Origin of the sequence: Microbacterium yannicii PS01 (assembly GCF_000304335.1) — a bacterium.
GTDB lineage: Bacteria > Actinomycetota > Actinomycetes > Actinomycetales > Microbacteriaceae > Microbacterium > Microbacterium yannicii_A.
In genome coordinates this window covers 55,806-103,510 of sequence record NZ_CAJF01000012.1, presented here as the reverse complement: position 1 = coordinate 103,510, position 47,705 = coordinate 55,806, and the positions used below count along the sequence as shown (strand labels likewise).

The 47,705-nt window shown below is 70.7% G+C and carries 48 protein-coding genes (1 of these 48 only partly in view); 35 read left to right on the top strand and 13 right to left on the bottom strand.

Annotated features, from left to right (window positions below; all coding sequences use genetic code 11):
- On the bottom strand, positions 1 to 702 hold a 702-nt coding region (locus tag WYM_RS09080; protein ID WP_026059687.1), incomplete at its 3' end, for a chaplin family protein.
- A gap of 98 nt (positions 703 to 800) precedes the next feature.
- Positions 801 to 1,766, bottom strand: a complete 966-nt coding sequence (locus WYM_RS09075; protein ID WP_019180518.1) for a hypothetical protein — start codon at positions 1,764 to 1,766, stop codon at positions 801 to 803.
- 600 nt (positions 1,767 to 2,366) lie between these two features.
- Here WYM_RS09075 and dnaB point away from each other — a divergent pair.
- Positions 2,367 to 3,740 (top strand): replicative DNA helicase, encoded by a 1,374-nt coding sequence (gene dnaB / locus WYM_RS09065; RefSeq protein ID WP_019180516.1) that lies wholly within the window; start codon positions 2,367 to 2,369, stop codon positions 3,738 to 3,740.
- A gap of 42 nt (positions 3,741 to 3,782) precedes the next feature.
- Here dnaB and WYM_RS09060 read toward each other — a convergent pair whose 3' ends face one another.
- Positions 3,783 to 4,274: a MarR family winged helix-turn-helix transcriptional regulator gene (locus WYM_RS09060; protein WP_019180515.1), complete on the bottom strand. Its 492-nt coding sequence runs from the start codon at positions 4,272 to 4,274 to the stop codon at positions 3,783 to 3,785.
- 81 nt (positions 4,275 to 4,355) lie between these two features.
- Here WYM_RS09060 and WYM_RS09055 point away from each other — a divergent pair, with 81 nt between their 5' ends.
- The 10 genes from WYM_RS09055 to WYM_RS09010 all read left to right on the top strand — a co-directional run bounded on the left by WYM_RS09055 (position 4,356) and on the right by WYM_RS09010 (position 14,186).
- Positions 4,356 to 5,420, top strand: coding sequence for an LLM class flavin-dependent oxidoreductase (locus tag WYM_RS09055; RefSeq protein WP_019180514.1), 1,065 nt, complete (start codon positions 4,356 to 4,358; stop codon positions 5,418 to 5,420).
- Complete coding sequence (locus tag WYM_RS09050; RefSeq protein ID WP_019180513.1) at positions 5,417 to 6,082, top strand: NADPH-dependent F420 reductase; 666 nt, start codon at positions 5,417 to 5,419, stop codon at positions 6,080 to 6,082. Before WYM_RS09055 ends, WYM_RS09050 begins: the two co-directional genes overlap by 4 nt.
- Positions 6,075 to 6,953 (top strand): VOC family protein, encoded by an 879-nt coding sequence (locus WYM_RS09045; RefSeq protein ID WP_019180512.1) that lies wholly within the window; start codon positions 6,075 to 6,077, stop codon positions 6,951 to 6,953. The genes WYM_RS09050 and WYM_RS09045 overlap by 8 nt, the downstream gene beginning before the upstream one ends.
- A 58-nt stretch (positions 6,954 to 7,011) precedes the next feature.
- Positions 7,012 to 7,689 carry a response regulator transcription factor gene (locus WYM_RS09040; protein ID WP_019180511.1) on the top strand — a complete coding sequence of 226 codons (678 nt, stop codon included), beginning with the start codon at positions 7,012 to 7,014 and terminating at the stop codon, positions 7,687 to 7,689.
- Positions 7,682 to 8,986, top strand: coding sequence for a sensor histidine kinase (locus WYM_RS09035; RefSeq protein ID WP_019180510.1), 1,305 nt, complete (start codon positions 7,682 to 7,684; stop codon positions 8,984 to 8,986). The genes WYM_RS09040 and WYM_RS09035 overlap by 8 nt, the downstream gene beginning before the upstream one ends.
- 56 nt (positions 8,987 to 9,042) lie before the next feature.
- The gene (locus WYM_RS21730) at positions 9,043 to 9,783 is read left to right on the top strand and encodes a hypothetical protein (protein WP_019180509.1); all 741 of its coding nucleotides are present in this window, start codon (positions 9,043 to 9,045) and stop codon (positions 9,781 to 9,783) included.
- Positions 9,784 to 10,243: 460 nt separating this feature from the next.
- Positions 10,244 to 10,960, top strand: coding sequence for a GIN domain-containing protein (locus WYM_RS21090; protein WP_019180508.1), 717 nt, complete (start codon positions 10,244 to 10,246; stop codon positions 10,958 to 10,960).
- Positions 10,961 to 11,043: 83 nt separating this feature from the next.
- On the top strand, positions 11,044 to 11,862 hold the full coding sequence (locus tag WYM_RS19770; RefSeq protein WP_157525034.1) for a hypothetical protein: 819 nt from the start codon (positions 11,044 to 11,046) through the stop codon (positions 11,860 to 11,862).
- A 102-nt stretch (positions 11,863 to 11,964) separates the two neighbouring features.
- Positions 11,965 to 13,089: a class I SAM-dependent methyltransferase gene (locus tag WYM_RS19765; RefSeq protein ID WP_019180506.1), complete on the top strand. Its 1,125-nt coding sequence runs from the start codon at positions 11,965 to 11,967 to the stop codon at positions 13,087 to 13,089.
- Positions 13,090 to 13,115: 26 nt separating this feature from the next.
- Positions 13,116 to 14,186 carry an alpha/beta fold hydrolase gene (locus tag WYM_RS09010; protein ID WP_019180505.1) on the top strand — a complete coding sequence of 357 codons (1,071 nt, stop codon included), beginning with the start codon at positions 13,116 to 13,118 and terminating at the stop codon, positions 14,184 to 14,186.
- A 54-nt stretch (positions 14,187 to 14,240) separates the two neighbouring features.
- Here the strand turns inward: WYM_RS09010 and WYM_RS09005 are convergent, their stop codons facing one another.
- Positions 14,241 to 14,684: a DUF6194 family protein gene (locus WYM_RS09005; RefSeq protein ID WP_019180504.1), complete on the bottom strand. Its 444-nt coding sequence runs from the start codon at positions 14,682 to 14,684 to the stop codon at positions 14,241 to 14,243.
- A gap of 85 nt (positions 14,685 to 14,769) precedes the next feature.
- On the opposite strand from WYM_RS09005, the gene WYM_RS09000 reads away from it, so the two are divergent.
- Positions 14,770 to 15,477 carry a MerR family transcriptional regulator gene (locus tag WYM_RS09000; RefSeq protein WP_019180503.1) on the top strand — a complete coding sequence of 236 codons (708 nt, stop codon included), beginning with the start codon at positions 14,770 to 14,772 and terminating at the stop codon, positions 15,475 to 15,477.
- Here the strand turns inward: WYM_RS09000 and WYM_RS08995 are convergent.
- Together WYM_RS08995 and WYM_RS08990 are read right to left on the bottom strand one after the other, a co-directional pair.
- Complete coding sequence (locus WYM_RS08995; RefSeq protein WP_019180502.1) at positions 15,467 to 16,393, bottom strand: SDR family oxidoreductase; 927 nt, start codon at positions 16,391 to 16,393, stop codon at positions 15,467 to 15,469. The genes WYM_RS09000 and WYM_RS08995 overlap by 11 nt on opposite strands.
- Positions 16,394 to 16,508: 115 nt before the next feature.
- The gene (locus WYM_RS08990; RefSeq protein WP_019180501.1) at positions 16,509 to 17,348 is read right to left on the bottom strand and encodes a helix-turn-helix transcriptional regulator; all 840 of its coding nucleotides are present in this window, start codon (positions 17,346 to 17,348) and stop codon (positions 16,509 to 16,511) included.
- 156 nt (positions 17,349 to 17,504) lie between these two features.
- Between WYM_RS08990 and WYM_RS08985 the strand changes: the two genes are divergently transcribed.
- The 7 genes from WYM_RS08985 (at position 17,505) to WYM_RS19755 (ending at position 24,452) form a co-directional block, all read left to right on the top strand.
- Positions 17,505 to 18,869 (top strand): APC family permease, encoded by a 1,365-nt coding sequence (locus WYM_RS08985; RefSeq protein ID WP_019180500.1) that lies wholly within the window; start codon positions 17,505 to 17,507, stop codon positions 18,867 to 18,869.
- A gap of 10 nt (positions 18,870 to 18,879) precedes the next feature.
- Positions 18,880 to 19,632, top strand: coding sequence for an EI24 domain-containing protein (locus WYM_RS08980; protein ID WP_026059686.1), 753 nt, complete (start codon positions 18,880 to 18,882; stop codon positions 19,630 to 19,632).
- 159 nt (positions 19,633 to 19,791) lie between these two features.
- Positions 19,792 to 20,703, top strand: a complete 912-nt coding sequence (locus WYM_RS08975) for an ATP-binding cassette domain-containing protein (protein WP_019180498.1) — start codon at positions 19,792 to 19,794, stop codon at positions 20,701 to 20,703.
- Positions 20,700 to 21,509 carry an ABC transporter permease gene (locus WYM_RS08970; RefSeq protein ID WP_019180497.1) on the top strand — a complete coding sequence of 270 codons (810 nt, stop codon included), beginning with the start codon at positions 20,700 to 20,702 and terminating at the stop codon, positions 21,507 to 21,509. Before WYM_RS08975 ends, WYM_RS08970 begins: the two co-directional genes overlap by 4 nt.
- Positions 21,510 to 21,518: 9 nt before the next feature.
- Complete coding sequence (locus WYM_RS19760; RefSeq protein ID WP_019180496.1) at positions 21,519 to 22,856, top strand: sensor histidine kinase; 1,338 nt, start codon at positions 21,519 to 21,521, stop codon at positions 22,854 to 22,856.
- The gene (locus WYM_RS08960) at positions 22,853 to 23,542 is read left to right on the top strand and encodes a response regulator transcription factor (protein WP_019180495.1); all 690 of its coding nucleotides are present in this window, start codon (positions 22,853 to 22,855) and stop codon (positions 23,540 to 23,542) included. The genes WYM_RS19760 and WYM_RS08960 overlap by 4 nt, the downstream gene beginning before the upstream one ends.
- Positions 23,543 to 23,573: 31 nt before the next feature.
- Positions 23,574 to 24,452, top strand: coding sequence for an alpha/beta fold hydrolase (locus WYM_RS19755; protein ID WP_237739366.1), 879 nt, complete (start codon positions 23,574 to 23,576; stop codon positions 24,450 to 24,452).
- Here WYM_RS19755 and WYM_RS08950 read toward each other — a convergent pair.
- The 3 genes from WYM_RS08950 to WYM_RS08940 form a co-directional block, all read right to left on the bottom strand.
- Positions 24,436 to 24,615, bottom strand: coding sequence for a CsbD family protein (locus WYM_RS08950; protein WP_026059685.1), 180 nt, complete (start codon positions 24,613 to 24,615; stop codon positions 24,436 to 24,438). The genes WYM_RS19755 and WYM_RS08950 overlap by 17 nt on opposite strands.
- 60 nt (positions 24,616 to 24,675) lie before the next feature.
- Complete coding sequence (locus WYM_RS19750; protein ID WP_019180493.1) at positions 24,676 to 25,389, bottom strand: DUF4199 domain-containing protein; 714 nt, start codon at positions 25,387 to 25,389, stop codon at positions 24,676 to 24,678.
- Between the two features lie 106 nt (positions 25,390 to 25,495).
- The gene (locus tag WYM_RS08940) at positions 25,496 to 25,936 is read right to left on the bottom strand and encodes a hypothetical protein (protein WP_019180492.1); all 441 of its coding nucleotides are present in this window, start codon (positions 25,934 to 25,936) and stop codon (positions 25,496 to 25,498) included.
- A 212-nt stretch (positions 25,937 to 26,148) separates the two neighbouring features.
- Here WYM_RS08940 and WYM_RS08935 point away from each other — a divergent pair, with 212 nt between their 5' ends.
- From WYM_RS08935 to WYM_RS08925, 3 genes are all read left to right on the top strand, one after another.
- A complete protein-coding gene (locus tag WYM_RS08935; RefSeq protein WP_019180491.1) occupies positions 26,149 to 27,534 on the top strand; it encodes a pyridoxal phosphate-dependent decarboxylase family protein in 1,386 nt (461 codons plus the stop codon).
- Positions 27,535 to 27,633: 99 nt separating this feature from the next.
- On the top strand, positions 27,634 to 28,338 hold the full coding sequence (locus tag WYM_RS08930) for a hypothetical protein (RefSeq protein WP_019180490.1): 705 nt from the start codon (positions 27,634 to 27,636) through the stop codon (positions 28,336 to 28,338).
- The gene (locus WYM_RS08925; RefSeq protein ID WP_019180489.1) at positions 28,335 to 28,679 is read left to right on the top strand and encodes a hypothetical protein; all 345 of its coding nucleotides are present in this window, start codon (positions 28,335 to 28,337) and stop codon (positions 28,677 to 28,679) included. The genes WYM_RS08930 and WYM_RS08925 overlap by 4 nt, the downstream gene beginning before the upstream one ends.
- A gap of 128 nt (positions 28,680 to 28,807) precedes the next feature.
- On the opposite strand, the gene purB is transcribed toward WYM_RS08925, so the two are convergent.
- Both purB and WYM_RS08915 read right to left on the bottom strand, forming a co-directional pair.
- Positions 28,808 to 30,190 carry an adenylosuccinate lyase gene (gene purB, locus WYM_RS08920; RefSeq protein WP_019180488.1) on the bottom strand — a complete coding sequence of 461 codons (1,383 nt, stop codon included), beginning with the start codon at positions 30,188 to 30,190 and terminating at the stop codon, positions 28,808 to 28,810.
- Positions 30,191 to 30,225: 35 nt separating this feature from the next.
- Positions 30,226 to 30,732 carry a low molecular weight protein-tyrosine-phosphatase gene (locus WYM_RS08915; protein ID WP_019180487.1) on the bottom strand — a complete coding sequence of 169 codons (507 nt, stop codon included), beginning with the start codon at positions 30,730 to 30,732 and terminating at the stop codon, positions 30,226 to 30,228.
- A gap of 202 nt (positions 30,733 to 30,934) precedes the next feature.
- On the opposite strand from WYM_RS08915, the gene WYM_RS08910 reads away from it, so the two are divergent.
- The 3 genes from WYM_RS08910 (at position 30,935) to WYM_RS08900 (ending at position 35,913) form a co-directional block, all read left to right on the top strand.
- Positions 30,935 to 33,595, top strand: coding sequence for an ExeM/NucH family extracellular endonuclease (locus tag WYM_RS08910; protein WP_019180486.1), 2,661 nt, complete (start codon positions 30,935 to 30,937; stop codon positions 33,593 to 33,595).
- Positions 33,596 to 34,094: 499 nt separating this feature from the next.
- Complete coding sequence (locus WYM_RS08905; RefSeq protein WP_019180485.1) at positions 34,095 to 34,394, top strand: hypothetical protein; 300 nt, start codon at positions 34,095 to 34,097, stop codon at positions 34,392 to 34,394.
- A gap of 52 nt (positions 34,395 to 34,446) precedes the next feature.
- On the top strand, positions 34,447 to 35,913 hold the full coding sequence (locus tag WYM_RS08900; RefSeq protein WP_019180484.1) for a hypothetical protein: 1,467 nt from the start codon (positions 34,447 to 34,449) through the stop codon (positions 35,911 to 35,913).
- 10 nt (positions 35,914 to 35,923) lie between these two features.
- Here the strand turns inward: WYM_RS08900 and WYM_RS08895 are convergent, their stop codons facing one another.
- Positions 35,924 to 36,319 carry a phage holin family protein gene (locus WYM_RS08895; RefSeq protein ID WP_019180483.1) on the bottom strand — a complete coding sequence of 132 codons (396 nt, stop codon included), beginning with the start codon at positions 36,317 to 36,319 and terminating at the stop codon, positions 35,924 to 35,926.
- 128 nt (positions 36,320 to 36,447) lie between these two features.
- Here WYM_RS08895 and WYM_RS08890 point away from each other — a divergent pair, with 128 nt between their 5' ends.
- From WYM_RS08890 to WYM_RS08875, 4 genes are all read left to right on the top strand, one after another.
- A complete protein-coding gene (locus WYM_RS08890) occupies positions 36,448 to 37,560 on the top strand; it encodes a histidinol-phosphate transaminase (RefSeq protein ID WP_019180482.1) in 1,113 nt (370 codons plus the stop codon).
- Positions 37,561 to 37,588: 28 nt separating this feature from the next.
- Positions 37,589 to 38,752 carry a thiamine pyrophosphate-dependent enzyme gene (locus WYM_RS08885; protein ID WP_019180481.1) on the top strand — a complete coding sequence of 388 codons (1,164 nt, stop codon included), beginning with the start codon at positions 37,589 to 37,591 and terminating at the stop codon, positions 38,750 to 38,752.
- A 104-nt stretch (positions 38,753 to 38,856) separates the two neighbouring features.
- Positions 38,857 to 39,822 carry an alpha-ketoacid dehydrogenase subunit beta gene (locus WYM_RS08880; RefSeq protein ID WP_040569216.1) on the top strand — a complete coding sequence of 322 codons (966 nt, stop codon included), beginning with the start codon at positions 38,857 to 38,859 and terminating at the stop codon, positions 39,820 to 39,822.
- Positions 39,823 to 39,844: 22 nt separating this feature from the next.
- Positions 39,845 to 41,269 (top strand): dihydrolipoamide acetyltransferase family protein, encoded by a 1,425-nt coding sequence (locus WYM_RS08875; protein ID WP_051008103.1) that lies wholly within the window; start codon positions 39,845 to 39,847, stop codon positions 41,267 to 41,269.
- 54 nt (positions 41,270 to 41,323) lie between these two features.
- Here the strand turns inward: WYM_RS08875 and WYM_RS08870 are convergent, their stop codons facing one another.
- The gene (locus tag WYM_RS08870) at positions 41,324 to 43,057 is read right to left on the bottom strand and encodes a glycosyltransferase (protein ID WP_019180478.1); all 1,734 of its coding nucleotides are present in this window, start codon (positions 43,055 to 43,057) and stop codon (positions 41,324 to 41,326) included.
- 138 nt (positions 43,058 to 43,195) lie between these two features.
- Here WYM_RS08870 and WYM_RS08865 point away from each other — a divergent pair, with 138 nt between their 5' ends.
- From WYM_RS08865 to WYM_RS08840, 6 genes are all read left to right on the top strand, one after another.
- Positions 43,196 to 44,215 (top strand): metal ABC transporter solute-binding protein, Zn/Mn family, encoded by a 1,020-nt coding sequence (locus WYM_RS08865; protein WP_019180477.1) that lies wholly within the window; start codon positions 43,196 to 43,198, stop codon positions 44,213 to 44,215.
- Entirely contained in the window at positions 44,212 to 45,033 is an 822-nt protein-coding gene (locus tag WYM_RS08860) for a metal ABC transporter ATP-binding protein (protein WP_019180476.1), read from the top strand. The genes WYM_RS08865 and WYM_RS08860 overlap by 4 nt, the downstream gene beginning before the upstream one ends.
- The gene (locus tag WYM_RS08855) at positions 45,030 to 45,899 is read left to right on the top strand and encodes a metal ABC transporter permease (RefSeq protein ID WP_019180475.1); all 870 of its coding nucleotides are present in this window, start codon (positions 45,030 to 45,032) and stop codon (positions 45,897 to 45,899) included. The genes WYM_RS08860 and WYM_RS08855 overlap by 4 nt, the downstream gene beginning before the upstream one ends.
- Positions 45,900 to 46,109: 210 nt before the next feature.
- Positions 46,110 to 46,550, top strand: a complete 441-nt coding sequence (locus WYM_RS08850; RefSeq protein WP_019180474.1) for a Fur family transcriptional regulator — start codon at positions 46,110 to 46,112, stop codon at positions 46,548 to 46,550.
- Positions 46,537 to 47,601, top strand: a complete 1,065-nt coding sequence (locus WYM_RS08845) for a permease (protein ID WP_019180473.1) — start codon at positions 46,537 to 46,539, stop codon at positions 47,599 to 47,601. Before WYM_RS08850 ends, WYM_RS08845 begins: the two co-directional genes overlap by 14 nt.
- Positions 47,594 to 47,705, top strand: partial view of a TIGR03943 family putative permease subunit gene (locus tag WYM_RS08840; protein WP_019180472.1) — the start only. It continues 770 nt past the right edge of the window; 112 of the gene's 882 nt are visible here — the first part of the coding sequence; it begins with the start codon at positions 47,594 to 47,596; its stop codon lies beyond the right edge, outside the window. The genes WYM_RS08845 and WYM_RS08840 overlap by 8 nt, the downstream gene beginning before the upstream one ends.

The following is a 47,705-nucleotide window of genomic DNA, read 5'->3' as shown; positions in this document are numbered from 1 at the left end:
GGTCGACGTGCTGTCGCCGAGGACCGAGATGGTGTTCCCGACGGCGGTGATGGGTGCCGTGACGGGTGCGAGGACCTGGGTGCCGCCGAGGAGGGAGTCCTCGCCGTCGGTCGAGCCCTCTGCCCCGTTGCCGGTGGAGCCGGTGTTCCCGGTGGTGGTGCCGGCGTCGGTCGACGTGCTGTCGCCGAGGACCGAGATTCCGTTGCCCGCCACCGTCACGGGGACCGCGATGGAGGCGATCCCCTGGGTCCCCGAGAGCAGGCCGCCCTCGCCGGACGTCTCCGCCTCGGCCGCTGGAGCGGACGACGCAGCAGAGGCGGCGGTGCCGGCATCCGTCGACGAACTGTCGCCGACGACCGACACCGCGTTGCCCGAGACCGTGATCGGCACGCTCACCGACACGATCCCCTGGCTGCCGGAGCCGATGCCGTCCTCGCCGCTCGTGGTCGCCGAACCCGGAGCGGGGGCGGAAGCCGGCGCGGGCGCCGAGGCGGTCGCGCTCTCGCTGGTGGAGTCGCCGATCACCGAGATGGCGTTGCCGGTGAGGTTGATCGGAAGTGTGACGTCGACGAGCGCTTGGGTGCCCGAGAGCAGCCCGTCCTCACCGGTCGTCTCGGCCGCATTGGCGACCGTCGCGCCGAGCAGCGTGATGCCGCCGGCCAGTAGCGTGCCCAAGAGGGCGCGCTTGTAGAAAGTACGCATGATGTTCCCCTTCATGAAGTGATCGGTGGACAGCGCGTGAGGACGCGCTGATGCTCAGCCGCACAAGCTCACAGAGAGAGCCGGCGGCGTGGAGCCGATCAGTCGGGGGAGACGTCGGTGGAGCCGGCAGGCGCCGGCGGCGCGTGCTCGTCCTCGAGTCCGGCTCGAAGCACCCAGGCACGGTGTGCATCGAGAGGACCGAGGGCGGCGATCGCCCAGGCGCCGGGACCCGCACCACCGGGTCCCGAAGAAGCAGAGGAAAGGCAGAGTCCCCCGGCCGAACCCGGCACCCCGCCTGCGCCGGGCGCAGTGGAGGTCAGGGTGGTCGAGGGAGGAGTATTCGCGGGAGTCGCCTCCGGCAGACCGCGCGTCGCGGAGAGTGCGCCGCCGGAGTACGCCGTGGTCGCGGCATCCGTCGCCGATGCGATCACGGCGGCCGCGACATCGGCGCTGACGTCGGAGGCGAAGGGCTCGCTGGGACCGGTCGTACCCGGCAGATCCGGGATGCCGGAGACCGGGGGCTGCACGCCCGGATCTGCTGTGGCAGGGGGCTGGCCGACCGTGGCGCCGGTCTCGTCCACCGCTCCGACCACGCCGCCCAGAGTGTCGTCCGCGGTTCCGCTGAGGTCGGTGACCGCGTCGTCCAGGCCGACCGCTCCGACGAGGCCGCCGACGATCGGGACAGCGGTCACCAGATCGACCACAGGAGCGGTGACACCGCTCACGACGCCGCTGGAGGCGATGTCCGACACAGGCCGCGTCACGGTGGTGACGACCGCGCCTGCGGTCTGCACGACGGCGCGCACGGGCTGCTGCACCGGCGCGGGTACGACCTCGACGACGGTGTCGACCACGCCGGTCACGCCGCCGGTGAGCGTCGCGGTGGTGTCGGTCACGGCTCCGGCCGTGTCGTCGACGAGAGAAGTGACGGCACCCAGCAGGCCTCGGTCGTCGCCGTCATCAGCCTGCGCGTTTCCGGCTCCGAAGCCGAGGACGAGGGTGAGGACGATCCAGGCGAACGCGGCAGTCACGCCGATCAGGGCGAGTCGCACGGTCTTGGGCATCTGCCTCGAGACTGCGAGTTCCACGTTCACCTCCCACGACGAACAATGCCACACGTTCCGAACGGATCGTGCGTGAGGGTGCCTGGAGTTCAGAGATTAGCGTGTACCCGCCTCGCGTGTCCAGCCTCTCGGCGACGCGCGCGGGCGCGCACTCGACTGGCGCGGAGCGCGGAATTGTGCACAGGTCGGCGCCTGGCGCGAAACCTTCAAGCCGCACTTCAACCACATCCCCCTCCACAGCCTGTGAAACGGAGGAAGGCTGGTCAGACGGCATTTCCAACGTCGATGGCGCCAAATACCCAGGAGTTGTCCACAGCGGTTGTTCACAGGTATGTCGGCGTTTCACGCAGACTCTCCACACAGTTATCCACAGGCCGTGTTGCGAGTGTCGGAGGCCGTCCTTAGCGTGGGGTCCGGCCCACTCGGGGACTCGCGTCACACCGGCGTGACGGGGCCGTGATCGCGCAGCACAGCGCGGCGAAGGAGCGGGATGCCGAGGCATCCCGCCGTTCGATCGTGCGTGCGCAGGAACGGTGAACGTCCGAGCGGGTCGACGACGAGCCGAAACGACGGCAACCCGACCTGAAGGATGCGCAGCCTATGTCGATCGCCGACATCTCCGAGGAGCGGATGGGGGGCCCGCGCGAGTACGAGCGCACTCCCCCGCACGACCTTCTCGCCGAGCAGAGCGCCCTGGGCGGCATGATGCTGTCGAAGGACGCCGTCGCCGACGTCATCGAGACGCTGCGGGGCACCGACTTCTACATCCCGAAGCACGAGCTCATCTTCGAGGCGATCCTCACTCTCTACTCGCACGGCGAGCCGACCGACGTCGTGGCGGTCACCGACGAGCTGATCAAGACGGGCGAGCTGCAGCGCGCCGGCGGTGCGGATTACCTGCACACGCTGACTTCGATCGTGCCGACCGCGGCGAACGCGGGCTACTACGCGTCGATCGTGTCGGAGCGCGCGCTGCTGCGCCGCCTCGTCGAGGCCGGCACGAAGATCGTGCAGATGGGCTACTCGGGTCAGGGCGAGGCGCTCGACCTCGTGAACAACGCCCAGGCCGAGATCTATTCGGTGACAGGCACGGAGGCGGCCGAGGACTACGTGCCGCTGACGATCGCGGTGGACGCCGCGGTGGAAGAGATCGAGGCGGCCCGCGGCCGCGACGGCCAGATGACCGGCATCCCGACGGGCTTCTCCGGCCTCGACCAGCTCACGAACGGCCTGCACCCCGGTCAGATGATCATCATCGCGGCGCGACCCGCGATGGGTAAGTCGACGCTCGCGCTCGACTTCGCGCGCGCCGCCGCGATCAAGCACGACTTCCCCACGATCTTCTTCTCCCTCGAGATGGGGCGCAGCGAGATCGCGATGCGCCTGATGAGCGCCGAGGGCGCGATCCCCCTGCAGTCCATGCGCAAGGGAACACTCGACTCGCGGGACTGGACCACGATCGCCGCGACGAGGGGACGTATCAACGACGCCCCGCTGTATATCGACGACAGTCCGAACATGACGCTCGTCGAGATCCGCGCGAAGTGCCGACGACTGAAGCAGAAGGCCGGCCTGAAGATGGTCGTCATCGACTACCTCCAGCTCATGACATCGGGTAAGCGCGTCGAGTCGCGTCAGCAGGAGGTCTCGGAGTTCTCGCGGGCGCTGAAGCTGCTCGCCAAAGAGCTGCAGTGCCCTGTCATCGCACTGTCGCAGCTGAACCGTGGCCCCGAGCAGCGCGCCGACAAGAAGCCCGCGCTGTCGGACCTTCGCGAGTCGGGCTCGATCGAGCAGGATGCCGACATGGTGGTGCTGCTGCACCGCGAGGCCGCCTACGAGAAGGAGTCGCCTCGCGCCGGGGAGGCGGACCTCATCGTGGCCAAGCACCGCAACGGCCCGACCGACACCATCACCGTCGCCTTCCAGGGCCACTTCTCCCGCTTCACCGACATGGCCCCCGGCGACTTCGGGTAGCTTCGCCGCTCAACCGGCGGGGTCCCGGTTGACGACGCTTCGTCACTCGGCCGCTTCACCGGTCGTCGGAGGGAGCCCGAGGTGAGACCGGAGCGTCTTCGTGGTGTCGTCGATCCCAGCGAGCTGCGCGTCTGTGAACGCGTCGATGAAGTACCCCTTGACCGCCTGCAGATGGGGGATCGTACTCGCGCGGAAGGCGCGCGCACCCTCGTCGGTGAGCACGACCTGGGAGCCTCGGGCGTCATCCGGGCACGGCTCTCGTCGTATGAGCCCACGCTTCTCCATGCGACCGAGGTGGCCGGACAGCCGGCTTCGCTCCCACTCGATGTGCGTGGCGAGCTCAGAGGAGCGAAGCGATTTCCTCTCCGTTTCGCTGAGTGCGAGCAGCACCTTGTAGTCGCCTTCGGAGAGTCCGGAGTCCGCCTGCAGTCGCGCCTGCACGCGAGCGCGAAGAATCTCGATCGTCTGGATGTAGGCGCTCCACACCGCGAACTGCTCGCTCGTCGGGAGACCACTGCGGGGGAATACCGTCATCGTTTCCTCTGTTAGTTGAGATGTGAATTACCTCTGGCACGATTTACATGTCAATTACACCTCACGGACGGGAACACTGTGATGGATGCCTCCGCTATCGAGTTCGGGATCGACACGTTCGGCGACCTGCCCCGCGATGATCGGGGCGGCATCATGTCGCACCCGCAGGCGATCCGCGCGGTCGTCGACGAGGCGGTGCTGGCGGATGAGGTCGGGATCGACGCCCTCACCGTCGGTGAGCACCATCGTCCCGAGTACGCGATCTCGAGCCCGGAGACGGTGCTTGCCGGAATCGCCACCGCCACCAAGCGCATTCGATTGGGGTCGGGCGTCACGGTCCTGTCGTCTGACGACCCGGTCCGGGTGTTTCAGCGTTTCGCGACCGTCGACGCTCTCTCGAACGGTCGGGCGGAAGTGATTCTTGGGCGAGGCTCCTTCACCGAGTCGTTCCCGCTGTTCGGCTACGACCTGAAGGACTACGAGGTGCTGTTCGAGGAGAAGATCGATCTGTTCCATCAACTCCTCGATGAGACGCCTGTCACGTGGGAGGGCACAACCCGAGCGGCGCTGCACGATGCCGACGTCTATCCCAAGACGGAGTCGGGGCGACTGAAGACGTGGGTGGGAGTGGGCGGCTCGCCGCAGTCGGTGCTCCGAACCGCCCACTACGGCTTCGGCCTCATGCTCGCGATCATCGGCGGGTCACCGGAACGGTTCGTGCCGTACGTCGACCTGTATCGAAAGGCGACGGAGCAGCTCGGCACGGTAGCCCAACCCGTCGGCATGCACTCGCCTGGCTTCGTCGCAGCGACCGACGAGGAGGCGAAAGAGCTGTTCTACCCCGGCTATCGAGAGATCCGCGACCGCATCGGGGCCCTGCGCGGCTGGCCGCCGCTGCGCCGAGAAGAGTTCGACGCCGATGTGGCCGGGGGCTCGCTGTACGTCGGCTCGGCGGAGACCGTCGCCCGCAAGATCGCCCGCGCGATCCGCACCCTCGACGTCGGGCGATTCGACATGATCTACTCCGCCGCCGGCACCGTATCCGCCGCGGCCCGTCTCCGCTCGGTCGAGCTCTACGGCACGCGAGTCATCCCTCGGGTCCGAGGACTGCTCGCCGAGAGCCGGATTCCCGAGGCGGTGCGATGACGACGACCATCGGCATCCTGGGCGCAGGCAAGGTGGGCACCGCGCTGGCGCGTCTCGCGCTCGCGGCGGGATACCGGGTGCTCGTGGCCGGATCCGGCGATCCGGCAAGGATCTCGCTGTCCACCGAGGTGCTCACCCCCGGTGCGACGGCGGTACGCGCAGCCGAGGCCGCTCGACGCTCCGACGTGGTGGTCCTGGCCCTCCCACTGAGCAAGTACCGATCTCTGCCCGTACGCGAACTCGCGGGAAAGCTCGTCATCGACGCGATGAATCACTGGTGGGAGGTCGACGGCCCGCGCGACACAGTGCTCGAGCCGGATGTCTCATCGAGCGAGGCCGTACAGCAGTTCCTCCCCGGAGCGCGCGTGGTGAAGGCGTTCAACCACATGGGCTACCACGATCTGGAAGATGGGGCGAGACTTCGTGCCCCAGCCGAGCGCAAGGCGATCGCGATCGCCGGTGACGCCCCCGAAGACGTGGCCATCGTGTCGGCGCTCATCGACCGGCTGGGCTTCGACCCGCTCGCGATCGGGCCCCTCGCCGAGGGTGCCCGGCTGGAACCGGGCACGCCCGCCTTCGGAGCGAATGTCGGTGCGGAGGAACTGAGCGGCCTGACTGGGAATCCCGCGGGGAACGCGATCGTTGTGCATTCACATGGATGAACTGGCCGCTGCTTCCGATCGTCTCGCCGCCGACACGGCGATGGGTGCGGTCACGCTGCTCGTCGGCGACCTCGACGGCATGACCCGGTTCTACCGGGATGTCGTGACCTTGGACGTGCTCGGCGCCGACGGCGATACGGTCGCCCTCGGACGCGCCGGCCGTGCCATCGTCGTGCTCGTCCATTCGCCTCAGCTGCGCCATGCCGCGCAGAACTCCGCCGGTCTCTTCCACACGGCGATCCTGTTCGAATCCCAGGCGGCGCTCGCCGCCGCGGTGTACTCGGTGGCCAGCCAGGTGCCTCGGTCGTTCAGCGGCAGTGCCGACCACCTCGTCAGCCAGGCGTTCTACTTCACGGATCCCGAGGGAAACGGGATCGAGCTGTACTGGGATCGCCTCCGCACCGACTGGTCATGGACGCATGGGCAGATCGAGATGGATTCGCTCTTCCTGGATCCGAACGCCTTTCTGCGCGAGCACCTCACCGAGGATGCCGCGGCCGGGGCGACCGCGTATGAGCCGGCTTCGGTCGGACACGTTCACCTGTCGGTCGGCGACATCGCGAGCGCTCGCGCGTTCTACGTCGGCGCCCTCGGCTTCGACGAGACGGCGGACTACCGCGGGTCCGCGCTGTTCGTCAGCGCAGGCGGGTACCACCACCACATGGCCATGAACGTGTGGAACTCGCGCGGCGCCGGCCCTCGGACGCCGGCTCTGGGCCTCGGGCGCGTGGACCTCGTGCTGCCGGGTCAGGACGACCTCGGTGAGCTCGGCGAGCGGCTCCGTCACCACGGCGTCGCCGTGCGCGACGATGGGCGCGGGCTCGCTTTCGACGATCCGTGGAAGAACGCCGTGCTCGCCACCGCATCCTGAGACATCGCTCGCGTCGCTTCAGGGACGATTCAGGCGGAGGCGGCCAGACTGGGAGCCGATGCGGATTCTGGTGGTCGACGACGAGGTGCGCCTCGCGGACGGCATTCGGCGCGGCCTCGAGGCCGAAGGCTTCGGCGTGGATGTCGCCCACAACGGCGTCGACGGACTCTGGCGAGCACGCGAGACGCGCTACGACGCGATCGTCCTCGACCTCATGATGCCGGGCCTGAGCGGATGGAAGGTCTGCGAGGCGCTGCGCGCCGAGGAGAACTGGACGCCGGTGCTCATGCTCACGGCGAAGGACGGCGAGTGGGATCAGGTCGAGGCGCTCGACACCGGCGCCGACGACTACGTGACCAAGCCCTTCTCGTTCGCCGTTCTCGTCGCGCGACTTCGAGCGCTGATACGACGTGGCGGAGTCGAGCGACCGGTGATCCTCGAGGCCGGCGATCTGCGGCTGGACTCCGGTTCGCGCACGGTCTGGCGCGGCGACGAGAAGGTCGAGCTGACCTCGCGGGAGTTCTCGGTGCTCGAGCACCTGATGCGCCACCGTGGCCAGGTGCTGTCCAAGCGCGATCTCATCGAAGGAGTCTGGAACGACGACTTCGAGGGCGATCCCAACATCGTCGAGGTCTACGTGGGCCACCTGCGACGCAAGGTCGACCGCCCCTTCGGTCGAGCGGCGATCCAGACGGTGCGAGGCAGCGGATATCGGCTGGCGGCAGACGGTGGCTGAGCGGCGGGCGCGCTCCCTCCGCGTGCGCATCACCGCGGTCGCGACACTGGCCGTCGGCATGGCGCTGATCGTGGGCGCCCTGGTGTTCTACGGAATCCTCGCCGCCAGCATCCGTGACGCCGTCGTCCGCGGCGCCGAGAGTCGCGCCGAAGAGATCGCGGCGCGGGTCGATGCCGAAGGAGCCGACGTGGTCACAGAACTCGAAGAGACCCTCGTGCAGGTCGTCGATCGGGCGGGGCAGGTGGTCGCGGCGTCCGAAGACGCCGCCGACGGCGATCTGCCGACCGCGGAGGGAACCCGGATCGTGACGTACGACGAGGAACGTGTGCTCGTGGTGCAGGAGGAGCTCGACCACGGCGGCCGGATCCTCGTGGGCGTGCCCGTGGAAGACGATCAGAGCACGCTCGCCACGGTGGCCGCGCTCCTGGCGTTCGCGGTCCCGGTCGTCGTCGGGCTGGTGGCCGCGGTGACCTGGTGGGTCGTGGGGCGTGCGCTGGGGCCGGTGTCGCGCATCCGCGAGGAGGTCGACGGGATCACCGCCGATCGGCTCGACGTCCGCGTGCCCGTGCCCACTTCAGGCGACGAGATCGCGGCGCTCGCCGGGACGATGAACCGCATGCTCGACCGCCTGGATGCCTCGGCCACCGCCCAGCGACGCTTCGTGGCCGACGCCTCGCACGAGCTGCGCTCCCCGCTCGCCACGATCCGCCAGCACGCCGAGCTGGCACGCGCGCACCCCGATTCGACCTCGATCGACGATCTCGCCGAGGTCGTGCACGAAGAGGGTCTGCGCATGCAGGAGCTGGTGGACGCGATGCTGCTGCTGGCGCGCCTCGCCGAGCATGCGCCGCTGCGTCAGGATCAGGTCGATCTCGATGACCTCGCCCTCGCCGAAGCAGAGCGCCTGCGCGCCGGCGGCATCGCGGTGGATGCCACCGGCATCGCCGCGGCCCGGGTGCTGGGCGACGCGCGGCTTCTCGGACGTCTCATCCGGAATCTCGCCGACAACGCCGCCCGCCACGCTCACAGCGCGGTGTCGATCGCGGTCGGAGAGCGTGATGCGCAGGTGGTCCTGACGATCGACGACGACGGCGCCGGCGTCCCGATCGCCGACCGGGAGCGCATCTTCGAGCGCTTCGTACGGCTCGACGAAGCCCGCGCCCGCGACGCGGGCGGCAGCGGTCTGGGCCTGGCCATCGTCCGCGCGATCGCCGAGGCTGAAGGCGGCTCGGTGAGCGTGGCGGACTCGCCGCTCGGCGGCGCGCGCTTCGCGGCGACCCTCCCCGCGGCATCCTGAACGCCGCTTCAGCATGCTTCAGGAACGCTTCAGCGGCCGGCGCGCACGATGGGGTCATGGATGACACGAACAGCACCGACAACCCCACTGCCGCCCACCCGGCCGACCACGCCGACACGCCTCCCGCGGCCCAGTCGCCCGTCATTCCTCCCGCGCAGAAGCGCTCGCCCCTTCGCGCCGCGCTGATCGCCGGCGGCGCTGTGCTGGCTGCCGCGGTCCTCGCCGGCGGAGGCTTCGCGGTGGGTGCTGCGATCGCCGACGATGACGAAGGCGACGACTTCGAGACCGTCAACGTCGAAGACCAGGACGACGACGCCTCTCGCGACACGACCGCGGCGGACGGCAGCGCCATCGGCACCGCATCGGCCGACGATCTCATCGACATCGCGGATGCCGCGGCCGCCGCCGCCGAAGGCGATCCGGTGTCGATCGAGCTCAAGCGAGACGGAATCGCGGAGGTCACCCTCGAAGCCGCGGACGGCGCCGAGACCGAGCTGCGCGTCGTCGACGGCCAGGCGTCGGTCGTCTCCACCGACGGCCCCGACTCCGACGACTCGGCGCCCGCCGCCGTCCTCGACGATGCGGCCATCCGGGCGATCGTCGAGGCCGCCCTCGGCGAGGCGGACAGTCGTGTGCTCGAGATCGAAGCGGACGACGACGGAACCTCGCTCTACGACGTGACGGTGGTCACCGGCACGGGTGATCTTTCGGAGATCGGCCTGGACGCGGACTTCGGGATCTTCAGCACCGACGCCGACACCGACACCGGCGCCGACAGCACCGACACGGACGACTGACGGCGCTGAGCTCTTGGTCCCTGAGCCTGTCGAAGGGCGCTTCGACAGGCTCAGCGACCGGTGCTCGGAAGGGCGCTTCGACAGGCTCAGCGACCGGTGCTCGGGAGGGCGCTTCGACAGGCTCAGCGACCGGTGCTCGGGAGGGCGCTTCGACAGGCTCGGCGACCGGTGCTCGGGAGGGCGCTTCGACAGGCTCGGCGACCGGTGCTCGGGAGGGCGCTTCGACAGGCTCGGCGACCGGTGCTCGGGAGGGCGCTTCGACAGGCTCGGCGACCGGTGCTCGGGAGGGCGCTTCGACAGGCTCAGCGACCGGATGTTCGGGCCGGGTCGCGTGCTCCGCAGGGCACGTGACTCTCGAGCCCCCCGGCTGTCGGCAGACAACGGGGGGCTTACCCCCGTTCGGTTTCGCCGCCATCTCTATAGGCTCGGCACTGTTCGGACCTACGAACGGGAGGCCGTCATGCGCACTGCTGGATCATCCGTCGCGGTCATGGCCGCGGCATCCCTTCTGCTCCTCACCGGCTGCTCTGCGCCGCTGTTCGTCATCAACCCGAGCGAGACCGGCGCGAGCGATGACGGTTCGCCTCAGGCGAGCCCGGACGAGAGCTTCCTCGACGCGGATCCCCTGCAGTCCGAGACGCGGGAGATCACGGCTGTCACCACGGTCGTCCTCGACACCGCGGGAGACCTCGTCATCACGCGAGGCGAGCCCAGTCTCGTGATCCACGCATCGGAAGACACGCTCGGGCGTCTCACCTCCGACATCGAGGGAGACGTGCTGGTGCTCGGAACCGAACCCGGTGTCAGCTACGGCGAGGTTCGCTACGAGCTCACCGTGCCCGACCTCGGCGCCGTCGAACTGAGCGGCTCGGGCGATATCGAGTGGGAGAGCGTCGACGGCGACCGCACCGAGGTCCGGCTGTCGGGCTCGGGAGACATCGAACTCGCCGGCGCGACCCTGGAGCTCGCGATCTCGATAGACGGCAGCGGCGACGTCGACGCCGAAGACGTGGACGCGCAGAACGCGTCGATCGCCATCGACGGATCGGGTGAGGTCGCCGTCTCGGCGCGCGACACCCTCGACGTCGAGATCTCCGGCAGCGGCCGGGTCACCTACGTCGGCGATCCGTCGCTCACGACGAATGTGTCGGGCTCGGGCGAGATCGTCCGGGAGTAGAGATCGATCTGGCCCGAACGGGCCAGGTGGCTCTGGCCCCGCTGAGCGACGCGGTCCTCCGGCCGCCCGCGTTGACTCGGGGCATGCGATCACTCCTCTCCTATCCCACTCCCACGCACGCCTCCGACCTGCCCGGGATCGACCCCGCAGGCAATCCGAGCCACGCCCCGATCGGCGGTCTCCTGATCGAGTCACGACTGAACGGTCCTCGTCGCTCGGCCAACGGAGGATTCGCAGCCGGAACCTTCGCGCGGCACGTCGACGCGGATGTCGTCACGGTCGTCCTCCGCCGTCCCGTGCCGGTGAACCGGACTCTCGCCGTCGAGCACGACGGACGCGGAGGCTGCGTGATCTCGCGCCGCGGAAGAACCGTCGCGCTGGCGCGTCCCGGGCACCTCGCCGACGCCGAGGCGCCGGCGTCCCCGAGCTTCGACGAGGCGCTCGAGGCGCGCTCCCGCCACCCCCTGACCGGCGTCCGGCACGCCCTCTCGGACTGCGTGGTGTGCGGGCCCGCCCGCGCCGACGGCATGCGCGTGACTCCCGGATTCGTTCCGGAGCGCCCGGAGCTGCTCGTGGCGCCGTGGCAGGTCGGCTCGGCGGAGTCGACGGCGGGGATCGCGCACCTTCGGGCGGTCTGGGCCGCGATGGACTGCACGAGCTTTCCGGCTTCGGCCCTCCGAGAGCGACGGCTCTGCCTGCTCGGCACGATGACCGCGAAGGTGGAACGCCGCCCGCGCGTCGGCGAGCGGCTTGTCGTTTACAGCTGGACCCGCGGCGAATACGGTCGTCGGTACGAGACCTCCGTCGCACTCGTGGACCGTGCGGGCGACACCGTCGCACGCGCGGATGCCACCTGGGTCGCTCTCGAACATCAGCGCCTGCACGCGCTCCTGATGCGATGACCGTGCGCACGGCGCGAGCGTCGGCAGATGGCCCGATCCTGCCACCGCCGATGGCAGGACTTCGCGATGCGGGTCGGACCCGCCAGAAAGTTGACTGAGGCCATGAACACAGACATCGAAAACCTCGTCCCGCAGGCGACTGTCCAAGGCGGGCCCACGGAAGCGCTAGCCGAGCGACTCATCGAGGCGCTGGTTCCGGCGCTCGAACTGCTCACCGTGGAGTTCGGCCGTCGACTCGGCCTGTATGCCGCGCTCGCAGAGAACGATGGCGCAACCGCCGGCGAGCTGGCCGCGATCAGCAGGATCGACGCCCGCGTGGCTCGTGAGTGGCTGGAACAGCAGGCGACAGCCGGATTCCTCCGCGTCGACCGGCCGAGCGCCGATCCTGATGAGCGCCGCTTCGCCCTTCCCGCCGCCCACATTCCCGTGCTGCTCGTGCCCGAGAGCCCGGCGTACGCGATCGGCGCCGCCACGATGCTCAGCGGCACGGCCTCGGCATTCGAGGCAGTCGTCGAGGCTGCGCGGTCGGGCACCGGAGTGTCGTACGGCGCCTTCGGAGCCGGTGTCCGTCATGGGCTGCAGCAGCTCAACCGGCCCGGGTTCGTCGGCGAGCTGACCGAATGGATGGCCCGACTGCCCGATGTGTCGGCGCGCCTGCGCTCCGGTGGCCGCATCCTCGACCTCGGCTGCGGGACCGGGTGGTCTTCGGTCGCTCTGGCCCGGCTGTTCCCCGAGGCGACCGTGATCGGCGTCGACCTCGACGACGCGTCCATCGCGGAGGCACGGGCCCTCGCCGCAGCGGAGGGCCTCGCCCCGCGTCTGCGATTCGAGCAGGCGGACGCCACCGATGGCGAGGCGATGGCCGCTCTCACCGGCGGCGGGGCGCAGCTGGTGACGATCTTCGAAGCCCTGCACGACATGAACGAGCCGCAGGATGCTCTCGACGCGGCCCGTCGCGCCCTTGCAGCGGACGGCGCGATCCTGGTGGGCGACGAACGGGTCGCCGACGAGTTCGGCCCCGACGGGGACTTCCTCGAGCGTCTCAACTACGGGTTCAGCGTGCTGCACTGCCTCCCCGCCACGATGGCCGAGGGTGCGGGAGTCGCCAACGGCACGGTGCTGCGTCCGGCGACGCTGCGCGCATGGGCAGCAGGCGCCGGCTTGAACCGCGTCGACGAGCTCGACATCGAGCACCCGTTCTGGCGGTTCTACCGCCTCGACCGGTGACGGGCACCGCGCCCTAGACTGACCGCGTGCTCGACGGGGACCAGGTCGTACGCCACGTTCGCTTCGGCGACGGCGACATCGCCTGGTCCTCGGTCGGCTCAGGACCGGTGATCGTCCTCGGGGGATGGTGGTCCAGCCATCTCGTCCACGACTGGGAGTCGCCGCAGTTCCGAGACTTCGTCACGCGTCTCGCCGAGCACTTCACCGTCGTCCGCTATGACCCGCCCGGGGTGGGTCTCTCGCGCCGCGTCGGCGGGGTTTCGAGCGAACTCGCACTGAACGTCCGGGCGCTCGCCGCGGTGATCGAGGCATGTTCGACCGCACCGGTGATCCTGGTCGCCGGATCCTCCGGGTGCCCCGTCGTCGTCGCCCTCGCCGCCGACCGGCGCGAGGTCGTCGATCGACTGGTTCTCTACGGCGGGTACCTTCGAGGTGCCGATGTGGCGGCACCGTCGGACCGCGACGCCATCGTCGCACTCGTGCGCCGCAACTGGGGGATCAGCTCGCGGATCCTCTCCGAGATCTTCCGCCCCGACGCGACGGGCGAGGAGCGCCGGGCATTCGCCGCCGCGCAGCGACGGTCCGCATCCGCCGATGAAGCCGCGACCGCGCTGGCAGCGGTCTACCAGTTCGACGCGTCGGAGCACGCCGGTCGGGTCGCGGTCCCGACCCTCGTCCTTCACCGGCGGGGCGATCGTGCGATCCGCTTCGCCCTCGGCCGTGATCTGGCCGACAGCATTCCCGGGGCGCGATTCGATGCACTCGACGGCGTCGATCACTTCCCCTGGTACGGAGATGCGGATGCCGTCACGCAGCGCATCCTCTCCTTCCTGGGTGTCGACGAGCCGCCGCCTGCCATCGCGACCGCCGCCGCAGAAAGACCCGACCCCCTCGCGGCCCTGAGCACACGTGAGATCGAGGTGCTCCGGCTCGTCGGGGACGGGCTCACCGACGGCCAGATCGGCCAGCGACTCTTCCTCAGCCCGCACACCGTTCACCGACACGTCGCCAACGCCCGCACCAAGCTCGGGGTTCCGACACGGGCGGCGGCGGCATCCCTGGTCGCCGCCGCGGTCGCCGCACGCGACTCCTCCTAGGCGTTGGACGGGCGGCGAGCCGCATCAGGGCGAACGCGCGCTGCACTCCGCGCTTCAGCCGCGTTCGCGCCGGTGCGTCCGCGCCCGCGCCGCCTCGTGCGCCTCACGAAGCAGGCCGAGGACCGCCGCGGCCGTCCGGTCACCGGGGTTCACCACCGACACCCAGCCCGCCGACCCGTACAACGGGTGTGCGATGAACACGTCCGTCGCCGAGCCGGTGGCCTCGGCATCCGTCACCTGCTCTGCACGCTCACGACCGAGGTGGATGTTCACGCGGAACCGGCCGGGCGGGTCCAGCTCCGAGTCGGTGTCGTCGGGATAGTCCTTCGTGATGATCGTGCCGTAGGGCTGCGTCCGTTCGGGCATCACGCCGTCGGGGGCGTAGTAGATGAAGGCGTCGCCCCACGCCACTTCCGGAACGTCGCTGCCCGGTTCGGGCACCGCGACGAGCGCGCCGTCGAACGCGCGAACCGTCTCGATGATCTGCTGCATCTCCATCCCTCCATCGTGAGGTTCACGTGCTTATGTGGACTTCGGTGCCAGGAGAGGCGAGCATTCGAGCGTGAACCCTCAAGAGGATGGGATGAGGACGGCCGCTCTCGGCCGTCTGGTGGGCTATTCCACGCAGCAAGTGCGTGATCTCGAGCGTCTGGGCGTCATCCCCGCTGCGCAACGCCGTGCGAACGGGTATCGGCGGTATGACCGCCGGCACCTCATCGCGCTGCGGGCGTATCGCGCGCTCGTCGCGGCACTGGGAGCGGTTCCGGCCAGGCGCCTGATGCCGCGGCTGATCGACGGTCCGATCGATCTTGCTGCCGAAGCGATCGACGAGCTGCATGCCTCCCTTTCCCGGGACCGTACGAGAGTGCGCGAGGCGCTGCGCGGTCTGGATGCCGTGCTGGCCGACAGGGCCGACGTCTTCGACGACCGCGACGCCATGTCGATCGGCGAGCTGGCTCAGGCTCTCGATGTGCGCCCCTCGGCACTGCGGCACTGGGAAGAGGAAGGACTGGTCCATCCCGAGCGCATCCGCGGAACGGCGGCGCGTCGGTATGGCGGCGGGGCGATCGCCGAGGCGCGGATCGTGGCGGCGCTCCGCGCCGGCGGATACCCTCTTCCGCCGATCGCGCGGATCCTCACCGAGTTGCGTGCGCACGGCCGGACCGAGGACTCCCGGCGCGTGCTCGAGACTCGCCTCGCCGAGCTGAGCCGGCGGAGCATCGCACTGCTAGAGGGCGCCGGCGACCTCCACGCCCTCCTGTCGGAGCGCAGTGCCGGCGTCACACCGTGAAGCGCGCGCCCACCAGCCGCTCGGACTCGACCCATATCCTGCGGGCCTGATCCATATCGGCCAGCGGAGCCCACAGCTCCTGACGCGCGGGGTCGCCGCCGATCACGCGCTTCGGACCGTAGAACTCGTCCCCGCGGGCAGCCGGGTCGGTCGCCGCGACGAGGGCCGGCAGCGCCGCACTCTCCGCCGTGCCGGTGACGCCCAGATGGGAGAGGAGCGCGATCACCCTGCGCCCGCCCGTCGCCCTCGACCGCCCCATCCCCGGCTGCGCGGCGAGCAGATTCGTCGGCGAGACACCGGGATGCGAGAGATTGCTGGTCACGCCCCAGCCCTCGCGCCGGCTGCGAGCGTCGAGCTCTCGCGCGAACAGGCCGACCGCGATCTTCGACTGCGAGTACGACGTCATCGCGTCGTAGTTCTTCTCGCCGTTGAGATCGTCCCACTGGATGGCGCCGCGCCGTGCGGCGATGCTCGTCTGGTGCGTGACGCGGCCGCGACCCTCGCGCAGCAGCGGCAGCAGGCCGACCGTGAGGGCGAAGTGGCCGAGGTGATTCGTGCCGAACTGCAGCTCGAAGCCGTCGTCGGTGGTCTGACGGGTCGGCGGCGTCATGACGCCGGCGTTGTTGATGAGGAGGTGGATCGGTCGCCCCTCGTCCGTGAGCGAATCGACCAGGGACTGCACCGAGTCGAGCGAGGACAGGTCGAGGGCGCGCGTCGACACCACGGCGCCCGGGGCGGCGGAGCGGATGCGCGCCGCCGCACTCTCTCCCTTGGCCGCCGTCCGCACCGGCATCACGATCTCGGCTCCCGCCTGTGCGAGCCGCGTGGCGATCGCGTAACCGATCCCGTCGCTGGCGCCGGTGACGACGGCGAGCGAGCCGCGGAGGTCGGGGACGGTGAAGTCGGTGCGAGGCATGGGATGAGCCCTTTCGGTGGAGTCCGGTCTGCGTGCAAGACCATGCTCACCGCCCTCCGTCGGCGGATTCAGTGCCCGTCGATCCACTGACTGCGGATCCACCCCTCCGGGGCGGTCAGCGAAGCGACTGGGCGCCGATGACTGAGAGGAGCTGCAGCTTCTCGTAGCTCTCGCTTCCCGGCGCGGCGGTGTACACCAGCAGCCGATGCGACTGCTCCGGGTCGAGAAGCGTCTGACAGTGGAGCTCGAGCAGACCGACCTCGGGGTGCTCGAAGCGTTTGACCTCGACGGGCCGGATCCCCACCTCGTGGGTCGCCCAGAGCGCGCGGAACTCGTCGCTCTGCTCAAGAAGGAGTCCCGCCAGCTCCGCTGCCCGGGACTGCGGGCCGCGCAGGGTCATCAGCTCACGCAGGCCCGACGTGTACAAACGCGAGAGCATCGCCTGCTCGTCGGGCGGATACGGCCGCCGGGTGGCCGGGTCGGTGAACCAGCGATATCCGACGCTGCGCTCGGGTCCGTTCCGGCGCGAGGCGTCGCCGGTGAGGGCGACGCCCATCCGGCTCTGCCGCAGCGTCTCGCCGAGCTCGGTGACGATCTCGGCGGGGGTGTCGCTCAGCCTGTCGAAGATGCGGAGCAGGCCGGGGCTGATGTGCTGGCTCGACGCCCCGCGTGCGGGGGGATTATGGCCGGCGAGCCGGAAGACATGGTCGCGCTCGTCGAGAGACAGATGCAGTCCCTGTGCGATCGCGGCCACCATCTGCTCGGAGGGCTGCGGACCGGTGGCCCGCTCCAGGCGCGCGTAGTAGTCGGTCGACATGTGGCACAGGGCCGCCACCTCCTCGCGCCGCAGTCCGTCCGTCCGTCGGCGCGGGCCGCGAGACAGCCCGACGTCCTCCGGCTGCAGCGACTCCCGCCGACGGCGCAGAAAAGCCGCCAGACCTTCGCGATCGATCATCCGCTCTGCGCCTTCATGCTTCGTTCCTACCGCCATCGGCGTCGGCGTTCCACGGCCTGTCGATCCACCTCTCGTGTGCGATCGCAAACTCTAAGGCATCGGCGGCCCTTCGCGCGAAGGGTTGCTGGTCGCCGACGGAGCGAGTGGACTTGGGCGATGGTCAAGGACATCGCGGCGCCGTCGCCGGCCTCGTCGGGCGGCCTGAAGCGCGCGGTGGGCGGATTCCTGCTGTTCGCGTTCATCGTCGGCGACACGCTCGGCGCCGGCATCTACACGCTCGTCGGATCCATGGCGGCCGATGTCGGCGGGGTGATCTGGCTGCCGCTGCTGATCGCCCTCGTCGTTGCGCTGCTGACCGCGGGCACGTACGCCGAGCTCATCACGAAGTACCCGCATGCCGGTGGCGCCGCCCGGTACGTCGAGCGAGCCTTCAAGATCCCCTATCTCTCCTTCCTCGTCGGGTTCCTGATGATGGCCTCGGGCATCACGACTGCGGCCGCGCTGGCCAACGCCTTTGCCGGCGACTACCTCAGCCCGCTGATCGACGTTCCGCCGGTCCCCACCGCGATCGTCTTCATCGTCCTTCTGACCCTGATCAACCTGCGCGGCGTCCGCGAGTCGCTCACCGCCAACCTGGTCGCGTCGGCGATCGAGGTCACCGGCCTCGTCATCGTCATCGTGGTCGCCGGGATCGTGCTCGGCAGCGGTGGCGGCGATCCCTCGCGCATCTTCGAGTTCGCACCGGACGTGCCGCCGCTTCAGGGCGCGTTCGCGGCATCCGTCATCGCCTTCTTCTCTTTCCTGGGATTCGAGGCCGCGGCCAACATGGCCGAGGAGGTGCGCAACCCGTCTCGCGCCTACCCGCGCGCGCTCTTCGGAGCGATCATCACCGCCGCCGTCGTGTACCTTCTCATCGCCCTGGGCGCGGTGATCGTGCTGCCGCCGGAGGATCTCGTCGATTCGACCGGGCCGTTGCTGGATGTCGTGGCCGCCTCCGGTGTGGGCATTCCCTCCTGGCTGTTCGGCCTGATCGCACTGGTCGCGATCGCCAATGGCGCGCTGCTGTTCATGGTGATGGCGAGCCGCGTCGGCTACGGTCTGGCCGAGGCCGGGCTGCTGCCGTCGGTCTTCGGACGGGTTCTGCCCAAGCGCCGCACGCCGTGGGTGTCGATCCTCGTGGTGGCCGCCGTCACCATCGCGCTGACGCTCGTCGGAGACATCTCCACTCTCGCAGAGACGACGGTGCTGCTGCTGCTGCTGGTCTTCCTCGGGGCGAACGTGAGTGTGCTGGTGCTCAAGAAGGACAAGGTCGACCACTCGCACTTCACCGTGCCGCGCTTCGTGCCGGTGCTCGCGATCATCGCGAGCATCGTGCTGCTCACGCAGCAGTCCGGCACGGTGTGGCTGGGCTCGCTGGCGTACATCGCGGTCGGCTCGCTGCTCTATCTCGCGGCCCGCGCGGGGCGCAAGCGGGAGGACCGGCGCGCCGCGAGCGCGGAGACGCCGTCGTCGCCCGCATAGGGTGACGGTGATGCGCGAGTTTGCTCGGGGAGTGGCCTTCCTGGGGCGCGGGTTCGCCACCTGGCGCCGACGCCCGGGACTCATGGCGCTCGGCCTGCTGCCCGCCGCCATCGTGGGAGTGCTCTTCCTCTCGGGTCTTATCGCGCTGGGCACGTTCCTGCCCGGCATCACCGAGGCGGTGACGCCCTTCGCCGAGGGGTGGCCCTCGGTCTGGGCCACCGTCATCCGCATCGCCGTCGGCACGGCGCTGCTGGGGGGCGCCCTGGTTCTCGTCGCGGTGTCGTTCACGGCCCTGACCCTGCTGATCGGCGAGCCGTTCTACGACCGCATCTGGAAGGCGGTGGAAGCGGATGCCGGAGACCCGGCGATCGACGCCGACTACGGGTTCTGGCGGTCGATCGGCGACACCGTCGCACTGGTCGCGAAAGGCATCGGGGTGGCGCTGCTCGCGGCCCTCATCGGACTCATCCCCGTGGTGGGTGGTGTGCTCAGCACCGTGACGGCCGTGCTGCTCACGGGGCTCGTGCTCGCCGACGAGCTGAGCTCGCGCGCGCTCACCGCCCGCGGCCTCGCGCCCGCCGTGCGACGGGGCTTGATGCGGCGCCACAGAGCCCGGATGCTGGGATTCGGCGTCGCCACGCAGCTCTGCTTCCTCGTCCCGCTCGGTGCCGTCGCGACGATGCCGGCGGCCGTCGCCGGCTCGACGCTGCTGGCCCGCTCGCTCCTGGAGGACGCTCCTCCCGCGCCGGCACCGGGGCGGTGACGACGCAAGAACCGCTCGCAGCCCCACCCACCACCGAAGGAGGAGGGACCACCGGCCCTCGGGCGGACGCCGTGCTGGCACCCTGGTACCACGAGCCGGCTGCAAGATCCGTCCCCGCTCCGACGCGGGCACCGTATGCCGCTTCCTACGGTGGAACACATGATCACCGTTCAGAACCTGACCAAGCGCTTCGGCGCCAAGACGGCGGTCGACGACATCAGCTTCGAGGTGCGCCCGGGCGCCGTGACGGGCTTCCTCGGCCCCAACGGCGCCGGGAAGTCCACGACGATGCGGATGATCGTCGGTCTCGACCGGCCCGATGCGGGCAGTGCCACGATCGGCGGCACCACGTACCGCGAGCACCGCGCACCGCTGACCGAGGTCGGCGTGCTCCTCGACGCGAAGGCCGTTCACCCCGGCCGCAGCGCACGCGCACACCTGCGTGCGCTGGCCGCGACGCACCGCATCCCGGACGCGCGGGTGCAGGAGGTCATCGATCTCACCGGTCTGGGCTCGGTGGCCGACCGGCGCGTCGGCGGCTTCTCGCTGGGCATGGGGCAGCGCCTCGGCATCGCTGCGGCGCTCCTCGGAGACCCGCACACGCTGATCCTCGACGAGCCCGTCAACGGCCTCGACCCGGAGGGCGTGCTGTGGGTGCGCCAGCTGGTGCGGGCGCTCGCCGCCGAGGGACGAACGGTCTTCCTGTCGTCCCACCTGATGAGCGAGATGGCGCAGACGGCCGATGACGTCATCGTCCTCGGCCGCGGACGCGTGCTCGCCCACACGCCCGTCGGCGCTCTCGTCGACGGGGCCTCGCAGCAGAGCGTGCGCGTCCGCGTCGACGGCGCCGAGCGCCTGACCGCCCTCCTGGCGGCCGAGGGCGTCACCGTCGCCGGCATCGAGAACGACGTCGCCGACATCACCGGGCTCCCGCCCGCACGGATCGCCGAGCTGATCGTCGGCGCCGGCATCCCCCTTCACGAACTGACCCCGCAGCGCGCGTCGCTGGAGGAGGCCTACATGGCCCTCACGGCGGACGCCGTCGAGTACCGGACGGAGACCACGCGATGACCACCACGACCTTCACCCCCGGCCGCATCGGCCAGCCGGTCGCCTTCGGCGGCGTGCTGCGATCCGAGTGGATCAAGCTCCTGAGCCTGCGGTCGACCTACTGGTCGCTCGCCGCCGCGTTCGTGCTGTCGGTCGGCGTCAGTACGCTCGCCGCCTTCGCCATCGGCGGCCTCGCGCAGCCGGAAGGCGCCGAGCTGACGATCCCGGTCGGCCAGATCGGAGCCACCGGCCTGTTCCTCACGCAGCTCGTCTTCGGCGTGCTGGGAGCGATCGCCATCACCGGCGAGTACAGCACCGGCATGATCCGCTCGACCTTCACCGCCGTGCCCACCCGTACGCCCGCGCTCCTGGCCAAGTCCCTCGTGCTGTTCGTCGTCGCCTTCGTCGTCGGACTCGTCACCCTGGTCGTCTCGACCGCGGCCGGCGCTCTGGTCTTCAGCGCGCTCGGCCAGTCGCTGAGCTTCGACGAGTTCGGCGCCGAGATCGCCCTGCCGCTTCTCGGAGGAGCGCTGTACCTCGGCCTTCTGACGGTCTTCGCGCTCGCCGTCGGGGCGATGGTCCGCGCCGGCGCCGGTGCGATCGCGATCGTGCTCGGCATCCTGCTGGTGATCCCGAGCGTCCTCGCCGCCATTCCCGTCGAGTGGGTGCAGGAGGGCGGCCGGTACATGCTGTCGACGGCCGGGATGGGCCTCTCGAACGCACTGGCCATCGACGCCGACTTCTGGCGCAACCTCATCGTGACCGTCGCCTGGCCCGTCGTCGCGCTGCTCGGCGCGATCGGGGTGGTCCTCAAGCGCGACGCATAAGGTCGTCGTATGACCGGCGCGTCCCCGATCCCCGGCCCCTCTCGCGAGGGTGCCGGGGATCGGCGCGTGCACCGGGGGGCGGATGCCGCGACCTCCGCGACGCGGGCGGCCGCGGCATCCGATCCCGCCGTCATCGACCTGCCGCGCGCGCCCGGAGTGCTGCGCCGCTTCTGGAGCGCCCACCCGCGCCTCGTCGACGTGCTCGTGGCGGTGCTGGCAGCCCTGCCCGCCTTCGTCTCCGTTCTCGCCATGGCGCCGGGGGCCGATGCCACGCCGCTCCAGATCGCAGGTCTCGCGGGCTCAGCCGTCATCGCGTCGGTCGCCCTGCTGTGGCGCCGGCGCTGGCCGCTCCTGCCGCTGCTCATCGCGACGGCCGTGAGCATGCTCCCCTCGCCCCTCAACGGCGGAGCACTGCTGCCGCTCCTCGCCGCACTGTATGCGCTCGGCGCCTACGCGGTGGGACGAACCATCTGGATCGGCTTCGCGGTGACCGCGCTCGCCACTCTGGTCGCAGGTTTCGTCAGCAGCGACCCGAGCAGTGAACTGACGTGGGTCGGCATCCTGACCGCCGGCGTGTTCGCGGTGCTCGCGAGCCTCGTCGCGGTGCTGATCGGCATCTCGGTCGGCGGCCGGCGCCGCTACGTCGCGGCCCTCATTGCGCGAGCCGAGGACCTCGCCCGCGAACGCGACCAGGAGGCACAGCTGGTGAGTGCGGCCGAGCGCGCGCGCATCGCGCGCGAGATGCACGACGTCGTCTCGCACGGCATCACGGTGATGGTCACGCTGGCCGAGGGCGCGGCAGCGCAGGCGTCACGAGACCCGGAGCGCAGCGCCGACACCATGCGACACGTGGCCGACACCGGTCGCGGCGCGCTCACCGAGATGCGCCGGCTGCTGGGCGTGCTCGCCGAGCCGGGAGACGTCTCTCCGCGCGCCCCGCAGCCGAGCGCCGACGATCTGACCGCCCTCGTCGAGCGCTTCCGCGAGACAGGCCTGCCGGTGCGGCTCTCGACATCGGGCCCGCCGCTGTCGGACCCCGGTCTCGCCCTGACGGTGCACCGGATCGTGCAGGAGTCGCTCACGAACGTGCTGCGCCACGCCCCCGCCGCCGAGCGCGTCGAGGTGTCGGTCGCACGCGAGGGCGGCGACGTGACCGTCACCGTGGACGACGACGCCGTGGTGCATGCGACCCCGCTCACGACCGGTGCCGGACGCGGGCTGATCGGCATGCGCGAGCGCGCGCTCGTGTACGGCGGCAGCGTCGATGCCGGGCCGCGACCCGGCGGTGGGTGGCGCGTCCGCGTGGTCCTGCACGGAACCGGTGCCCACGGAGAGGATGGAAGATGAGCCCGATCAGGATCGGCATCGTCGACGACCAGGAACTGGTGCGCCTCGGGTTCCGGATGGTGCTGGACGCGGAGGACGAACTCGAGGTGGTGGCCGAGGCCGCCGACGGCGATGGCGCCATCGCGCTCGCGCGGCGGGGAGACATCGACGTGCTGCTGATGGACGTGCGGATGCCGGGAACCGACGGCATCACCGCGACCGAGGTCATCACAGCTCAGTCGCCGGCGGCGCAGGAGGCCGCCGGTCGGGGTGCGGCGCCCAAGATCATCGTGCTCACGACCTTCGATCTCGACGAGTACGCGTTCGCGGCGCTGCGCGCCGGAGCCAGCGGGTTCCTGTTGAAGGATGCCCGCCCCGCCGAGCTCGTCGGCGCGATCCGCGCGGTGCACCGCGGCGACGCCGCGCTCGCGCCGAGTGTGACCCGGCGGATGATCGAGCAGTTCGCGGGCGGCACCCCCGCAGACGCCACGGCGCCCGACATCTCGGTGCTGGATGTCCTCACGCCGCGCGAGCGGGAGTTCCTCGTCGCCGTGGCCGAGGGCCTGAGCAACGACGAGCTCGCCGCCCGCTTCGTGCTGTCGGAGTCGACGGTGAAGACCCACGTCGGCCGGCTGCTGCAGAAGCTCGACGCGCGCGACCGCGTGCAGCTGGTGATCCTCGCCTACCGGCTGGGCATCGTCGGCTGACCCCGGTCGACAAGGGAGCAGAATGACAGGCATGGATGCCGCTGCCCCGCTCGCCCGCACCGAGATGCCCGCTCCGAGCTTCGTCATGTCGGACGAGGGGTACCAGATCGCGACCTACGCCTGGGGAGACCCTGCCGCCGAGCCGGTGCTGTGCGTGCACGGATTCGCCTCGAGCTGCCGTGACAACTGGGTCGACACCGGCTGGGTGCGCGACCTCACCAGAGCGGGGTATCGCGTGGTCGGCGTGGATCAGCGCGGCCACGGCGCCAGCGACAAGCCGCACGACCCGCGCGCGTACTCGATGGCCGCCTTCGTGTCCGACCTGCTCATCGTGCTCGACACCTACCTGATCGACGCCGTGCGGTACGTCGGCTACTCGCTCGGTGCCCGCGTGGGCTGGCAGTTCGCCGTCGATGCTCCCGAGCACGTGAGCCGCGCCGCACTCGGCGGCATCCCCGACGGACGGCCGCTCGCCCGCCTCCAGATCGAGCAGGCGCGGGCGTATGCCGACGAGGGTATACCGGTGGAGGACCCGGTGACACGCAACTACGTGACCCTCGCCGAGCGCGTCGCCGGCAACGACCTGCGCGCCCTCGTCGCCCTGGCGGAGGGCATGCGGCTCGGCGACGCCGATCCCGACCCTGACCGACCCCCCGCGCCAGCCCATCCTCTTCGCGACGGGCTCGGAAGACGCGATTCTCGAGCGATCACGCGCGCTCGCCGCCGCAGCGCCGGGCGGCACATTCGAGGAGATCCCCGGCCGCCATCACTTCAACACCCCGGGATCGCGGGTGTTCCGGCAGAGTGCGGTCGCGTTCTTCGCCGGCGGCGGGTGACCCCGGACGCACTCGTGCCCCCGGTCCGGGAGGACCGAGGGCACGAGGTGGTGAAGATCAGCGGTCGTCGGTGAAGGCGTCCTTCACGTTCTGACCGGCCTTCTTCAGGTCGGCCTTCGCCTGGTCGGCGTGGCCTTCGGCCTCGAGGCGGTCGTTGCCGGTGGCGTCGCCGACGCCCTCCTTGACCTTGCCCTTGAGGTCCTCAGCGTTGTGCTTGATGTCATCTCCCATACCCATGGGCTCTCCCTTCCTTCGGTGGCGACCCGGCGAATCCGGGCCCTGGTTCGTGGGGCGCGGTCAGGCGCCGAGTCCGACGCGGTCCACGCGGCGGTGGTATCGCATGCCGACGATGCCGCCGAGCAGCGCTCCGGCCAGCGTCACGATCGCTGCGCCGACGGCGGTGAGGATGCCGGTGGTCGTGGCCGTCTCAGGCGTCACGGGGATGCGGGGGAAGCCCTCGAGCGCCGCCAGCACGTCCCACTGACTGCCTGCGATCGCCGTGATGATCGCGATCACGATCGCGATGACGACGGCCCACAGCCAGACGGCCAGGCCCTGCTTGAGCCCGCTGAAGCGTGCCATGCGGCCGGCGACGTAGCCGCCGGCGAAGTAAGCGATGAACAGCACCAGCCCGATGGCGATGGCGCCGATGATGGTCGCGCCTCCGAGGTTCTGCTCCGCGGCCTGGGCAGCGTCGTCGATCGCCTCGGGCGAGGCGAGGCCGATCGCCGAGCCGATCGCGGCCACGAGGGCGGTCAGCAGGACGGTGGCGCCCATCGCCGTGAGCCACCCGAAGAAGGCGGAGCCGAACTTGAAGCCGCCGAAGCGCTCGTGCTCGCGGCTGAGCACCTCGTCGCGCAGCGAGCGGCGCTCATCGATCGAGTCGGCGCGGTCGACGGGGACCGTGCGGTCGGCCGGGACGGAGCGCTCGACCGGCACGGTGCGGTCGTCATCGCCCGCGTACGCGCCGTCGGTGCGCCGCGGGTCGTTGGATCCGTAGTCCGTAGCCATGTCCAAAAACTATGCGACCGGGTGGCATCCGCTCATCCCGTTGCACACAGCCCGTCAGCGGCGTAACCTGTGCCGCCGACGGGCCGGTGCGAGAGCATCGAACAAGTCAGGAGACCGCCCGCTTCACCAGCTCGGAGATCCTCTTCTCGACCCCGGGAGTCCACGCCGTGACGGCGAACCCGATCGGCCACATGTCGCCGTCGTCGAGGGCTGCCGGCTCGTCGAAGTTGATCGTCGCGTAGCGGGTCTTGAACTTCGACGCGGGCTGGAGGAACACGACCACCTTGCCCGCCTCGTTGGCGTATGCCGGGAAGCCGTAGAACGTCTTCGGCACCAGGTCGGGTGCGACCTCGCCCACCAGCTTGTGCAGGCCCTCGGCCAGCTTCTTGTCGGTCCCCTCGAGCTTGCCGATCGCCTCCAAGACCTGCTTGGTGCCCGCCTCGCGGCTCTTGCCCGCCTTCGCCTGGGCGCGCAGCTCCTTCGCGCGCTCCTTGACCGCGTCGCGCTCCTCCTGCGACAGTCCGTCCGCCGTCGTCTTGCCGGCCATGTCTTCCTCCTTCAGACTCGTGGGCCTCCGCGGCCCGTGGCCCTCACGCTACGCGCGGGGCCCTGACGAGTGCTTCTCCATTCCTGCCCGATCCCGCATGCGACAAGCGGATGCCTCGGCCCGGCCCGTCTTGAGTGCGCGGGCGCGCGCACCTACCGTGAGGTGTCACGCCCACGCGTGACCACGCGAACACCCGAGCCGCCGGAGCAGCCATGACCGCGACATCCCGCCCCGCCCAGATGCACGCCATCTCGGACGCCACCACCGCCACGGTCGACGACGTGCTCGACTATGCGCGGCGCCGGGCGCTGTACGAAGACGTGCCGCTCGACAAGCCGATGACACCGCAGGACCTCGCGCGGCTGGCTTCGGGCTCGATCACGACCGGGGGCATCGGCGCCCGCCGCGCCATCGCGCTCTTCGAGAACGTGCTCGCGCCGGCCTGCCTGTCGACCGATCACCCCGGGTACCTGTCGTTCATCCCCTCGGCTCCGAGCAAGGCCTCCCTCGCATTCGATCTCGTGGTGTCGGCATCCGCCGTCTACGGCGGGTCGTGGATGGAGGGCGCCGGCGCGGTCTTCGCCGAGAACGAGGTGCTGCACTGGCTCGCGCGCGAATTCGGCATGCCCGAGGGCTCAGGTGGAGTGTTCGTGCAGGGCGGCACCATCGGCAACCTCTCGGCGCTGGTCACCGCGCGAGACGCAGCCCGCCGCCGCAACCGCGAGGCGCAGCATCCGGACCCTGCCCGGTGGGTCATCGTCTGCAGCGCCGAGGCGCACTCGTCGATCGCGTCGGCGGCGGCCGTCATGGACGTCGACGTGGCCACCGCCGAGGCCGACGCCGACGGCCGGCTGCGCGGCGAGGCCGTCGCGCGGGTGCTCGACGCCCACGGCGATGCGGTGTTCGCGGTCGTGGCGACCGGCGGCACGACCAACTTCGGCATCGTCGACGACATCGCCGGCGTCGGGGCCGTCGCGAAGGAGCGGGGCGTCTGGTTCCACGTGGACGGCGCCTACGGGCTGGCCGCGATGCTGGTCGAGAGCATGCGCCCGGCGTTCGCGGGCGTCGAGCTCGCCGACTCGGTGATCGTCGACCCCCACAAGTGGCTGTTCGCGCCCTTCGACGCGTGCGCGCTCATCTACCGCGAGCCTTCGCTGGCGCTCGCGGCGCACACGCAGAAGGCCGAGTACCTCGATACGCTCACCGGCAAGCCGGACTGGAACCCGTCCGACCTCGCCGTGCAGCTCACCCGTCGCGCCCGGGGTCTGCCGCTGTGGTTCTCGCTCGCCACGCATGGCACCGAGCAGTACCGAGCCGCGGTCGCGCACGGCATCGATCTCGCTCGCCGCATCGCGGACGAGATCCAGGCTCGCGACGGTCTGTCACTCGTGCGCGACCCGCAGCTGTCGGTGGTGGTGTTCCGGCGCGAGGGCTGGACCCTCGCCGACTACGAGGCGTGGTCCGACCGTCTGCTCGAGGAGCAGCACGCCTTCGTGGTGCCGAGTTCGCACGCGGGCGAGCCGGTGCTGCGCTTCGCCGTCATCTCGCCGCTGACCACCTTCGAGCTGCTCACCGGGATCCTCGACACCCTGGCCTGATCCGGGTGCACAGCCGGCCCGGAGGTCGGGGCGTGCGTGCCACGTAAGATGGAGGCATCCGTTCCCCCGTCCGGGAACCCGCCTCTCCGCAGGAAAACCGTGACCTCAGCCTCTGCTCGCGCGTTCGACGTGCGCCACGTGCAGCTCGCGCGCGCCGCTTTCGCGGCGATCGCGGCGGTCATGATCACCTTCTCGCCCGACCACTCCGCGGCCGTCGGAGCCGCCGTGTTCAGCGGGTTCGCGATCGCGACCGGTCTGGTGCTGCTGCTGGCGGTGTGGCTCGTGTACCTGGCAGGACGCCGCTGGCCCGCCGCCGTCCTGGGCGGCGTGACGCTCGTCGCCGGCATGGCCGCCGGCCTCAGCCCTTTGCGCACGACGGTCGGCTTCTTCGCCCTCGTCATCGCCTGGGCGCTGATCAGCGGCGTCATCGAGGGCGTCGCCGGCTGGCGCGGACTGCGGCGTCGCACCGAGCGTCGCGAGATCGCTCCGGGCGTCGCCGACACGCGACCCCTCCCTCCGGCAGCGCCGCGCTCCGAGAGTCGCGACGCCGTCGTCGTCGCCGCGATCACCGTGCTGCTGGGGGTTGCCATGCTGTTCGTGCAGCCGGGCTACGCCCTGGACTACACGATCGAAGAGGCACGCGAGACGTTCACGCTCACCGGCGTGACGATCGGCGTCGGCATCTTCGGCGGCTACGCGGCCATCGTCGCCGTCTACCTCGGCATCGCCGGCTTCTCCCCGCGCCCCGACGTGCTCGTCACGGCCGAGGCGCCCGCATCTGCCGATCAGAAGGACTCCGCGTGAGCGACGACCGCCCCACCCGCCGCGACCTGATGAAGCCGGTCCAGCTGCTCGGCCTGGCTTTCGCGGCCGCCGCCTTCGCCGGCATCGTGACACTCGTGTCGATGGGCTTCTTCCAGCAGCGCACTGCCGAAGAGGCTCAGTCCGCCGTCGTCCTCGCGCTCATCGTCGCGGGCGTCAGCTTCATCGCGGTCCTCCTGATCGTCTCGCTGCTGCTCCTCGCCGTCGACCCCGCGCAGGTGACGAAGCCGGTCGACAAGCCCGTGCTGCTCCCGGACGAGACCGAGAAGCGCGAGGATGGCGACGACCCGGATGCCGCGGCATCCGCCCCGCCCCAGGCCTGAGCTCTTCTCACCCCGGTCGCGTCACCCGCGACTCGCCAGAACACGCCGCCGGCGCGGCGCGCGTTCGGCGTGTCGTGGCGAGTGGGCGGGCGGGCGGGCGAGTCGGCGGGGCGACGCGGCGCCAGAGCTCAGCGCAGCTGATCGACCAGCTGCGAGGCCAGGCCCGCGTACGTCGCGGGAGTGAGGGCCAGCAGACGCTCCTTGGCCGCGTCGCCGATGTCCAGGCCGCGCACGAACTCCGCGAGCTCGGTCGCGCCCACGCGCCGGCCGCGGGTGAGGTCCTTCAGCAGCGCGTACGGATCGGTGATCTGCGACCGGCCGGCGGCGATCTCGGCGCGCACGACCGTCTGGATCGCTTCGGCGAGCACCTCCCAGTTGCCGTCGAGGTCGTCCAGCAGCACGTCTTCCGCCAGTGAGATCTCCTTCAGGCCGCGCTGCAGATTGTCGAGCGCGAGCAGCGAGTGCCCGAAGGCGACGCCGATGTTGCGCTGCGTCGTCGAGTCGGTGAGGTCCCGCTGCAGGCGCGAGGTGACGAGAGTCTGCGACAGGGTGGCGAGCAGGCCTCCGGCGATCTCGAGGTTCGCCTCGGCGTTCTCGAAGCGGATCGGGTTGATCTTGTGCGGCATCGTGGACGAGCCGGTCGCACCCGCCACCGGGATCTGCGTGAAGTAGCCGATGGAGATGTAGGTCCACACGTCGGTGGCGAGATTGTGCAGGATGCCGCCGGCGTGCCGCACGCGATCGTAGAGCTCGACCTGCCAGTCGTGCGACTCGATCTGGGTGGTGAGCACGTTGAAGTCGAGTCCGAGGCCCTCGATGAACGAGCGGGACAGCTCCGGCCAGTCGACGTCGGGGTCGGCGGAGAGGTGCGCCGACCACGTGCCGGTCGCCCCGGAGAACTTCGCCAGGTACTCGCCGCTCTCGATCTGGTCGGCGACGCGCGCGAGGCGCCATGCGAACACCGCGAGCTCTTTGCCCATCGTCGACGGCGTCGCCGGCTGGCCGTGCGTGCGGCTGAGCATCGCGGCATCGCGGTGCGCGACCGACAGTTCGGCGAGCGCGGCGGTGACGGCACGGAGCTTGGGCAGCCACACGCGCTCCACGGCACGCTGCACGGTGAGCGCGTACGAGGCGGAGTTGATGTCCTCACTGGTGCACGCGAAGTGGGTCAGCTCGGCGATGCCGTCGAGCCCGAGCGCCGAGAGCCGGTCGCGCACGAGGTATTCGACGGCCTTGACGTCGTGACGGGTCACCGCCTCCTTCTCGGCCAGCCAGTCGATCTCGGCCTGCCCGAACTCGAGGTACAGGGCCCGCAGGCGCGCCTTGTCGTCGTCGTTCAGCGGTGAGGTGCCGAAGAGCGAACGATCGGTGAGGGCGATGAGCCACTCGACCTCGACCTCGACGCGGGCGCGGTTCAGTCCCGCTTCGGACAGGTAGTCGGCGAGCTCGCCGACCGCGGCGCGATAGCGGCCGTCGAGCGGGCTGAGGGGCTGCGGAGGCAGAGAGGTCACGGTGCTCCCATCGGGATGCAGGCGCCAGCCCGATGTCAGGGCACCGGGCGGATGGCGGGTTCGAGCTGCCGGAAGAGCGCCCGGCTCGCACCCTCGATCATACCGAGCACCTCGTCGAACATTCCGGGGCCGGCATAGTACGGGTCGGGGACGTCGAGGACGCGCGCGGCGGGGTCGAACGACATCAGCAGGGCGATCTTGTCGGCGTCGGCCTCGCTGCGGGCCCAGCCGTTCAGGATGCGCTCATGGCTGCGGTCGAGCGCCAGGATGAGATCGCTGTGCGCGAAGTCGGCGTGGGTGAACTGGCGTGCGCGATGCCGGGTGCCGTCGTAGCCGGCCCGCGTGAGGGCCTCGAGCGTGCGCTGGTCGGCACGTTCGCCGACGTGCCAGTCGCCGGTGCCGGCGCTGCTCGATGCGACGCGGGAGCCGAGTCCCGCGGCATCCGCGAATCCCCGGAACACCACATCCGCCATGGGCGACCGGCAGATGTTGCCGGTGCAGACGAACACGACGCGGAAGGGCTCCACGGGGCTCGCGGTCATGGGGTCCATTCTGGCCGGGTCGCACCGTGCGCCCAAGTGCCGGTGCGGCCGGAGGCAACCGAACGTTAAGGAACTCTCCCCCTGGCGGTCTTCCGAGAAGGATGCCGCTCGCCTACGTTGTGAGGATCGAGGAAGGCGACGCGCCTTCCTCTTCTGTCGTCACACGTGTCTGTCTTGTCGGATGACTGTCACTGGAGGATCTGTGCCCCTGCCCCGTTCACCCCGCCGTCTGGCGGCCGCTCTCAGCGCCACGGCGCTCGCCGCCGCGGCGGTCATGGTCGCCGCACCGCCCGCCGCCGCGGCATCCGGAGATCTGCTCATCAGCGAGTACGTCGAAGGCTCGTCCAACAACAAGGTCGTCGAGATCTACAACCCGAGCACCGCGGCGGTCGACCTCGCCGCGTCGGGCTACTCGATCGCGCAGTACTCCAACGGCAACACCTCCACGAGCTTCACCGCGGCCCTCACGGGCACGATCGCCCCCGACGATGTCTTCGTCTTCGCGCACGGCGCGGCCGACCCGGCGATCCTGGCGCAGGCGGATCAGGTGTCGGCGACGAACGCCGGACTGTTCAACGGCGACGACGCCGTCGCGCTGGTCAAGAGCGGAACCATCGTCGACGTGCTCGGGCAGATCGGCGTCGACCCGGGCACCGAGTGGGGCACCGGCGCCACCTCAACGGCCGACAACACGCTGCGTCGCGCCGCCGGCACGTGCGTCGGAGACGCGACCGGCACCGACGCGTTCGACCCGGCGGCGGGCTGGGCGGGCTTCGCGCAGAACACCTTCGACGGCCTGGGCACGCACGACGCGGACTGCGCACTGCCGCCGTCGACCGATCCCGGCACCGACCCGGTGGAGGCCGGTTGCGACCTCGAGCCGGTGGCCATCGGCGCCGTGCAGGGCGCGGGCGCCGCGACACCCGTCGCGGGTGAGGATGTGCTCATCGAGGGCGTCGTTGTCGGCGACTTCCAGACCGGCGGCTTCGACGGCTACTACGTGCAGGACGCGGGAGACGGCGACGCCGCGACCTCGGACGGCATCTTCGTCTACGCGCCCGACGGCGCGGAGGTCGCCGTGGGCGACGTGGTCTCGGTCGCTGGACAGGCCGCAGAGAACTTCGGCATGACGCAGATCGTCGCCGCCGACGTCGAGCTGTGCGGCACCGCAGAGGTGCCCGCCGCGACGGCACTGAGCCTTCCGCTGTCGGAGGCTGAGCGCGAGGCGGCCGAGGGCATGTACGTCACGCTTCCCCAGCAGCTCACCGTGGCCGAGACCTTCGAGTTCGGCCGCTTCGGCACCTTCAGCCTGTCGCTCGGTCGCCAGGCCCAGCCGACCGGCCTGTACGACGCCGGCTCGCCGGAGGCGGTGGCGCTCGCCGCGAAGAACATCGCCGAGAGCATCACGGTCGACGACGGTCGCGGATCGCAGAACCCCGACCCGGCCATCCACCCGAACGGCGAGGTCTTCACGCTCGAGAACGCGTTCCGCAGCGGTGACCTGGTCACGAACGTGACGGGCGTGCTCGACTACCGGTTCGACGTGTGGGCCGTACAGCCCACCGAAGGTGCCGACTTCGCGGTCGGCAACCCGCGGACGACGGCGCCCGAGGTCGACGGCGAGCTGAAGGTCGCGAGCTTCAACGTGCTCAACTACTTCACGACCCTCACTGGCCCCGACGCGCGCGGCGCGAACGACGAAGTGGAGTTCGAGCGTCAGGAGGCGAAGATCGTCACCGCGCTCGCTGAGATCGACGCCGACGTCTTCGGGCTCATCGAGATCGAGAACAACGGCACCGCCGTCGCGGCGCTCACGACAGCGCTCAACGAGCGGCTCGGGTCCGAGGTGTACGACCACATCGAGACGGGTGTGATCGGCACGGACGTCATCACCACGGCGCTGATCTACAAGCCGGAGTCGGTCACGCCGGCCGGGGCGTTCCAGCTCATGGACCAGTCGAAGGATGCGCGCTGGCTCGACGACTTCAACCGTCCCGGCCTCACCCAGTCCTTCACCGACGCGGCGGGCGCGACCGTCACGGTCGTCGTCAACCACCTCAAGTCCAAGGGCTCGGACTGCAACGCGGTGAACGACCCGACCGACCCGAACGGGCAGGGCAACTGCAACGGCGTCCGCACGCAGGCCGCCGCCGCGCTCGCGGACTGGCTCGCGACCGACCCGACCGCGCAAGGCGCCGGGCGCGAGCTGATCCTCGGCGACCTCAACTCGTACGCGCAGGAGGACCCGATCCAGGCCCTCGCGGCGGCGGGCTACACCGATCTGCTCGCGCAGTTCGAGGGACAGGATGCCTACTCCTACGTCTTCGACGGGCAGCTGGGATACCTCGACTACGCCTTGGCCGGCACGGATGTGCTCGACGAGGTGGCAGACGCCGCAGTGTGGAACGTGAACGCCGACGAGCCGAGCCTGATCGACTACGACATGTCGTTCAAGCAGCCCGCGCAGGACGCGCTGTACGCGGAGGACGCGTACCGCTCGAGCGACCACGACCCGGTGATCGTCGGGCTCGACCTGACGCCGCCCGACACGACGGCCCCCACCGTCGAGGCGGTCGCGCTGCCGTCGTTCATTCTGGTGCCGAACAACAAGATGCGCACCGTGCGTGTGTTCGTCGAGGCCGAGGACGACCGCGGTGAGGTGACCGTCGAGCTCACCGATGTCACCGTCACCGGCTCCACCAAGGCCGCGTGGGAGCAGACGGGCGACCGCACGTTCGAGGTCAAGGCCGTGAACGGCGCCGTGTACACCTTCACGTGGACCGCGACGGATGCCGCGGGCAACACCGCGACCGACACGGCCACCGTCGTCGTGGGGGTCAAGGGCCTGCTCGGCCTCTTCTAGTCCCCGCCGCACACGAGGCGCCGCTCCTGACCGGGGCGGCGCCTCGCTGTGTACCGGGATCGGGGCCGGGTCGCGGCATCCGTCACCCGCCCGAATCAGCGTCCTCCGTTTCCCGTCACGCGCGGAGGAGATGTGCGGAAGGGGAGGGCTGTTTTGGGGGTTCGGTCCTCCGCTCTCGCACATCTCCTCCGCTTGTGTGCGGCTGCCGCTTTCCTGGGGCCGGAGCCGCTGGGCTGCGGCATCCGTTCTTGCGCGGGTTGCCTCCCTGTGGCGCGCTGACTGATCAGGAGCGGGAGGAGNTGTGCGGAAAGGGAGGGCTGTTTCGGGGGTTTGGGTCCTCCGCTCTCGCACATCTCCTCCGGTTGTGCGCGCGAGCGCTCCGACGTGGACGCCGGGTCGCGGCATCCTTCCCTCCTCCACATCGTCCGCGGATCGGTTCCCGTGCACAGATCGCTTGAGGCCGCGGCGACGGGCGAGTCGGCACCGACAGCATGGATCCGTGAACGACTCGACCCCCGCCTCGGAGCAGCTGGCCGTCGTCGTGCGCGACCTCGCCCGGGTCATCGACCGGCTGACGGATGCCGCGACCGCCGCCCGCGGACTCTCTGCGGCGACGGACTGGCAGTCGAAGGCGGCCACGGCGTTCCACGAGAAGGCCGAGGCGTGGGCGGTCGCGGTGTCGGCGCTCTCGTCCCTGGCCGAGGACGCCCGCGCGGATGCTGCACACGCGCGCGACCGGGCCGCCTTCCGCGAGGCGGAGGCCTACGCGGCACTGTTCGCCCCCGCAGGCGCCCGGTGACCGACATGAGCCCGGTGATCGTGGAGCACCCGCTCAGCGGCGGGCCGGCGCGATGACCGACGAGCGCGCGCTGCCGGCCGCGGTTCCGCTCTCCGAGAGCCTCGACGTGCCCGATCCCGGGCCGAAGCCCGACGCCGACCCGCAGTGGGGGCTCGTCGGGCGGCTGCCCGAGGTCTGGCCGCGCGTGGACGCGGGGCTCGAGATTCGCGGCGGCGGCGCGGTGGCCGTCGACACCGGCACGCTGCGCCACACCGCGTCGCGCTTCTTCGCGGCCGCGGTCGAGCTCGACGAGGTCGGCGCGTGCCTGGCCGGGCCGCAGAGCACCCTGGTCTGGCTTCGTGATCAGGCCTGGGACGCCGTGTCGTCGGTGACCGTCCTGTTCACGCGGCTCGTCGAGGTCGGGAGGGAGGCGAATCGGATCGCCGACGCGCTGCGCGAGGCCGCCATCGGCTACGAGCTCGTCGAGCTCAACGCCGAGCACCGCGCCGCCGTGCTGTCGGGCGATTCAGCACGCGCCGCCGCGCTCGACGCGCGCGTCACGAGACTGAGCCAGGAGCATCCCGCGGCCTGGTCGCTGGCGCTTCGATCCGAGTTCGAGCGATCGGTGATGTGGCCCTCGGAGCTCGTTCGCCAGGCCACGGAGAGCGGGGTGGTCGTCGGCGGGGAGTTCGGCGACCCGGGCGGGGTCATCGGCGGCGCCGCGCTCGGCGTGGGCACCATCGCACTCGCTGGCGCCCTGGGCGTCACCGGCCCTGGCCGGCTGTCACGCGACGCCCGGCTCACCGGTTCGGCAGGTCCGGTGGCGCTGACCCCGGTCACTCCGGCGCGAACTCCTGGTGCGCCGCAGAGCCTCGCGGCGGTCACGCAGCGGATGCCGGGAGCCGGTGAGTCCCGCGTGCGCGTCGAGCGGTACACCATGCCCGACGGGACGAAGCAGTTCGCCGTCTACATCGCCGGCATGCAGTCGTTCGCGTACGGCGGCGACGATCCGTGGGACAACCGCTCGAATCACGAGCTGTACACCGGCCGCCAGTCCGACTCGTTCGCCGCGACCAAGCAAGCGCTCGCCGCGGCCGGCGCTCAGCCCGGCGACGTCGTGCACGCGTTCGGGCACTCGCAGGGCGCGATGATCGGCTCTCACCTGGCGCTGGAGGGCGAATACGACACCCGCACGCTCGTCTCGTTCGGCTCGCCCGTGGCCGCCGACGTCGGCACGGGCACGCTGAGCGTCACGGTGCGCCACACCGACGACCCCGTGGCGGCGCTCGCCGGCGGCGGGCACCACGCCGCCGTCGGCGCGCCCGGCAGCTTCATCGCCGAGCGCGTCGCCCACACCGAGGTGGGCGTCGCAGACGCCACCGTCCCCGGACATCGCATGACCGCCTACGCCGAGACCGCCGCGCTCGTCGACAGCTCGCCCGATCCTCGCGTCGGTGAGCTCCGCCAGGTGCTGGAGTCGCTGGCGAGCGCCGAGTCCGTGCAGGTGACGGAGTACGCCGCGACGCGGGGCGAGGATTGAGGGGGGCCGGTCAGTCCTTCTTGCGGGGACGCAGGATGATGCCGAAGATCCAGTTGATGAGGGAGATGATGATCGCGGCGAGGATGCCTCCCCACCAGAACTCCTCCACGCGCAGACCCCAGCTCCACCACGAGGTGATCCAGGCCGTCAGCCACAGCAGGAACGCATTGATGAGGAGGCCGATGAGCCCGAGCGTGAGGATGTAGAGCGGGAACGCGAGCACTTTGATGACGGTGCCGATGATCGTGTTCACCAGCGCGAAGATCACCGCCACGATCAGCAGCGTGAGGATGAGCTGCAGCGTCTCGCCCGGCGCGAACGGGATGACGAAGACCTGCAGTGCCGGGATCAGGGTGACCACCCAGATCGCGAACGCGTTGACGACGACTCGGATGAGGAAGCCCATCCCCGCAGTCTCGCATGGTGCGCTCGGACGCGGGAAGGGTTGACGCGGCCATTCCCCCCATCGCCCTCCACGGCAGCGGTGCCGGGAAGCGGGCGTCGGCATCCGGCGCCCGCTCGTAGACTCGGGGCGTGACCGACGCGCCAGAGATCCCCGTCCGCGTGCGCGCCGAGGTCGCCGCGCTCCCTCCGTACCGGCAGGGCAAGCAGGCCGGCGCCGAGGCGTTCAAGCTCTCGAGCAACGAGAACCCGTTCGATCCGCTACCGGGCGTGCTCGAGCGGGTGCAGGCGGCGACCGCGTTGAACAGATATCCGGATGCCGCGGCCACTCGCCTGCGCGAGCGCCTCGCCGAGCGGTTCGGGGTCGGCGTCGACGGCATCCACATCGGCGCAGGAAGCGTGTCGATCCTCGCGCAGTTCGTGCAGGCCACGTCGGGGGCCGGCGACGAGGTCATCTACGCGTGGCGCTCGTTCGAGGCGTACCCCTGGCTCGCCGTGGTCGCCGGCGCGACCGCCGTCCAGGTGCCGCTCACTGCGGACTCCCGTCATGATCTCGACGCGATGGCCGACGCCATCACCGAGCGCACGCGGGCGATCATCGTGTGCACCCCGAACAACCCGACCGGGCCGATCATCACGCAGGCCGAGTTCGACGCCTTCGTCCAGCGCGTGCCGTCCGACGTGCTGGTCATCCTCGACGAGGCCTACGCCGAGTTCGTCACCGATCCGGACTCCGTCGACGGCCGGCTCGTGCTGGGCGGCGGTTCGCGTCCGAACGTCGTCGTCCTCCGCACCTTCTCCAAGGCGTTCGGCCTCGCCGGCCTGCGCGTCGGGTACGCGATCGGCCACCCGCGCGTGCTGGACGCGGCGCGGAGCACCGCGATCCCGCTGTCGGTCACGGCGCACGCCGAAGAGGCGGCGCTGGCGAGCCTCGAGGCTGAGGACGAGCTCCTCGAGCGTGTGCGCGAGATCGCGGAGCGCCGCGATCGCCTGGCGGGAGAGCTGCGAGCTGCCGGCTGGCGGATCCCGCAGGCGCAGGGCAACTTCGTCTGGCTGCCCGGCGGTGCAGAGACTCTCGACATCGCGGCCGCCTTCGACGCGGCGGGCCTGATCGTCCGCCCGTTCGCCGGAGACGGCATCCGGATCTCCGTCGGCGAAGAGGCTTCTGTCGATAAGGTCCTACGGATCGCAGCATCCGTTGTAAAGGACCTCCCAGAGGGGCATTCGGGACGCGGGCTAGCGTAGAACGGTGACGCATCCTGAAGAGTCGGCGATGACCGTCCCCACATCCGCTTCCGGCGGCGCAGCTGCGCCGCCCGAGGACTCGACGCTGGTCCGCTTCCTGCAGGCCGACGGCACGTTCGCGCCCAGTCCCGCCGCCGAGCCCTATCTCGAGCTCGTGAACGGCCTCGGCGACGCCGATCTCGAGCAGTTCTACCGCGACATGGCGGTGATCCGCGCCTTCGACGTGCAGGCGACGAACCTGCAGCGTCAGGGACAGCTCGCGCTGTGGCCGCCGAGCTACGGCCAGGAGGCCGCGCAGGTGGGATCCGCCCGCGCCGCACGTCCGCAGGACCATCTCTTCCCGTCGTACCGCGAGCACGTCGTGACAAAGATCCGCGGCGTCGATCCGGTCGACATCATCCGCCTGATGCGCGGCGTCACGCACGGCGGCTGGAACCCGTTCGACGCGAAGAACGGCAACACCCACATCTACACGCTGGTGCTCGGTGCGCAGACGCTGCACGCCACCGGCTTCGGCATGGGCCTGGTCTTCGACGGCCGCTGCGGCACCGGCGACCCCGAGCGCGACGAGGCCGTCATCGTCTACTACGGCGACGGCGCGTCCAGCCAGGGCGACGTGCACGAGGCCATGGTCTTCGCCGCCAGCTACGCCACCCCCGAAGTGTTCTTCCTGCAGAACAACCAGTGGGCCATCTCGGTGCCCGTCGCCACCCAGTCGCGCTCGCCGCTGTACAAGCGCGGTGAGGGCTACGGCATGCCCAGCGCCCTCATCGACGGCAACGACGTCCTCGCGAGCTGGGCGGTCACCCGTCGGTCGCTCGACGAGGCGCGCTCCGGCGCCGGTCCCCGCGCCATCGAGGCGATGACGTACCGCCTCGGCGCGCACACCACGAGCGACGATCCCACCAAGTACCGCACATCGGACGAGGAGGAGTCGTGGCGACGCCGCGACCCCATCGAGCGCATGAAGGCGTATCTGCTCGCGCGCGGCGCGTCCGAGGCCTTCTTCGCCGACGTCGAGGCCGAGTCCGAGGCGCTCGCCGACGACACCCGCACGCGGACCAACGCGCTGGGCGGCATCGATCACGAGGCGATGTTCGCGCACGTGTACTCCGAGGACCACGTGCTCATCGACGAGCAGCGCCGCTGGCTCGCCGACTACGAGGCATCCTTCGAAGGAGGCGCATCGTGACCGTGCTTCGACAGGCTCAGCAACCAGGGGCTTCGGCTCAGCAACCAGGGGCTTCGGCTCAGCAACCAGGGGCCGCCGCCGACTCGGCGCCCGCGGTGCAGACCATGCCGCTCAGCCGTGCGATCAACGCGGGCCTTCGGGCCGCTCTCGCCGGCAGCGACCGTGTGCTGCTCATGGGTGAGGACATCGGCAAGCTCGGCGGCGTCTTCCGGGTCACCGAGGGCTTGCAGGCCGAGTTCGGCGAACGCCGCGTGCTCGACACCCCGCTGGCCGAGTCGGGCCTCGTCGGCACCGGGATCGGGCTGGCGATGACCGGGTTCCGGCCGGTGATCGAGATCCAGTTCGACGGCTTCGTCTTCCCCGCATTCGACCAGATCACGACGCAGCTGGCCAAGATCACGAACCGCCACGAGGGCGCGCTGCAGATGCCGGTCGTCATCCGCATCCCCTACGGCGGCCACATCGGCGCGGTCGAGCACCACCAGGAGAGCCCCGAGGCGTACTTCACCCACACGCCGGGCCTGCGTGTCGTGAGCCCGTCGACTGCGAACGACGGCTACTGGATGATCCAGGACGCCATCGCCTCGCCCGACCCGGTGATCTTCCTCGAGCCCAAGAGCAAGTACTGGCAGAAGGGCGAGGTCGACACGTCGGCACGTGCCCTGCCGCTGCGTGCGTCGCGGGTCGTGCGCCGCGGCACCGACATCACGCTCGTCGGTCACGGCGCGATGGTGACGACGCTGCTGCAGGCAGCCTCGATCGCCGAGTCGGAGGGCACCTCGTGCGAGGTCATCGACCTGCGCTCGCTGTCGCCGGTGGACTACGGGCCGATCCTCGACTCGGTGCGCCGTACCGGCCGCATGGTGTACGCGCAGGAGGCCCCGGGGTTCACCTCGCTCGGCTCCGAGGTCTCGGCGACCGTCATGGAGCGCGCGTTCTACGCGCTCGAGGCCCCGGTGCTGCGCGTGTCGGGCTTCGACACGCCCTTCCCGGCCGCGAAGCTCGAAGGCGTCTACCTCCCCGACGCCGACCGCATCCTCGAGGCCGTCGACCGCGCCCTGGCGTACTGACGGCCCTCCGAAAGGACCGAACATGATTCCCGCACCCACTCCCAGTGGCGCGTCTGTCGGAGCCTCCGGGCGCGTGGGCTCGACGCAGACCTTCATCCTCCCGGACGTCGGTGAAGGCCTCACCGAGGCGGAGATCGTCGCGTGGCGCGTCGGCCCCGGCGACAGCGTCGCGGTCAACGACGTGCTCGTCGAGATCGAGACCGCGAAGTCGCTCGTCGAGCTGCCGTCGCCCTTCGCCGGTACGGTCAGCGAGCTGCTGGTCCCCGAAGGCGAGACGGTGGACGTCGGAGCCCCGATCATCACGATCGCGTCGACGACGGATGCCGCGGGCCCGGCGACCGTCGGCCAGTCCGAGCACGGCGAGCCCGCCGAGTCGACCGGTGGTGAGGGCGAGGGTGCGGTGCTCGTGGGTTACGGGACCGGCGGCCACGTGCAGTCACGGCGAAAGAAGCCTGCCGCCCCCGCGGCCGAGCGGGTCGCGGCATCCGTCGGTGTCATCGCGAAGCCGCCGATCCGCAAGCTCGCCCGCGATCTCGGGGTCGAGCTGGCCGCGGTGACCCCGAGCGGCCCTGCGGGCGAGGTGCTGCGCGAGGACGTGGTGCGCCACGCCTCGCAGGCGAGCGTGTTCCGCAACATCGAGACCCCCGCGTGGGGAGACGTGCGAGAAGAGACGATCCCGGTCGCCGCTCCCGCCCCCGCCAGCCGGCCCAGCGTCGCCCCCGCCACTCCCGTCCCCGACGCCGAGGGCCGCGAGGAGACCATCGCGGTCAAGGGCGTGCGGAAGGCCACGTCGTCGGCGATGGTGCAGTCCGCGTACTCGGCGCCGCACGTGTCGGTGTGGACCGACGTCGATGCCACCCGCACGATGGAGCTGGTCAAACGCCTCAAGGCCTCGCCGGACTTCGCCGACATCAGGGTGTCGCCGCTGCTGATCATGGCGCGCGCCGTCATCTGGGCGGCCCGCCGCACCCCGATGGTCAACGCCGCGTGGGTGGATGCCGAGGGCGGAGCCGAGATCCGCGTGCGCCGCTACGTCAACCTGGGTATCGCCGCCGCCACTCCGCGCGGACTGCTCGTGCCCAACATCAAGGACGCGCAGGACCTGTCGATGCGCGAGCTCGCCCGTGCGCTCGAGAAGCTCACGCTCACCGCACGCGAGGGCCGCACCACGCCGGCCGACCAGCAGAACGGCACGATCACCATCACCAACATCGGCGTGTTCGGCATGGATGCGGGTACGCCGATCATCAACCCGGGAGAGGCCGGCATCGTCGCGATGGGCACCATCCGGCAGAAGCCGTGGGTGGTCGACGGCGAGGTGCGCCCGCGCTTCGTGACGACGGTCTCGGGGTCGTTCGACCACCGGGTGATCGACGGCGACGGCATGTCGCGGTTCATCGCCGACGTCGCGTCGATCCTCGAAGAGCCGGCACTGCTGCTCGACTGACTCCACCGGAGGCCGCGCTCATTTCGGGCGTCCGGGCTCGACCGGCTCGCGGACTCAGCGCCGGAGGCGGTCGGCGGCGCGCCGGGCGAGAGAACGCTGATCCGGATGCCGCATGCCGGCGTCCACGCCCACGACCGCGCCGTCGACATGGACCACGAAACGCGTCTTCACGGTTTCTCCCGACAGGCGGGCCGACCCCTCGCGGTCCAGCCGTGCGAAGCGCCAGCGCCCGAATCGCCGCATCGGGACGAGCGCCGCGATGCTCTCGCGTGTCGAGAGCCCCACCTCGATCCGGGTCGGCCGCGGTCCTCGTGGCAACCGGGCCGTCACGAGGAGTCGTCCCCGCAGCCGCCGCACGCGCACCCGCCCGAGCGCCCCGTTGTCGAGGGGAGTCCGCGCCGCTGCGCGCTCGATCGCCGAGCCGAGCGCCTCGGTCCACAGATCGAAGACGGCACGGTCGTTGTGCCGCTCCGCCGTGCGGCGCGCCTGGCGCCGCGTCGCCGCCAGTGCGTCGTCGTCGAGCACGCACAGCCCCGCGAGCGCCTGGGTGGCGCGCTCGATGTCGCCGTCCGGCACGAGCCGGCCATTGCGCCCGTCGGCGATGACCTCGGCGGGGCCGTAGCGGATGTCGTAGGCCACGGGCAGGCACCCGGCCGCCATCGCCTCGACCAGACTCATCGACTCGCCCTCCGAGCGGCTCGTGAGCAGAGTCCACGAGCCGCCCGCATAGCGCTCCGCCGCGCGGGGGATGTAGCCGGTGAAGCGCACAACGCCCTGCAGGCCGAGCCGCTCGGCCTCGGCCTCGAGGCGGGCGCGGCGGTCGCCCTCGCCGATGATCTCGGCGGTGACGGGGATGTCGAGGGCGCGAACGGCGGCGATCACGCGCAGGGCGTGATCGAGGCGCTTGATGCCGCTGAGCCGGGCCACGATCACCCCGTGCAGCCGGTCGGGCGGGAGCCGCGGCATCCGATCGGGGGTCGTCACGGCGTTCGGGATCACGTGGAGGTTGCCGGAGTCGCCCAGCAGCTCGATCGCCGCCGCACGCTGGCGGGCGGTGAGGAAGACCACGGCGTCCCACCGGTGGAGATTCTCGAAGACGGGGCGGCGAGAGTCGGTGAGGCGCCCACGGGCGTCATGGTGCGCGCCGTGCACCATATGGACGAGCGCGACGTTCGGGCGCCGGTAGGTCTGCATCCAGCGCGCGACGGTCTTGCTGTCGACGATCGCCACGGCCGGCTCACCCGCGAGGAGCTCGTCGATCCAGGCGAAGCGGAACGCCGAGGCGGAGGTCCACTGACCGGTCGTGCGGCCGGTGCGATCGAACGACGTGATCAGGCGGCCGCCACCGCGGCGCCGCTCATCGAGGAGGGCGAGGCTCCCGTCGGAGCGGCGGTGCTCGACGCGCGCATCGCTCTCGCCCCTGCGCCATCGCCGCACCGAGCCGCGGATCGTGACGGACTCGTCGTCGTGTGGCCGCGAGAGGCTTCCCGGTCGGACAGCGACGGTGACGGGTTCCCGGGCGGATTCCCGGAAGTCCTCGTAGATGTTGCGCAGGCGCATTCCGTCGACGAGCTCGCCGCGGTCGCGCAGCCGCTGGCGCACCTCTTCATAGTCGGGAAGCGGCTCGAAGGTCAGCACGTCCACCCGCGTCCCGGCGCGTGCGAACGCGCGCGACCGGCGCAGCAGCGCCGCCGTCATTCCGCCGTACTCGTCGGGGATCCCCCACGTCACCGCGAGCTGACGGCGGGCGGCCGGCGCGAAGGGGCCGGTCGCCGTGTCGTCCGTCATGGCAACTGACCGTATGCGGCCTCGCCGGTCCCTTCGCGGGGCTTGACTTCTCCCGCTGCAGGGGCACATAGCCGCGCATCACGGGGCGAATCGAGGTCCTTGTGCGAGAACGATTATCAATAGCGTTAGACTGGCGGCATGATCTCGAACCGGCGCTCGCTCATCCTTCTCGGTCTGGCCGCGGCATCCACTCTCGCCCTCGCCGGGTGCGCCACCACGTCGGCGGCGAGCGGCGACGGTGAGTCGGACGCCCGGCTGTCGGTGGTCGCCTCGACCAACGTCTACGGGCAGATCGCCGAGGCCGTCGGCGGCGACCTGGTGGACGTGACCTCGATCGTCACCAACGAGTCGCAGGATCCCCACTCGTTCGAGCCCAGCGCACGCGACCAGCTCACGGTGGCCGATGCCGATCTCATCATCGAGAACGGCGGCGGCTACGACGCGTTCGTCGACGCGCTGATCGAGGCCAGCGGCAGCGAGGCGCACGTCGTCACCGCCGCGGAGTTCTCACACGACTGGCCCGAGAACGAGGGCCACGCCGAGGACGAGCACGCCGGCGAGGAGCACGCCGGCGAGGCGGAAGAGGCGCACGCCGAGGAAGAGGGCCACGATCACGCTCACGAGCACATCGAGGGCTTCAACGAGCACGTGTGGTACGACCCGCACACGATCACGCACGTCGCCGAGGCGCTCGCCGAGGAACTCGGCGAGCTGAGTCCCGACGACGCCGAGACCTTCACCGCCAACGCCGAGGCCTTCGCCGGCGAGATCGCGGGTCTCGAGACGTCGCTCGCCGAGATCGCTGCGGCCCAGGAGGGGACCAGGATCTTCGTGACCGAACCCGTCCCGGTCTACCTCACCCGTGAGGCAGGGCTCGAGAACGTCACGCCCGACGCGTTCAGCGAGGCCGTTGAGGAGGGACAGGATGTCGCGCCCGCGACCCTGCTCGAATCCCTCGGCGTGCTCGAGTCTGGCGACGTTCGCCTCGTCGTCACCAACACGCAGACGGGCGGCGCCGAGACGACGCAGATCGTCGACGCGGCCGAGGCCGCCGGCATCCCGGTGATCGCGTTTTCGGAAACGCTCCCTGAGGGCCAGACTTACATCTCGTGGATGCAGGCGAACATCGAGGCGCTGAGCACGGCGCTGGCCGGGTGACGGCCGCCTCCGGCGAACCGGTCCTGCGGATCCGGAACGCCGCCCTTCGGCGCGGCGACCGGGAGCTGTGGTCGGGGCTCGACCTGGACGTCCATCCCGGCGAGCTGATCGCGGTGCTCGGCCCGAGCGGCTCGGGCAAGACGACGCTGCTGCGGGCGATCCTCGGGCTGGAGCAGCTCTCGAGCGGCACGATCCAGGTGCTCGGGGACGGGGTGCGCGGGCGGGGCAACCGCCGCATCGGGTACATCCCGCAGTCGCGGCCGCTGCCGCGCGACACCGCGCTGCGCGGACGCGACCTCGTCACGCTCGGCGTGGACGGACACCGGTTCGGTCTCCCGTTCCCGCGCCGCGGCGACCGCCGGCGCGTCGACGCGCTGATCGACGCGGTCGGCGCGCGCGACTTCGCCGACCGCCCGGTGGGACAGCTGTCGGGCGGCGAACAGCAGCGACTGCGCGCCGGGCAGGCGCTGGCCGACGACCCCGGCCTGCTGCTCTGCGACGAGCCGCTGACGAGCCTGGACCTCGCCAATCAGCAGGCGGTCATCGGGCTCATCGACCGGCACCGCCGGGAGAAGCACGCCGCGGTCCTGCTCGTGACGCACGACATCAACCCGGTGCTGGGCAAGGTCGACCGGATCCTCTACATCGCGAACGGCCGCTTCACCCTCGGGACGCCGCAGGAGGTGCTCCGCTCGGACGTCCTCACCGCGCTGTACGGGGCGCACGTGTTCGTGCTGCGCGCGGGCGATCGGCTGGTGGTCGTCGGCGCGCCGGATGCCGAGGCATCCCATCACCATCACGACGAGGTGCACGAATGAACTGGGACGACATCGCAGATGCGATGTTCGGCGGTCTGCCCGTGTACGGCGAGATCCTCGCGCTCGTGTCGAACTCGGTGTGGGCCGGCGCGGTGCTGGGCCTCGTCGGCGGGCTGATCGGCGTGTTCGTGATGCAGCGCGACATGGCGTTCGCCGTCCACGGCATCAGTGAGCTGTCGTTCGCGGGCGCGGCGGCGGCGCTGCTGATCGGGTGGGACGTGGTGACCGGCTCTATCGTCGGCTCGATCGTCGCGGCCGCGATCATCGGGGTGCTCGGCGCTCGCGCGCGCGACCGCAACTCGATCATCGGGGTGCTCATGCCGTTCGGCCTCGGCCTCGGCATCCTGTTCCTCTCGCTCTACGACGGCCGCAGCGCCAACCGCTTCAGCCTGCTGACGGGGCAGATCGTGTCGGTGCAGTCGGGCCAGCTCGGCTGGCTCATCGCGATCGGCGCCGTGGTGCTGCTCGGGCTTCTGCTGATCTGGCGCCCGCTGCGGTTCGACTCGCTCGACCCGCAGTCCGCCGCGGCGCGGGGCGTGCCGACGACCGCGGTGTCGCTGGCGTTCATGCTGCTGCTCGGCCTCATCGTCGCCGTCGCCGTCCACATCATCGGCGCGCTGCTGGTGATGGCGCTGCTCGTGACTCCGGCCGCCGCCGCGATGCGCGTCGCGACGGGGCCGCTGTCGGTGCCCCTGCTGTCGGCGGCCTTCGGGTTCGTGTCGGCCGTCGGCGGCATCCTGCTCGCGATCATGGGCACGCTGCCGGTAAGCCCCTACATCACGACCGTCTCGTTCGCGATCTACCTCGTCTGCCGGGTGATCGGCGCACGACGCGGCCGCGTCACCCGCGCAGCGAGCGGCCCCTGAGCGCCGCGGCCGTCCCGCATGCCCGAGCTCGTCGAAGTCAGCGGCGACCGACGTACACAACTCCTGAGTTTGCGGTCCTCGTCTGAGCCACCGCCCCGGGATGTCGCGTGCCATCCCTCTGCAGCGCTGCGAATCTCAGGAGTACGGCACACCTGACCGCCGTCACCGGCGCCCGGCCGATGCCCAGGACCCGCCGGTAGACTTCCCGGCATGGCCCAGCGCAACACCTGGCAGCGCGAGCGCGTGCGCGAAGCGCTCGCCGACGCCCGTGGCTTCGTGAGCGCGCAGTCCCTGCACGCGACCCTGCGCGACGAGAACACCGGCATCGGGCTGGCGACGGTGTATCGCGCGCTGGCCGGTCTGGCCGCACAGGGCGGCGCCGACTCGCTGCAGAGCCCCGACGGCGAAGCGCTGTACCGCGCCTGCGCCAGCACGGGCCACCACCACCATCTCATCTGCCGTTCCTGCGGGCTGACCGTCGAGATCGAGGCGTCCGACGTCGAGCAGTGGGCCAAGCGCACTGCCGAGAGCCACGGGTTCAGCGCGGCCGAGCACATCGTCGACATCTTCGGGCTGTGCGCCACCTGCTCTGCGGAGCACGGCGCGCCCGCCGCGGGGATGAAAGACGTCGAAGAGCGTGACGCGGACTGACTCCGCCCTTCGCCGAGCTCGGGGACCGGTCGCTGAGCCCGTCGAAGCGCGCCCGCCCCGACCGTCGGCCTCGGCCCGCACCCTGGTGTGGGCGGGGATCGGCGTGCTCGCGGTCGCGGGGCTCTTCCTCATCGACTGGCTCGCACCGCAGCTCTTCCCGGCTCCACTGCCCACGCGGGCGCAGGACGGGCTGACGCTCGCCATCAGCGTGCTGATCGAGTCGCTGCCGTTCGTCGCGCTCGGCGTGGTGCTCTCGATCGTCGTGCAGGTGTGGGTGCCGCCGGGCGTCATCGAGCGATGGATGCCGCGGCGGGCGTGGGCGCGCCGCGCCGTGCTGTCGCTGCTCGGCATGGTCGTGCCGGTGTGCGAGTGCGGAAACGTGCCCTTCGCCCGTGGCCTGATGATGCGCGGGTTCTCGGTGCCCGAGACCCTCACGTTCCTCATCGCGGCGCCGATCGTGAATCCCATCGTGATCATCACGACGCATCAGGCCTTCGGCTACAGCGACGGCATCCTCATCGCGCGGCTGCTGGGCGGCTACGCCATCGCGAACCTCATCGGCTGGCTGTACAGCCGGCATCCGTCCCCCGACGCCCTGCTGACGGAGCGGTTCCGCGACACGTGCGCCCTTGTGACGCACGAGCCCGGCGGGCGCGGACGCCGCACGCTCGCCCAGTTCGTCATCGAGCTCCGGGCCGTGATGCCGGCGCTCATCATCGGCTCGGCGCTCGCGGGGGCGGTGCAGGTGCTCGTGCCGCGCGAGGCGCTCGTCGCGATCGGCTCGAACCCGGCGCTGTCGATCGTCGCGATGATGATGCTCGCGATGGTCGTGTCGATCTGCTCGAACGTCGACTCCTTCTTCGCGCTCTCGTTCGCCTCGACGTTCACCCCGGGCTCGATCGTGGCGTTCCTGCTGGTCGGGCCGCTCGTCGACGTCAAGATGCTCGCCCTCATGCGCACGACCTTCACGTGGCGCACGCTCGGCGGCATCGTCGTGGTGGTCGTGCTCGCCGCCTTCGCGATCGGGACGGCGGTGAACCTCTTTGCGTAAGGCGGAGTACGTCGCAACGCGGTGGCTGGGAGTCGGTCTCGCTGCGGCGCTGGCCGTCGTCACGATCTCGCTCGCCGTCACCGGGCGCCTGGGTCTGTACATCA

What these genes read in the sequence shown, in the direction of transcription:
- WYM_RS09075 (WP_019180518.1), bottom strand. Translation starts at nt 1,766, where the DNA reads ATGCCCAAGACCGTGCGACTCGCCCTGATCGGCGTGACTGCCGCGTTC.
- dnaB (WP_019180516.1), top strand. Translation starts at nt 2,367, where the DNA reads ATGTCGATCGCCGACATCTCCGAGGAGCGGATGGGGGGCCCGCGCGAG.
- WYM_RS09060 (WP_019180515.1), bottom strand. Translation starts at nt 4,274, where the DNA reads ATGACGGTATTCCCCCGCAGTGGTCTCCCGACGAGCGAGCAGTTCGCG.
- WYM_RS09055 (WP_019180514.1), top strand. Translation starts at nt 4,356, where the DNA reads ATGGATGCCTCCGCTATCGAGTTCGGGATCGACACGTTCGGCGACCTG.
- WYM_RS09050 (WP_019180513.1), top strand. Translation starts at nt 5,417, where the DNA reads ATGACGACGACCATCGGCATCCTGGGCGCAGGCAAGGTGGGCACCGCG.
- WYM_RS09045 (WP_019180512.1), top strand. Translation starts at nt 6,075, where the DNA reads ATGGATGAACTGGCCGCTGCTTCCGATCGTCTCGCCGCCGACACGGCG.
- WYM_RS09040 (WP_019180511.1), top strand. Translation starts at nt 7,012, where the DNA reads ATGCGGATTCTGGTGGTCGACGACGAGGTGCGCCTCGCGGACGGCATT.
- WYM_RS21730 (WP_019180509.1), top strand. Translation starts at nt 9,043, where the DNA reads ATGGATGACACGAACAGCACCGACAACCCCACTGCCGCCCACCCGGCC.
- WYM_RS21090 (WP_019180508.1), top strand. Translation starts at nt 10,244, where the DNA reads ATGCGCACTGCTGGATCATCCGTCGCGGTCATGGCCGCGGCATCCCTT.
- WYM_RS19770 (WP_157525034.1), top strand. Translation starts at nt 11,044, where the DNA reads ATGCGATCACTCCTCTCCTATCCCACTCCCACGCACGCCTCCGACCTG.
- WYM_RS19765 (WP_019180506.1), top strand. Translation starts at nt 11,965, where the DNA reads ATGAACACAGACATCGAAAACCTCGTCCCGCAGGCGACTGTCCAAGGC.
- WYM_RS09005 (WP_019180504.1), bottom strand. Translation starts at nt 14,684, where the DNA reads ATGGAGATGCAGCAGATCATCGAGACGGTTCGCGCGTTCGACGGCGCG.
- WYM_RS09000 (WP_019180503.1), top strand. Translation starts at nt 14,770, where the DNA reads ATGAGGACGGCCGCTCTCGGCCGTCTGGTGGGCTATTCCACGCAGCAA.
- WYM_RS08995 (WP_019180502.1), bottom strand. Translation starts at nt 16,393, where the DNA reads ATGCCTCGCACCGACTTCACCGTCCCCGACCTCCGCGGCTCGCTCGCC.
- WYM_RS08990 (WP_019180501.1), bottom strand. Translation starts at nt 17,348, where the DNA reads ATGATCGATCGCGAAGGTCTGGCGGCTTTTCTGCGCCGTCGGCGGGAG.
- WYM_RS08985 (WP_019180500.1), top strand. Translation starts at nt 17,505, where the DNA reads ATGGTCAAGGACATCGCGGCGCCGTCGCCGGCCTCGTCGGGCGGCCTG.
- WYM_RS08980 (WP_026059686.1), top strand. Translation starts at nt 18,880, where the DNA reads ATGCGCGAGTTTGCTCGGGGAGTGGCCTTCCTGGGGCGCGGGTTCGCC.
- WYM_RS08975 (WP_019180498.1), top strand. Translation starts at nt 19,792, where the DNA reads ATGATCACCGTTCAGAACCTGACCAAGCGCTTCGGCGCCAAGACGGCG.
- WYM_RS08970 (WP_019180497.1), top strand. Translation starts at nt 20,700, where the DNA reads ATGACCACCACGACCTTCACCCCCGGCCGCATCGGCCAGCCGGTCGCC.
- WYM_RS19760 (WP_019180496.1), top strand. Translation starts at nt 21,519, where the DNA reads ATGACCGGCGCGTCCCCGATCCCCGGCCCCTCTCGCGAGGGTGCCGGG.
- WYM_RS08960 (WP_019180495.1), top strand. Translation starts at nt 22,853, where the DNA reads ATGAGCCCGATCAGGATCGGCATCGTCGACGACCAGGAACTGGTGCGC.
- WYM_RS19755 (WP_237739366.1), top strand. Translation starts at nt 23,574, where the DNA reads ATGGATGCCGCTGCCCCGCTCGCCCGCACCGAGATGCCCGCTCCGAGC.
- WYM_RS08950 (WP_026059685.1), bottom strand. Translation starts at nt 24,615, where the DNA reads ATGGGTATGGGAGATGACATCAAGCACAACGCTGAGGACCTCAAGGGC.
- WYM_RS19750 (WP_019180493.1), bottom strand. Translation starts at nt 25,389, where the DNA reads ATGGCTACGGACTACGGATCCAACGACCCGCGGCGCACCGACGGCGCG.
- WYM_RS08940 (WP_019180492.1), bottom strand. Translation starts at nt 25,936, where the DNA reads ATGGCCGGCAAGACGACGGCGGACGGACTGTCGCAGGAGGAGCGCGAC.
- WYM_RS08935 (WP_019180491.1), top strand. Translation starts at nt 26,149, where the DNA reads ATGACCGCGACATCCCGCCCCGCCCAGATGCACGCCATCTCGGACGCC.
- WYM_RS08915 (WP_019180487.1), bottom strand. Translation starts at nt 30,732, where the DNA reads ATGACCGCGAGCCCCGTGGAGCCCTTCCGCGTCGTGTTCGTCTGCACC.
- WYM_RS08900 (WP_019180484.1), top strand. Translation starts at nt 34,447, where the DNA reads ATGACCGACGAGCGCGCGCTGCCGGCCGCGGTTCCGCTCTCCGAGAGC.
- WYM_RS08895 (WP_019180483.1), bottom strand. Translation starts at nt 36,319, where the DNA reads ATGGGCTTCCTCATCCGAGTCGTCGTCAACGCGTTCGCGATCTGGGTG.
- WYM_RS08885 (WP_019180481.1), top strand. Translation starts at nt 37,589, where the DNA reads ATGACCGTCCCCACATCCGCTTCCGGCGGCGCAGCTGCGCCGCCCGAG.
- WYM_RS08880 (WP_040569216.1), top strand. Translation starts at nt 38,857, where the DNA reads ATGCCGCTCAGCCGTGCGATCAACGCGGGCCTTCGGGCCGCTCTCGCC.
- WYM_RS08875 (WP_051008103.1), top strand. Translation starts at nt 39,845, where the DNA reads ATGATTCCCGCACCCACTCCCAGTGGCGCGTCTGTCGGAGCCTCCGGG.
- WYM_RS08870 (WP_019180478.1), bottom strand. Translation starts at nt 43,057, where the DNA reads ATGACGGACGACACGGCGACCGGCCCCTTCGCGCCGGCCGCCCGCCGT.
- WYM_RS08865 (WP_019180477.1), top strand. Translation starts at nt 43,196, where the DNA reads ATGATCTCGAACCGGCGCTCGCTCATCCTTCTCGGTCTGGCCGCGGCA.
- WYM_RS08855 (WP_019180475.1), top strand. Translation starts at nt 45,030, where the DNA reads ATGAACTGGGACGACATCGCAGATGCGATGTTCGGCGGTCTGCCCGTG.
- WYM_RS08850 (WP_019180474.1), top strand. Translation starts at nt 46,110, where the DNA reads ATGGCCCAGCGCAACACCTGGCAGCGCGAGCGCGTGCGCGAAGCGCTC.